Source organism: Streptomyces violaceorubidus (assembly GCF_000717995.1).
GTDB classification, from domain to species: Bacteria; Actinomycetota; Actinomycetes; order Streptomycetales; family Streptomycetaceae; genus Streptomyces; species Streptomyces violaceorubidus.
On record NZ_JODM01000041.1, the window covers coordinates 1 to 57671 of the forward strand.

The window sequence follows — 57671 nt, forward strand, 5'->3', positions numbered from 1 at the left end:
CGGTGGGGCGGGCTTCTACGCGTACGGCGAGGACGGCAAGCGCGCCGGGCTGTGGCCGGGGCTGCGCGAGCACTTCACCAAGCCGGGGTACGCGATCCCGTTCGCCGACATGCAGGAACGCATGCTCTTCTCGGAGGCGCTGGACACCGTCAGGCTCCTGGAGGAGGGCGTGCTGACCTCCGTGGCCGACGCCAACATCGGCTCGATCCTCGGCATCGGCTTCCCGGGCTGGACCGGCGGCGTCCTGCAGTACATCAACGGCTACGAGGGGGGTCTGCCGAGCTTCGTCGCCCGCGCCCGGGAACTGGCCGACCACTACGGCGAGCGCTTCACCCCGCCCGCGCTGCTGGTGGAGAAGGCGGAGAAGGGCGAGGTCTTCACGGACGGCCGCTGAGCCGGATCACGGGCCGGATCACGGGCCGGGTCGCTCACCGGTCTCCTTGTCGAGCCACTCCCGCAGCTCCTCGCGCAGCGACCGCTGGAACGTGGTCAGCAGTGCCTGCACCACCAGCGGGTGCATGTGCGCGGACAACGACCGCACGTCCCGCGCCTCGCGTTCGGCGACCGCGTCGCGCAGCAGCCGCGACAGGTCCCGCGCGGCGGCGCGGGAGTGCTCCAGGAGGGCGGTGCGGGCGGCGAGGACCGTCTCGGGGGAGAAGGGCACGTCGAGCAGCTCGACGCCGAGCCGGAGCAGCCCGGCGTCGACGCGGTAGCCCTCGCCCTCGGGCACCACGACGTCCATCGCCCCCAGCCGGTCCACCTCCTCGTCGGTGAGCGGCCGTCCCGCCCTTCTGCCCAGCTCCTCCCGGCTGACCCGCTCCACCGTCTCCGGCGCCCAGGAGGCCACCACCGCGCGGTGCAGCGCCAGGTCGTGGGCGCTCAGGTCGGACGGCAGCCGCCTCAGATACCGCTCGATCGCGGCCAGCGTCATGCCCTGGTGCTGCAACTCCTCGATCAGCGCCAGCCGGGCCAGGTGCTCCCCGTCGTAGCGCCCCACCCGGCGCGGGCCGATCACCGGCGGCGGCAGCAGTCCCCTGGTGCCGTAGAAGCGGACCGTGCGCACCGTGACGCCGGCCCGTGCGGCCAGCTCGTCGATCGTGAGGGTCGGCCCCCCGGCATCGGCTGCCTCGGTGTCGCTCGTCGTCATGCACAGCAGTATCGCTGTCCCACCAATGCTGTGACACCTCTTGTGCACCGGATGGAGACCGGCGGCGGATCATGTGAGGAGTCACGTTGTGTGACACGGGACACCGCATGCCTACGCAGCGTCGTGGGAAGGTGCTGCGTTGGTCTGTGCCGCGAGGGTGGTGCGGGCCTTGTCACCGTACGGACGATCCGGGCCCCTCCCGCCCGGGCGCACCAGAGAGTGGAACCACCCGTGAGCAAGGACGCCGTCGCCACGGCACAGGCCGCCCATCCCCGGGCGGCCGGACGACCCGCGGACGCGGGCGACGCCGGCTACAGCAAGGACCTCAAGGCCCGCCACGTCAACATGATCGCGATCGGCGGCGCGATCGGCACCGGTCTCTTCCTCGGCGCCGGCGGGCGCCTGCGCGACGCCGGACCGGCGCTCGCGATCGCCTACCTCGTCGCCGGCGTCTTCGCCTTCTTCGTCGTCAAGGCCCTCGGTGAGCTGGTGCTCTACCGACCCTCCTCCGGATCCTTCGTGTCGTACGCGCGCGAGTTCCTCGGCGAGAAGGGCGCCTACGTCGCCGGCTGGATGTACTTCCTGAACTGGTCCACCACCGGTATCGCCGACATCACCGCGATCGCGCTGTACACGCACTACTGGAGCATGTTCACGAGCATTCCCCAATGGGTGCTCGCCCTGGCCGCCCTCGCGGTGGTCCTGGCCGTGAACCTCATCTCGGTGAAGATCTTCGGCGAGATGGAGTTCTGGTTCGCGATCGTCAAGGTCGCCACCCTCGTCGGCTTCATGCTGATCGGCATCTTCCTCCTGGCCACCCGGCATGAGGTGAGCGGACAGACCCCGGGCGTGGGCATGATCACCGACCACGGCGGCGTCCTCCCGCACGGTGTGATGCCCGTGGTCCTCGTCATGCAGGGCGTGATCTTCTCCTACGCCGCCCTGGAACTGGTCGGCGTCGCCGCGGGCGAGACCGCCGAGCCGCACAAGATCGTCCCCCGCGCGGTGAACTCGATCATGTGGCGGGTCGCCCTGTTCTACGTCGGCTCGGTCGTGCTCCTGGCCCTGCTGCTGCCCAGCTCGCTCTACTCGGGCGACGAGAGCCCCTTCGTCACGGTGCTGTCGGGCATCGGGGTGCCGGCCGCCGGTGACGTGATGAACCTGGTCGTCCTCACCGCCGCGATGTCGTCGCTGAACTCCGGCCTGTACTCCACCGGCCGCATCCTGCGCTCCATGGCGATGGCGGGCTCCGCGCCCAGGTTCACCGGGGTGATGAGCCGCAGCCAGGTTCCCTACGGCGGCATCCTGCTGACCTGCGCGGTGTGCGTCCTCGGTGTCGGGCTGAACTACCTGGTGCCGGACAAGGCCTTCGAGATCGTGCTGAACGTTGCCTCCCTGGGCGTCATCAGCACATGGGTGATCATCATGGTCTGCCACCTGGTGTTCGTCCGCCGTGCGCGTGCGGGCCTGGTCGAACGGCCGCGCTTCCGGCTGCCCGGCAGCCCTGTCACGGAGATCGTCACGATCGCCTTCCTGCTGGCGGTCGTCGGCCTGATGTGGAACGACGCGGAGGTCGGCCGCAAGACCGTGCTCCTGGTGCCGCTGATCGCGGTGCTGCTGGTGGCCGGCTGGTTCGGCGTGCGGCGCCGGGTGGCGCGGCAGGCCGCGCAGGAGCCGTCGACGCCGAAGGAGTAGCGGCCCGGGGCCCCCTGTCAGTGGCAGCCCCTACGGTGGCGTCATGTCGGAGATCAGGTACGTCCGGGGTGACGCCACCGCGCCGTCGGTCAAGGGCGTCAAGGTGATCGCCCACGTGTGCAACGACGTCGGCGGCTGGGGCAAGGGCTTCGTCCCGGCCGTCTCCCGCCGCCGGCCCGAGCCCGAGGCGGCGTACCGCGCCCGGCACCGCGACCGCGCGTCCCACGACTTCGGCCTCGGCGCGGTCCAGTTCGTCCGGGTCGAGCCGTACGTGCGGGTGGCCAACATGATCGGCCAACGCGGCACGAGAACGGCGGCAAGGGCGTCCCCGTGCGCTACGAGGCCGTCGGCACGGCCCTCGGCGTCCTCGCCGACAGGGCGGCCGAGCTGGGCGCGTCCGTGCACATGCCCCGCATCGGCTGCGGCCCGGCCGGCGGGGAGTGGTCCCGCGTGGAGCCGCTCATAGCGGACCGCCTCGCCCGGCGCGGCATCCCCGTGACCGTCTACGACCACGGGGACACCGCCCAGGACGGTCCGCGACTCAGTGCTCGTGCACGTCGTTCGTCGCGGCGATCCGGCGCCACGAGCGGGGCTGCGCGGGCGCCTCGGAGGGCTTCCCGAGCGACCGGGCGCCCGCCGCCGGGGCGTCCGGCTTCGACGGCTGGAACAGCCAGGTGTCGAACAGCGCGGCCAGCGGCCTGCGCGAGACCTCCTCGGCGTACCGCTGGAAGTCCGCGACGGACGCGTTGCCGTGGGCGTACTTCGCGGGCCACCCCTTGAGGATCGCGAAGAAGTCCTCGTCCCCGACCTCGTTGCGCAGCGCCTGGACGGCGAGCGCGCCCCGGTCGTACACGGCGCCGTCGAACTGGTTCTCCGGACCCGGGTCGCCCGGCCGCACCGTCCAGAACGGGTCGTCGGCAGGGTGCGAGGCGTAGGTGTAGTCGGCCAGTTCCTGCGCCGTGCCCTCGCCCTCGTGCTCGGACCACAGCCACTGGGCGTACCGCGCGAAGCCCTCGTTGATCCAGATGTCCTTCCAGCCGCGCACCGAGACCAGGTCGCCGTACCACTGGTGGGCCAGCTCGTGCACGACGACGGACACGTTCGACCCGTTCGCGAACTGGCGCGGGCTGTAGAACGGCCGGGTCTGCGTCTCCAGGGCGTACCCGGTGGTGGTGTTCGGCACGTAGCCGCCGAGCGCGTCGAACGGATACGGCCCGAAGTACTCGCTCAGCCAGTCGGCGACCTCCCCGGTCCGCTCGATGCTGGCCCGCGCCGCGCCGTCGTTCGCGCCCAGGTCCCGGCTGTAGGCGTTGACGACCGGGATGCCGCCCTCGGTGGTGCCGGTGGTGAGGTCGAACTTCCCGACCGCCAGGGTGGCGAGGTAGGTGGCCTGCGGCTGGTCCGAGCGCCAGTTCCAGCGCGTCCAGCCCAGCCGGGAACTCGTCGACTGGAGAGTGCCGTTGGAGATCGCCTGGGTGCCGTCGGGCACCTGCACCGACACGTCGTAGGTGGCCTTGTCCAGCGGGTGGTCGTTGCTGGGGAACCACCAGGCCGCGGCCTCGGGCTCGTTCGCGGCGACGCCGCCGTCCAGGGTGCGGTGCCAGCTGGTGAAGCCGAACGCCTGCTTCGAGGAGGGCACGCCGCTGTAGCGGACGACGACGGTGAGGGGTGCGCCCTTGTCGAGCGGCTTCCTCGGGGTGACCTCCAGCTCCTGCTCGCCCGAGGTCGTGAACGAGGCCTCGGCGCCGTTCACCCGCACCTCGCCGACGTCCAGCAGGAAGTCGAGGTTGAACCGCGAGAGGTCCTCGGTGGTGCGGGCCAGGATCGTCGCCGTCCCCTCCAGCCGGTCCGTGGCCGGCTGGTACTTCAGGCGCAGGTCGTAGTGCGAGACGTCGTAACCGCCGTTGCCGTAGGCCGGGTAGTCGGGGTCGCCGATGCCCGGAGCGCCGGGGGAGTGGGCCGCCGCCGACGCCGGGATCGCCAGCATGAGGGAGGCGGCGCCCAATGCGCCCGGCACGATGATTCTGCGGTGCACGAAAGCTCCAAGTCGTAGGGCCACGAGAGGTGTTCGGAATCCTTGCCGGAGCCTATTCAGCCGCTGTGCGCGCCGTCATGTCCACGGCCACTCCTGTCACACGATCGCCATCCGGCCGTCATGCGCCACTCCCGGCCCCCTTATGCGCGGGAGGAGGCCGATGTACCGTCCGCGCATGCCGACACGCATGCGCCTCACCCTCCGGGGACCGCTCGCGACCGCGGCCCCGGCCCACCCCTCCGCCCCGCGCGTCGACCAGGGCCCCGAAGGCCCTCGCGCCGACACGCCGACGCCCACCTTGGACCGCTCCCGCACGACGGCCCGCGTACCGTTCGTCGGCGGCACCGCCGCGTCCACCAGGGCTACCGCGGGTGCGCGAACCGCCACTCCGGCGCCCGCGCCGCACCCCACGCACCGCGTCCCGAAGGGAGGCCGATGAACCGCCTGCGCGCCCTCACCGCGACCGCCGCGGCCCTCGCCGCGTCCCTCCTGGCCCCCTCCCTGCTCACCGCACCCGCCCACGCCGACGCCTCCGCACCCCGCCCGCCCCGCACCGGCTTCGAGCGGACACACGGCGCCCGCTGGACCACCCAGGCGGAGGAACAGGCCCTCCTGGCCGCCGCCGACCGGGCGAGCGACCGGGTCACGCTCGACCGCATCGGCACCACGAAGCAGAACCGTCCGCTCCGGCTCGTGACACTCGGCAGACCCTCCGCCGCGCACAAGGTGCTCCTGGTGTGCAGCCAGCACGGCGACGAACCCGCCGGCCGCGAGGCCTGCCTGACCACCGTGCGGGACCTCGCCCACGCCACCGACCGCGCGACCCGGCGCTTCCTGGACCGCACGGCCGTGCTGGTCGTGCCCACCGCCAACCCCGACGGCCGGGCCGCCGACACCCGCGGCAACAGCGACGGCGTCGACGTCAACCGCGACCACCTGGCCCTGGCGACCCGGGAGGCCCGCGCCCTGGCCGCCGTCGTCCGCGACGAACGCCCCGACGTCATCTACGACCTGCACGAGTACGGTGCCACGCCCCCGTACTACGACAAGGACCTCTTCGACCTCTGGCCCCGCAACCTCAACACCGCCGCGCCCGTCCACGACGAGGCCCGCACCCTGTCCGGCGCGTACGTCCGCCCCGCCGCCGGGCACGCCGGGTACTCGACGGGCACGTACGGCATCTGGACCGACCCCGGGACCGGCGACCCCGTCAAGCAGACCGCGGGCGACGGCCAGGAACGCATCCTGCGCAACATGTCCGGCGTGAAACACGCGGTCGGACTGCTCGTCGAGAGCCGAGTCGACGCCCTGACGGACGCCGAGCGCCAGGACCCCGCCCTCAACCACCGGCGCCGGGTGGACTCCCAGCTCGCCGCCCTGGACGGCATGTTCCGCTTCGCGGACGAACGGCGCGGACGCGTCGAGGCGGCCACGGGCGCCGCCCGCCGGGCGGGCCTGGCCGATTCCGGACCCGTCTACCTGGGCGGCGCCGACAACGACCCGGCCGAGGACTTCGAGGTGCTCCGCGACCCGCCCTGCGGCTACCGGCTGGCCCCCGACCAGTACCGGGACGTCGCGGACGAACTCGCGCTGCACGGTGTACAGGCGCGCCCGACCGGGGAGGAGGGCGCCTACGTACCGCTGCGCCAGCCGCAGCGGGCCCTGGTGCCGCTGCTGCTGGACGAGCGCGCGACCTACCACGTGACGGCGGGTGAACCGGACACGCGCTGCTGAGGAGGTGAGTTCCGCGGCCTACGTGGTAAGGGCGTAGCGGACGAGTATTTTCGGCCTGATCGACTGGAAAGGTGCCGCCTGTGACGCAGGACCGACCAAGTGGCGAGGAAGAGCACGAAAGAGGCACGCTTCCGGGGTCGGAAGCGGGCCTGCCGGGGCACGAGCACAGGCCCCGGACCGACCGCGTCGTCTTCGGCGTCACGGCCGTCCTGACCCTGGCGTTCGTCATCTGGGGGGCCGCCGCCACCGACTCGCTGGAGGACGTCTCCAGCAGCATGCTCGGCGGCCTGCTGCACAACGGCGGCTGGGCGTTCACGCTGGCCGCCTCCGGTTTCGTGGTCTTCGCCCTCTGGCTCGCGGCCAGCCGCTACGGCCGCATCCACCTGGGGGCCGAGGGCGAGGAGCCCGAGTTCCGGACCGTGTCCTGGGTCGCCATGATGTTCAGCGCGGGCATGGGCATCGGTCTGATGTTCTACGGCGTGAGCGAGCCGCTGGCGCACTACACCACGCCCCCGCCCGGCACCAGCCCGGCCGACTCCGGCGACCGCATGGCGACGGCCATGGCCACCACCCTCTTCCACTGGACGCTCCACCCGTGGGCGATCTACGCCGTGGTCGGTCTCGGCATCGCCTACAGCACCTTCCGCAGGCGCCGCAGGCAGACCATGAGCGCGGTGTTCACCCCGCTCATCGGCGAGAAGCACGCCAACGGCGCCGCCGGGAGGGTCATCGACATCCTGGCCATCATCGCGACGATCTTCGGCTCCGCGGCCTCCCTCGGCCTCGGCGCGCTGCAGATCGGCTCCGGCATGGAGAAGCTCGACTGGATGGACAAGGTCAGCACCGGACTGCTCGTCGGCATCATCGCGGTGCTCACGGTGGCGTTCGTGGCCTCCGCGATCTCCGGCGTCGAGAAGGGCATCCAGTGGCTGTCCAACACCAACATGGTGCTGGCCCTGGTGCTCGCCGTCTTCGTGTTCGTCGCGGGCCCGACCATCCTCATCCTCGACCTGCTGCCGACCTCGGTCTTCGCCTACCTCGGCGACCTGCCCCAGATGGCCGGCCGCACCGAGATCAGCGGCGGCAAGGGGGTCGCGGACTGGCTGGGCAGCTGGACCGTCTTCTACTGGGCGTGGTGGATCTCCTGGACGCCCTTCGTCGGTATGTTCATCGCCCGCATCAGCCGGGGCCGGACGATCCGTCAGTTCATCGGCGGCGTCATCCTGGTGCCCAGCACGGTCAGCCTGGTCTGGTTCGCGATCTTCGGCGGCTCGGCGATGCGGCTTCAGGAACAGCACCGGCTGGGCGAGGACTCGACCCCGGAGGGCCAGCTCTTCGGCGTGCTCCACGAGTACCCCATCGCCACCGCCACCAGCCTGCTGGTGATGATCCTCGTCGGCATCTTCTTCGTCTCGGGCGCCGACGCGGCCTCCATCGTGATGGGCACGCTCTCGCAGAAGGGCGCCCTCGAACCCAGCCGCTGGGTGGTCGTCGTCTGGGGCGTGGTGACCGGCGCCGTCGCGGCCATCATGCTGCTGATCGGCAGCGGCGAGGCCGACGCGCTCACCGGTCTGCAGAACCTCACGATCCTCGCGGCGGCGCCCTTCGTGATCGTGATGATCCTCATGTGCGTCGCCCTCATGCGCGACCTGCGCCGCGACTCCCTCATCGTGCGCGGCGAGATGGCCTCCGAAGCCGTCGAACTGGCCGTCATCGAGGGGCACAAGCAGTACGAGGGCGACTTCGAGATCCGGATCGGCCCCGGCCCCGGCACGGACGTGGAGGGCGACCCGATCGGCAAGCACCCCAAGGACTGAGCCCCGCGGGCCGGCCGACCGGACACGGCGTCAGGAGGCGAGCCGGGCCGCCTCCTGGGCGCAGCCCCAGGCCACGGTGACGCCCGCGCCGCCGTGACCGTAGTTGTGCACCAGCCGCCGCCCGTCCGGCAGTGCCTCGCGCTCCAGCCGGACCGCGTCCCGGGCCGGCCGCAGCCCCACCAGGTGCGCCAGCACCCGCGCCCCGGCGATCTCCGGACGCAGGGCCGCGCACCGCCGCACGATGGCCCGGGCGACCGCCGGGTCCGGCTCCGTCGACCAGGCGTCCTCCTCGGCCGTCCCGCCCAGCAGGAGCCGCCCCGGCTGCGGAAGGAAGTACGTCGTCTCCCCGGAGTCCGTGTCGGCCGAGACCAGCCAGGTGCGGATGCCGGGGTTCTCCACGACGACCAGCTGCCCGCGCACCGGACGCACCGCCGGGTCCGGCACCAGCTCGCGGGCGCCCAGGCCGGTGCAGTTGACCACGACCGGCGCGTCCGCCTCGGCCAGGTCGGACACCGCGCGGTCCTCCACGGTGCCGCCCGCGGCCACCAGCCGCTCCCGCAGCCAGGGCAGATGAGTCGACATGTCGATGAGCGGCAGCCGCGCCCACAACCCCGTCCCGGCGTACTCGGCGGCGCTCGCCGCACGCAGTCCCGGCAGCCGGGCCGCTGCCCACCCGTCCACCTCGTCCAGGCCGGTCTCGCCGAGCACCCCTTCGAGCATGCGTACGCCGGTCCGTTCGGGCCGGACCGCCAGCTCCTCGTACACGTCCAGGGAACGCAGCGCCCAGGCCTGCGCCAGCGCCACCGGCTCGATCCGGTACGGCCACCACAGCCCGCCCGCGACCACCGAGGTGGTCCGCTCCGCGGGCTCCCGGGTCCACAGCCGGACCCGCCTGCCCCGCTCGGCGAGGACCACGGCCGTCGTCAGCCCGATCACCCCGCCGCCGACCACGACGACCTCGCCATCCAGTTCGGTTTCCACCCCGCGACGTTAACCGAACGCCCGACGCCGTGCTCCAAGCGGTCCCGCCGCGGGAATACTCACCGCATGGCTGCCGAGTACGCGACCTTCGGTCTGGCCCCCGCGACACGCGCCGGCGGGGTCCAGGCCGACGGCGACTTCCAGGTCCACCGCGACTTCATGGACTTCGTCGTCGACGGACGACCCCTCCTGTTCCGCCTCTGCGACCTGGACGCGGTCTCCCCGCTCGCCTCCGACGTACCGCCCGCGATCCTCACCGCGCAGGTCCGCGGCCTGCTCCTGGAGACCGACGCGCCCCTGCCCGGCGGCCGCCACGTCATCTACGGCTGCCCCGAGTGCGCGGACCTGGCCTGCGGCGCGGTGACCGCCGTGATCCTGCGGGACGGCGACGACTTCGTCTGGCGGGACTTCGCCTGGCAGACCGCCGCACACGCCGACCTGGAGCTGAACGGCTACCACGGCATCGGCCCCTACCGCTTCGCCGGGGCCGAGTACCGCGCGGCCCTCGCCACCCTGCTCGACGGCGCCGTCCGGCCCCGCCGCCGGGTCCTGCTCATCGGCGCCCGCGTCGCCCTGCTCGCCCGGCTCGCCGCCGCGCTGCGCACCATCGGCATCGGTGCCGACATCACCGAGGACGCCCGTGACGTACCGGCCGACGAACTGCGGAGCTACGGCGCCGTCGCCTTCGGCCGCGCGGTCACCGAGGACCGGCGCGCGTCCGTACGCCGCGCCTTCGCGGACGCCGGCGTGGACGTGAGACCCGTGGACGGCCTGGCCCCGATCGTCCCGGTACTCGTCGCCCAGATCGAACACGCCCTGGACCGCGGCCCGGCCGAACGCCGCCGCCTGACCCGTCTCGGAGCGAGCGCCGCCGCCGACGTCGAGGTCACCTCACCCTGCCGGGTCCGCCTCACCGCGTACCGCCTCGACCGGCTCCACCGCACCCACGTCCACGAGGTCTTCGACGGTGTGCTCGCACCGGGCGACCATCGCCTCCCGCTGGACGCGGGCGCGGTGAAGGGGGAGGCCTTCGTGGTGGCCAGGGCCCCGGGAAGCGTGCTGGTGACGGCGGTCACGCGGGGCGCGCCGGGCGGGCGGGGACCCGGGAATCCCGGCTGAGCGGGCCCGGGAGCGCGGCAGACGGGAATGGTCGGACAGGCCCTAGGATCGACGGTCTGATGACTGCCACCCTCGTCGCCAAGAACCTCGCCGCCGGCCACGGCGACCGCTCCCTGTTCACCGGGCTCGACCTCGTCGTCGCACCCGGCGACGTCATCGGTCTCGTCGGGGCCAACGGCGCGGGGAAGTCCACCCTCCTGCGGATGCTCGCCGGGCTGAGCACCCCGGAGGAGGGGGAGCTGCGCCTGTCCCCGCCCACCGCCACCGTCGGGCACCTCCCGCAGGAGCCGGAGCGCCGCCCCGGCGAGAGCGTGCGGGAGTTCCTGGCCCGCCGCACCGGCGTCACCGAGGCCCAGCGCGCCATGGACGAGGCCACCCAGGCCCTGGTCGACGGCGCCCCGGGAGCCGACGACGCCTACGCCACCGCCCTGGAGCGCTGGCTGGGCCTCGGCGGCGCCGACCTCGACGACCGCGCGGAGGAGACCGCCGACGCGCTGGGCCTGACCGTCGACCTGGACCAGCCGATGACGTCCCTGTCCGGCGGCCAGGCGGCCCGCGCCGGTCTCGCCTCCCTCCTCCTCTCCCGCTACGACGTCTTCCTGCTCGACGAGCCGACCAACGACCTGGACCTCGACGGTCTGGAGCGCCTCGAACGCTTCGTGACCGGCCTGCGCGCCGGCACCGTCGTCGTCAGCCACGACCGCGAGTTCCTCACCCGCACCGTCACCAAGGTCCTCGAACTCGACCTCGCCCAGCGGCAGATCAACCTCTACGGCGGCGGCTACGAGGCGTACCTGGAGGAACGGGACGTGGCCCGCCGGCACGCCCGCGACGAGTACGAGGAGTACGCCGACAAGCGGGCCTCCCTCCAGGACCGGGCCCAGACGCAGCGTGCCTGGATGGACAAGGGCGTCAAGAACGCCCGGCGCAAGGCGGGCAACGACAACGACAAGATCGGCCGCAAGTTCCGCAGCGAGGCCAGCGAGAAGCAGGCCGCCAAGGCCCGCCAGACCCAGCGCATGATCGAACGCCTGGAGGTCGTCGAGGAACCGCGCAAGGAGTGGGACCTGCGCATGGAGATCGCCTCGGCGCCCCGCTCGGGCGCGGTCGTCGCCACCCTGCGCGACGCCGAGGTGCGGCGCGGCGACTTCGTGCTCGGCCCGGTCTCCCTCCAGATCGACTGGGCGGACCGGGTGGCGGTGACGGGAGCCAACGGGGCGGGCAAGTCCACGCTCCTCGGCGCCCTCCTCGGCCGCGTCCCCCTCGACGCCGGGCACGCGGCGCTCGGCTCCGGTGTCCTGCTCGGCGAGGTCGACCAGGCCCGCAAGCTGTTCCACGGTCCCGAGTCCCTGCTGGACGCCTTCCGGCCCGCCGTCCCCGACACGGAGCCGGCCGAGATCCGCACCCTGCTGGCCAAGTTCGGTCTCAAGGCGGACCACGTCACGCGCCCGGCGTCGAGCCTGTCACCGGGCGAGCGCACCAGGGCCGCCCTCGCCCTCCTCCAGGGCCGGGGCGTCAACCTCCTGGTCCTGGACGAGCCGACCAACCACCTCGACCTCCCGGCCATCGAACAGCTCGAATCGGCCCTGGACGCCTACGAAGGCACCCTCCTCCTGATCACCCACGACCGCCGCATGCTCAACGCGGTCCACGTGACCCGCCGCCTGGAGGTGACGGACGGCAAGGTCGTGGAGCGCTAGCAGGCACTGCGGGCAACGACGCCGCAGGGCGGCACGAGCGGGTGCGCACCCCGCGACACCGGGCCGCGCACCCACCCGCCCCCGCCACGACCGCCGGCGGCCTACGCCAGCCCGGCCCGCCGCAACGCGTCCGCCATCGCCCCGTTGGACGGAGCCGGCGCCGACGAGGGCCGCCCCTTCCCGCCACCGCCGGAGGCACCCCGCTGCTGCCGCTGCCGAGGCGGCCTGCCGCCCCGCTCCCGCTTCTGCTCCCCCTGCGGACCCTGCGCGGCCACCTCGTCGTCCAACCGCAGCGTCAGGGAGATCCGCTTGCGCGGAATGTCGACGTCCATCACCTTCACCTTGACGATGTCCCCGGGCTTCACCACCTCCCGCGGGTCCTTCACGAACGTCCTGGACATCGCGGACACGTGCACGAGCCCGTCCTGATGCACCCCGACGTCCACGAAGGCCCCGAACGCGGCCACGTTCGTGACGACGCCCTCCAGCACCATCCCGGACGACAGGTCGGAGATCTTCTCCACGCCCTCCTTGAAGGTGGCCGTCCTGAAGGCGGGCCGCGGGTCGCGCCCCGGCTTCTCCAGCTCCCGCAGGATGTCCGTGACCGTCGGCAGACCGAACGTCTCGTCCACGAACCGGTCCGGCTTCAGCGACCGCAGCACCGAGGTGTTGCCGATCAGCCCGGCCACCTCCTGCCCGGTGGTCTTCACCATCCGCCGCACCACGGGGTACGCCTCGGGGTGCACGCTGGAGGCGTCCAGCGGGTCGTCGCCGCCCCGGATCCGCAGGAAGCCCGCGCACTGCTCGTACGCCTTGGGGCCGAGCCGCGACACCTTCTTCAGCGCGGTCCGCGACCTGAATGGCCCGTTCGCGTCGCGGTGCGCCACGATGTTCTCGGCGAGTGTGGAGGTGATGCCGGAGACGCGGGCCAGCAGCGGCGCGGAGGCGGTGTTGACGTCCACGCCCACGCCGTTCACACAGTCCTCGACCACCGCGTCCAGCGAGCGGGACAGCTTCACCTCGGAGAGGTCGTGCTGGTACTGGCCGACGCCGATCGACTTCGGGTCGATCTTCACCAGCTCCGCCAGCGGGTCCTGCAGGCGCCGGGCGATCGACACCGCGCCGCGCAGCGAGACGTCCATGTCCGGCAGCTCCTGGGAGGCGAAGGCGGAGGCCGAGTACACGGAGGCGCCCGCCTCGGACACCATCACCTTGGTGAGCTTCAACTGCGGGTGCTTCGCGATGAGCTCCCCGGCGAGCTTGTCGGTCTCCCGGGAGGCCGTGCCGTTGCCGATCGCGATCAGGTCGACCGTGTGCTCCTTCGCGAGGCGCGCGAGCTTGGCGATCGCCTCGTCCCACCGGTTGGCGGGGACGTGGGGGTGGATCACGTCCGTGGCCACGACCTTGCCGGTCGCGTCGACGACGGCGACCTTCACGCCGGTACGGAAACCGGGGTCGAGGCCGAGCGTGGCGCGGGTGCCCGCCGGGGCGGCCAGCAGCAGGTCGCGCAGGTTGGCGGCGAACACGTCGACCGCCTCGTCCTCCGCGGCGGTGCGCAGCCGCAGCCTGAGATCGATGCCGAGGTGCACCAGGATGCGGGTGCGCCAGGCCCAGCGGACGGTGTCGCCCAGCCACTTGTCGGCCGGCCGGCCGCGGTCGGCGATCCCGAACCGGCTCGCGACGATCGCCTCGTACGACGACGGTCCCTCGGTGGGCTCCTCGGGCTCCAGGACGAGATCGAGCACGCCCTCCTTCTCGCCGCGCAGCATCGCGAGGACGCGGTGCGAGGGCAGCTGGGTGAACGGCTCGGCGAAGTCGAAGTAGTCGGCGAACTTGGCGCCGTCCTCCTCCTTGCCGTCCTTGACCTTCGCGGCGAGCCGCCCGCGCGACCACATCCGCTCGCGCAGCTCGCCGATCAGGTCGGCGTCCTCGGAGAACTTCTCCGTGAGGATCGAGCGCGCCCCGTCCAGGGCGGCCTGCGGATCGGCCACGCCCTTGTCGGCGTCGACGAACGCGGCCGCCGCGGCCACCGGATCCAGCGACGCGTCGGCGAGCAGACGCTCGGCCAGCGGCTCCAGACCCGCCTCGCGCGCGATCTGCGCCTTCGTCCGCCGCTTCGGTTTGAACGGCAGGTAGATGTCCTCCAGGCGCGCCTTGGTCTCCGCCGCGCGGATGCGCGCCTGAAGCTCCTCCGTGAGCTTGCCCTGCTCGCGCACCGAGTCGAGGATCGCCGTGCGCCGCTCCTCCAGCTCCCGCAGGTAGCGCAGCCGCTCCTCGAGCGTGCGCAGCTGCGCGTCGTCGAGCATCTCGGTCGCTTCCTTGCGGTAGCGGGCGATGAAGGGCACCGTCGAGCCGCCGTCGAGCAGCTCGACCGCGGCCTTCACCTGCCGCTCCCGCACGCCGAGCTCGTCGGCGATCCTGCTTTCGATGGACCCTACGTCGGGTGTCGTCACGATCCCGTACCGCCTTCTCACTGAGGTTGCGCGGCAATTGTGGCAGGCGGCACCGACAATCGGGGATCAGGGCACCGGCCCGGCCGGTCGGAAACCGGCGGGCAAGGAAGCCGGGTCAGACCCCGCGGCCCCGGGCGGTGGACGAGGCCCCGCCGAAGAGCCGGGCCACGGCCCGGAACGGAAGCGTCACCACGGTGGCGACTGCGCCACCGATCTGGCGCAGAACGTCTGCGATGGCACGGAACACGACTAGCCCCTTTCGTCTCCCGCGGCCGCTTTGGCCGGGAGACGTACGGGTACCTCCGTACCGGCCGCGCATGCCCGTCGGCGGGCTTCCGGGTACGCCCGGGCGTGTCGTCAGTGCCGGGCGAGCAGATCCGCCGGGTAGGCGCCCGCGCCGAGCGCAGTCCGGGCGAAGGAGCCGCCGAGTTCCGTCAGGCGCGCCACACCCTCCGCCCCTAGGCGCGCGTAGGGAGCCGCGTCCAGGCGGTCCGTCTCGCGTTCGATCCCCTCGCGCAGGGCCGCTCCCTCCTCCGTGAGTCGGCCGGTCGCGTCGGTCAGCCCGCGTGCGCGCAGCCGGGCGACGGCCGCGTCCCACTCCTCCTGGGTCCAGCCCCGGGTGCCGAAGACCCACTTCGGCGCCAGACCCTTGCCGGTCGCCGTGTGGGTGACCAGCGCCTCCAGGCCGTCCAGGTCCGCGGTCATGAGCGCGGCGAGATGGCCGTCGCCGCGGTGCTCGCGCAGCAGGGTCGCGGCGTGCCAGAACGCCAGGTGCGGCGCGTCGGGCACGGGCAGGTCCGCGTGCGCCGAGTAGAGCGGGCGGGCGCTGCGCGAGCAGCCCTCGGCGGCGCGCAGAGCCAGCTCGGCGGCCTCCGCCATCTCGGCCGACGCCACGGCCTCCTCGCCCAGCAGACGGCGCAGCGTCGTGTCGACGGCGCGCAGCCGCGCCGCCAGCGCCTGCTCCGGCGTGACCTGCTGCCACACGGCGGGCACGTACCGGACGACGAGGTCGTGCTTGTAGTTGTAGAACGCCGCCGTCACGGCACCGGCGCCGACCGGCCCCAGCGCGGCGGCGCGCACCGCGAAGTTGACGGCCGGGGCGTCGGTGACCCCGAGGGCGCCCAGTTCGCGGCCCAGGTCGGGCGAGAAGTAGTGCGTGGAGTGCAACGAGTTGAGCGCGTTGTGGCAGCGGCGGCCCGCGCGGGCGTCGATGGCGGCAGTTGTCATGCCCCGCACGTTACCAACCGCTCAGTATGCGTTTCGGGGTCTGCGGGACGCAGGGCAGGAAAGGAGGGGTTCTCGTCCTTGCGGTCGTACGGAGTCGGGGCGAAGAATCGACGGCATGGCGCAGCGAACCGGCCGAACCGTTCTGGTCCTCCTCTTCGACGGCGTGCAGAGCCTCGACGTCACCGGCCCTGTGGAGGTCTTCGCGGGCGCCGAGACGCACACGCCGGGCACGTACCGCATCCGCACGGCGTCGCTGGACGGGGCTCCCGTGCGCACGTCCAGCGGTCTGGGCGTCGTACCGGACCAGGCGCTCACCGGCGACCCGCCGGAGCCGGACACCCTGGTGGTCCCGGGCGGCCGGGGCTCGCGCGACCCCGACCCGCGCCTGATCGGCTGGCTGCGCGAGCACGGACCCGGCGCCCGACGCCTGGTCTCCGTCTGCACCGGGGCGATCCTGCTGGCCCGGGCCGGTCTGCTGGACGGCCGCCGCGTCACCACCCACTGGGCCTACAGCGGCCGGCTCGCCCGCGACCACCCGGCGGTGGACGTCGATCCCGACCCCATCTTCATCAGGGACGGGAACGTGGCCACGTCCGCCGGCGTCACCTCCGGCATCGACCTCGCCCTCGCACTGGTGGAGGAGGACCTGGGCCGGGAGGCCGCCCTGACCGTCGCCCGGCACCTGGTGGTGTTCCTGCGCAGGCCGGGGAACCAGGCCCAGTTCAGCGCCCAGCTCGCCGCCCAGACCGCGCGCCGGGAGCCGCTGCGGGAGCTCCAGCACTGGATCACCGAGCACCCGTGCGCCGACTTGAGCGTCGAGTCCCTCGCCGCCCGGGCCAGTCTCTCGCCGCGCCACTTCGCCCGCGCCTTCCAGGCCGAGACCGGCACCACGCCCGGCCGGTACGTCGACCGGGTCCGTCTGGAACACGCCCGCCGCCTCCTGGAGGACACCGGGGACGGCGTCGAGGAGGTATCCCGCGCCAGCGGCTACGGCACGCCGGAGGCCATGCGCCGGGCCTTCGTCAAGGCGCTCGGTACCTCACCGGCGGAGTACCGCCGCCGCTTCCGGCCGGCCCCGGCCCTCTGACCGTCCGACCGAACCGAAAGAGGAAGCACGTGCGGACAGCCATCGTTCTCTTCGACCGCTTCACCGCTCTCGACGCCGTCGGCCCGTACGAGCCGACGCCGTCGGCCCGTACGAGATCATGAGCCGCGTCCCCGATGCCGAGACCGTCTTCGTCGCCGAGCGGACCGGCCCGGTCCGCAACGACACGGGGAGCCTGGCGCTCACCGCCGACCGGACCCTGGCCGACCTGCCGGGCCCGGACGTCGTCGTCGTGCCGGGCGGCCCCGGCCAGGACGCGCAGATGGACAACGAGACCCTGCTGGACTGGCTCCGCGCCGCCGACGCCACCAGCACCTGGACCACCTCGGTCTGCTCGGGCTCGCTGCTGCTCGCCGCCGCGGGCCTGCTGAGCGGCCGCCGCGCCACCTCGCACTGGCTGGCCCTGGACCTGCTGAAGCAGTACGGCGCCGAGCCGACCGGGGAACGGGTGGTCACCGACGGCAAGTACGTCACCGCGGCCGGGGTCTTGGCCGGCATCGACATGGGCCTCACCCTGGTGGGACGGATCGCGGGCGAGGAGCACGCCCAGGCGGTGCAGCTGCTGACCGAGTACGACCCGCGGCCGCCCTACGACGCGGGTTCGCCCGAGAAGGCGCCCGCCCATCTCGTCGAGGAGTTCCGCACCAGGAACCGCTTCACTCTGAGGTAGGCTCGCTCCAGCCGAACCGCGGCCGCCTGCGCTCCAGGAAGGCGGCGACCCCCTCCGCGGTGTCGCCGCTGCGGCGGGCCTGCGCGGCCCAGTGGGCGTCCCGGTCCGTGCGCCCGTTCGCGAACTCCTTCGCCGCGGACTGCGTCAGCAGCGAGCGGGACGCCAGCACCCGGGTGAACTCCGCCACCCGCTCGCCCAGTGCGCCCACCGGCAGCACCTCGTCCACCAGGCCGGTGCGCAGCGCCCGGTCGGCGTCGATCAACTCCCCGCTGAACAGCAGGTACTTCGCGGTGGCGGGCCCGGTCAACGCCACCAGGCGCCGGGTGGCGGAGGCCGGGTACACCACCCCCAGCTTGGCCGGGGTCACGCCGAACAGCGCGGTCTGCTCGGCGAAGCGCAGGTCGCAGGCCGCCGCCAACTGCGCCCCGCCGCCCACGCAGTGGCCCCGGATCGCGGCGAGCGTCGGCTTGGGGAACGCCGCGAGGGCCTCCTCGGCGCGCACCGCCAGCCCCTGCGCCTCCTCGGCCGACTCGCGCAGGGTCGAGATGTCGGCCCCGGCGCAGAAGGTCGGGCCCTCGCCGGTCAGCACCAGCGCCCGCACCCCGGGATCGGCGGCCAGGCCGTCGAGGAGGCGGGGCAGCTCCCGCCACATCGCGGCCGTCATGGCGTTGCGCTTGGCCGGGTGGTGGACGACGACGGTGGCGACCGAGTCGGCGACCCGGTGCAGCAGCTGCGGCTCCATGAACCGGATGCTATCCACGGCCCCTTCGCGGCGAGTGGCCGGGCGGGCGGGACAGGAACGGTCCCGTGTCATGCGCCAACGATCAGAAATCGCTCGATACATGCTGACTTGCGTTCAGCTCCGCGGGGCGGCGCGCCGCGTTACCAACACTCAGGGGTGTGGTGACAATCGATCCCAGGGGTGGCGACCGGACGATGGACGAGACCGGGCCCACCGGGCCGCTGCCGTACGAAGGTGTCTGGCGGTTCACCGCCCCCGCAGAGGACGCCTCGGTGCCGCAGGCCCGGCACGCGGTGCGCGACCTGCTGACGCGCCAGGGAGTGCCGGTCTCCGACGACGTGACGCAGGCCCTGCTGCTCATCGTCTCGGAGCTGGTGACGAACGCGGTCCGGCACGCGGCGGTGCTCTCGCCGGTGCTCGCCGTGGAGGTCGCCGTCGGACCCGAGTGGGTACGGGTGGCCGTGGAGGACGACCACCCCTACCGCCCGACCGCCCTGGAGACCGACCACGGCCGCACCGGCGGGCGGGGCCTGCTCCTGGTCCGTGAGATCACCCGGGAGGCGGGCGGCGCCTGCGACGTCGCCCACACCGCGACCGGCGGCAAGGTGATCTGGGCCGCCCTGCCGCTCAAGCACACCCCCTAGGTCACCAGCCCGCGGACGGGCCCGTCAGCTCGCGGACGGCGGGACGGGCCGCGTCCAGCACCGTCATGAACCACGCCGAGAAGGTGTCCCGCGCGTGCCGCTCGGCCAGCTCCGCCGGGGACACGAAGGCCGTGCCCGCCACTTCCTCCGGATCGGGGCGCGGCTCGGCCTGCACCAGGCCGACGAAGAGGTGGTTGTACTCCTGCTCGACCAGCCCGGAGGCCGGGTCCGGGTGGTTGTAGCGCACCGTGCCCGCCTCGGCGAGCAGGGAGGGCGACACACCCAGCTCCTCGTGCGTCCGCCGGGCCGCCGCGGCGAAGGGCGCCTCGCCGGGGTAGGGGTGGCCGCAGCAGGTGTTCGACCACACACCGGGGGAGTGGTACTTGCCCAGGGCCCGCTGCTGGATCAGCAGCCGCCCCCGCTCGTCGAAGAGGAACACGGAGAAGGCGCGGTGCAGGCGCCCCGGCGGCTGGTGCGCGGAGAGCTTCTCCGCGGTGCCGATCGTCACGCCGTTCTCGTCGACCAGTTCCAGCAAAATCGCGTCTGCGGTGCCGTTCGACGAGCTGGGCGTCGCGGTGGCAGGAGTGATCGGCATACCCATCCTTCACATCGGTCCTCGCGCCCCAAGTGTGCCGTACGAATCCGGCACTCTCGGCACTTCCCGGCACACCCGCATGTCCCCCGCGGGTGCCGGGGCGGCCGGTCGGACACCGAGCAGGGGTCCGATGAGTGATCGTTCCCGACGGCGCGCCCGGGGAACCTTCCGTGTGCCGCCACCCGGGAGGGGTGCCGCGGCGACCCGGGGGCGGGCGGGGCACCCGGCGGCGTGGCCCGGTACACGCGCGCCCCCTTCGTCCGCCGTGTCCCGCCGCGCACGCACCCCCGGTCGTCCGCCGCGCCGCCGGGACTCAGCGGCACAGCCGGGCCTCGTGCTCCGCGTGACCGCCGGGCTCCAGCTGGAACGTGCAGTGCTCCACGTCGAAGTGGTCGCCCAGGCAGCCCTGGAGCTCGTGGAGCATCTTCTCGTGGCCGATCGCGTTCAGCACGTCGCCGTCCACGACCACGTGCGCCGAGAGCACGGGCATGCCGGAGGTGATGGTCCAGGCGTGCAGGTCGTGCACGTCCTGGACCCCGTCCAGGGCGAGTATGTGGGCGCGCACCTCGGCGATGTCCACGCCCTTGGGGGCCGCTTCCAGGAGCACGTCCAGGGTCTCGCGCAGCAGGCGCCAGGTGCGCGGCACGATCATCAGGCCGATGACCAGCGACGCGATCGGGTCGGCCGGCTGCCAGCCCGTGGCCAGGATCACCAGCGCCGAGACGATCACCGCCAGGGAGCCCAGCGCGTCCGCGGCCACCTCCAGGAAGGCGCCCCGCACGTTGAGGCTCTCCTTCTGGCCGCGCATCAGCAGCGACAGCGACACCATGTTCGCCACCAGGCCGATCGCGCCGAAGACGACGGTCGGGCCGCCCGCTGTGTCGGCCGGTGTGATGAACCGGTCGATCGCCTCGTACAGGACGTATCCGCCGACCCCGAGCAGCAGCAGACAGTTGGCCAGGGCGGCGAGGATCTCGGCGCGGGCGTAGCCGAAGGTGCGGCGGTCGCTCGGCGGGCGGCTCGCGAAGTGGATGGCCAGCAGGGCCATGCCGAGCCCCAGGGCGTCCGTCGCCATGTGCGCGGCGTCGGCGATCAGCGCGAGCGAGTCGGCGAGCAGACCGCCGACGATCTCCACGACCATGACGGTGAGGGTGATCGCCAGCGCCGCCCGCAGCCTGCCCCGGTAGGCGGCCGTCGCCGTCCCGCCGGGGTGCCCCCCGTGGGCGTGTCCGTGATCGTGCCCAGCCCCCATGAGAAAGCCGCCTCCCTGTGCGTACCGGCGTCCGGTGCCCCGGCGTTCCGGATGACAGTCAACTACGGGTAGGGGGTATCGGGCAACGCGGCACTGAACACCATTGTCATGTGCCCTGACCTGCACAAACGTTCCGCAGGTCAAGGTGTTGGAAGGCATCCGGAGGCGCGACTTCCGCCATCCGGCGCACCTCGTCGCCGAGGGCCGTCCTGACCCTGCGCGCACAACCGCCGACACAGTGCGATGTCCGCGATGCCCGGTCTGGGAGCGTGGTTTGTGGGGCGGGCCCCGCATCCACGATGATGATCGCGGCAAAGGCGGGAGCAAGTGGCGTCGACCGACCGTGAAACGGGCGGTGAACACGGCGTTCCCGGCATCCGATAACCTCTGCCGACATGCCGCCCGGGTGCCCCAGGCACGGGCGCTCCACCATGCACAGGCCCGGCGTCCCGACGCCGGCACCAGGGAGTGAGTTCGGTTGCCGACCGCCATCCTCACCGGTCAGCCGGTCCCCGGTTCGTCGATCGAGAGCGAGCTGCGGTCCCTGGGCTTCGACGTACACCTCGCCTCCGGCAGCGCCGACACCGAGACCCTCCTGGCCCGGGCCCCGGGCGAGGAGCGGGTCGCCGTGGTCGACGCCCGTTTCGTGGGCCACCCGCACGCCCTGCGGCTCGGCCTCACCGACCCCCGCTTCCCGCTCGCCGCGATCCCGGGCGCCGTGACCGCCCAGCCGGCCGCCCGCCAGGCGCTGACCCGCGCGATGGCCCGGGAGAACTCCGCCGGGCGCGCCACCGCGCACGGGGGTGCCCCCGCGCGAGTGAAGCCGAGCGTGGGGGAGGTGGACAGCCTCGCCGACCGGATCACCGCCGCCCTCGACGCCGACGGCGCCGACGTGCACCGCCCCGAGCTGGGCAGCCTCGTCGCCGTCGTCCCCACCGACCCGCAGGCCCGCAACGAGGCTCGTCAGGCCGTCGCCGCCGTCGACGACGAGGCCGTACGCCTGAAGTCGGCGGTCAAGGCCCGCGACGGCTTCGTCACCACCTTCCTCATCAGCCCGTACTCCCGCTACATCGCCCGCTGGTGCGCGCGGCGCGGGCTGACCCCCAACCAGGTCACCACCGCTTCGCTGATCACCGCGCTCATAGCGGCGGGCTGTGCCGCCACCGGCACCCGCGCCGGCTTCGTCGCCGCCGGCGTCCTGCTCATCGCCTCCTTCGTCCTCGACTGCACCGACGGGCAGCTCGCCCGCTACTCCCTGCAGTACTCCACGCTCGGCGCCTGGCTCGACGCCACCTTCGACCGCGCCAAGGAGTACGCCTACTACGCGGGCCTCGCCCTCGGAGCCGCCCGCGGCGGCCACGACGACGTATGGGCCCTCGCGCTCGGCGCCATGGTCCTGCAGACCTGCCGGCACGTCGTCGACTTCTCCTTCAACGAGGCCAACCACGACGCGTCCGCCAACACCAGCCCCACCGCCGCCCTCTCCGACAAGCTGGACAGCGTCGGCTGGACGGTCTGGGTGCGCCGCATGATCGTGCTGCCCATCGGCGAACGCTGGGCCATGATCGCCGTCCTGACCGCGCTCACCACGCCCCGAATCACCTTCTACGCGCTGCTGATCGGCTGCGCGTTCGCCGCGACGTACACCACGGCCGGCCGCGTGCTGCGCTCGCTGACCCGCAAGGCCACCCGCACCGACCGGGCGGCGAAGGCGCTGGCCGACCTCGCCGACTCGGGACCGCTCGCCGAGGCCGCCGCCAGGGGCCTGCGCGGCACCGCCCGCCGCCTTCCCGGGGTCACCGCGCCCGCCGTCGCCCTCCTCGGCGGTGCGGCCCTCGTCGCCACCGCCGCCCTCACCGACTTCGGCGGCCCCTGGCCGCTCGTCGCCGCGATCGTCTACGTACTGACCTCGGCGCTCGCCGTCGCCCGGCCCCTGAAGGGCGCCCTCGACTGGCTGGTCCCGCCGTTCTTCCGGGCCGCCGAGTACCTCACCGTCCTGGTACTGGCCGCGAAAGCCGACGTGAACGGGGCCCTTCCGGCGGCTTTCGGGCTGGTGGCCGCGGTCGCCTACCATCACTACGACACGGTCTACCGCATCCGCGGCGACGCGGGCGCGCCGCCGCGGTGGCTGGTGCGGACGATCGGGGGGCACGAGGGCCGCACGCTGGTGATCTGCGTGCTGGCCGTGCTGCTCACCGCCACACAGTTCAAGGTCGCGCTCACGGTCCTCGCCGTGGCCGTGGCACTCGTGGTGCTCGTCGAGAGCATCCGCTTCTGGGTCGCCGCCCACAAGGTCGGCGCACCCGCCGTACACGACGAAGGAGAACCCGCATGATCGGCCTCGTGCTGGCGGCCGGCGCCGGCCGGCGTCTGCGTCCCTACACCGACACCCTGCCCAAGGCACTGGTGCCGGTCGGCCCCGAGGGGGCGGAGGACAGCATCACGGTGCTGGACCTGACCCTGGCGAACTTCGCCGAGGTCGGCCTGACCGAGGTCGGGATCATCGTCGGCTACCGCAAGGAGGCCGTGTACGACCGCAAGGAGGAGCTGGAGCGGAAGTACGGCGTCAAGCTCACCCTGATCGACAACGACAAGGCCGAGGAGTGGAACAACGCCTACTCCCTGTGGTGCGGCCGTGACGCCCTCAAGGACGGCGTGATCCTCGCCAACGGCGACACCGTCCACCCCGTCTCCGTCGAGAAGACGCTGCTCGCCGCCCGCGGCGACGGCAAGAAGATCATCCTCGCCCTCGACACGGTGAAGAACCTCGCCGAGGAGGAGATGAAGGTCGTCGTCGACCCCGACAAGGGCGTCCAGCGCATCACCAAGCTGATGGACCCGGCCGAGGCGACCGGCGAGTACATCGGCGTCACCCTCATCGAGGGCGAGGCCGCCGCCGACCTGGCCGACGCGCTGAAGGCCACCTTCGAGCGTGACCCCCAGCTGTACTACGAGGACGGCTACCAGGAGCTGGTCAACCGCGGCTTCAAGGTCGACGTGGCGCCGATCGGCGACGTCAAGTGGGTCGAGATCGACAACCACGACGACCTCGCCAAGGGCAGGGAGATCGCGTGCCAGTACTGACGCGGCTCATCCCGTCGCCGGTCGTCGTCGACATCCGCGCGGGTGCCCTCGACGACCTGGGGGGTGTGCTCGCCGACGAGCGCATCTCCCACTCGGGCAAGCTCGCCGTCGCCGTCAGCGGCGGCTCCGGCGCCCGGCTCCGCGACCGCGTCGCCCCCTCCCTGCCCGGCGCCGACTGGTACGAGGTCGGCGGCGGCACCCTGGACGACGCGATCAAGCTGGCCGGTGCCATGAAGGGCGGCCACTACGACGCGGTCGTCGGCCTCGGCGGCGGCAAGATCATCGACTGCGCCAAGTTCGCGGCGGCGCGCATCGGCCTCCCGCTGGTCGCCGTGCCGACCAACCTCGCGCACGACGGCCTGTGCTCCCCGGTCGCCACCCTCGACAACGACGCGGGCCGCGGCTCCTACGGCGTGCCGAACCCGATCGCCGTCGTCATCGACCTGGACGTCGTCCGCGCGGCCCCGGCCCGCTTCGTGCGCGCCGGGATCGGCGACGCCGTCTCCAACGTCTCCGCGATCGCGGACTGGGAGCTGGCCAACCGGATCAAGGGCGAGAAGATCGACGGCCTCGCCGCCGCGATGGCCCGCCAGGCCGGTGAGGCCGTGCTCCGCCACCCCGGCGGCATCGGCGACAACGACTTCCTCCAGGTGCTGGCCGAGGCGCTGGTCCTCACCGGCATCGCCATGTCCGTCTCCGGCGACTCGCGGCCCGCCTCCGGCGCCTGCCACGAGATCAACCACGCCTTCGACCTGCTCTTCCCCGAGCGCGCGGCCGCCCACGGCGAACAGTGCGGCCTCGGCGCGGCCTTCGCGATGTACCTGCGCGGCGCCCACGAGGAATCCGCCCACATGGCCGAGGTCCTGCGGCGGCACGGGCTGCCGGTGCTGCCCGAGGAGATCGGGTTCACGCCCGAGGAGTTCTTCCGGGCCGTGGAGTTCGCCCCCCAGACCCGCCCCGGCCGTTACACGATCCTCGAGCACCTCGACCTGAAAACCGACCAGATCAAGGACCTGTACGCCGACTATGTCAAGGCCATCGGTAGCTGAACTACGCCCGGTCGTCCATCCCGCGGGGGTCAAGGACCGGCGCAGCGGTGAGCACTGGGCGGGACGCCTCTACATGCGTGAGGTCTCGCTGCGGATCGACCGCTACCTGGTGAACACCAGGATCACGCCCAACCAGCTCACGTACCTGATGACCGTCTGCGGCGTGCTCGCGGCCCCCGCGCTGCTCGTGCCGGGCGTCTGGGGCGCCGTGCTCGGCGTGGTCGCGGTCCAGCTGTACCTGCTGCTGGACTGCGTCGACGGCGAGATCGCCCGCTGGCGCAAGCAGTACTCCCTCGGCGGTGTCTACCTGGACCGCGTCGGCGCCTACCTGACCGACGCCGCCGTCCTGGTCGGCCTCGGCCTGCGTGCCGCCGACCTCTGGGGCACCGGACGCATCGACTGGCTGTGGGCCTTCCTGGGCACCCTGGCCGCGCTCGGCGCGATCCTGATCAAGGCCGAGACCGACCTCGTGGGCGTCGCCCGGCACCAGAACGGGATGCCCCCGGTCAAGGAGGCCGCCTCCGAGATCGGCTCCTCCGGCATGGCTCTCGCCCGCCGGGCCGCCGGAGCGCTCAAGTTCCACCGGCTGATCCTCGGCATCGAGGCGTCCCTGCTGATCCTGGTCCTCGCCATCGTCGACCAGGCGCGCGGCGACCTCTTCTTCACCCGCCTGGGCACCGCGGTACTCGCCGGCATCGCGCTGGTGCAGACCCTGCTGCACCTGGTGTCCGTCCTCGCCTCCAGCAGGCTGAAGTGAGCGCGCCCATGAAGGTCGGCGCCGTCGTCATCACGATGGGCAACCGCCCCGAGGAACTGCGCGCCCTGCTGGACTCGGTCGCCAAGCAGGACGGCGACCCGGTCCAGGTCGTCGTGGTCGGCAACGGCTCGCCCGTGCCGGAGGTGCCCGAGGGCGTGCGCACCGTCGAGCTGCCCGAGAACCTGGGCATCCCCGGCGGCCGCAACGTCGGCATCGAGGCCTTCGGCCCCGGCGGCAGCGACGTCGACGTCCTGCTCTTCCTCGACGACGACGGCCTGCTCGCCCGCACCGACACCGCCGAGCTGTGCCGCCGGGCCTTCGCCGACGACGAGGAGCTGGGCATCATCAGCTTCCGCATCGCCGACCCGGACACCGGCGAGACCCAGCGCCGGCACGTCCCGCGGCTGCGCGCCTCCGACCCGATGCGCTCCTCCCGGGTCACCACCTTCCTCGGCGGCGCCAACGCCGTGCGCACCCGCGTCCTCACCCAGGTCGGCGGGCTGCCGGAGGCGTTCTTCTACGCCCACGAGGAGACCGACCTGGCCTGGCGGGCCCTGGACGCGGGCTGGATGATCGACTACCGGTCCGACATGGTGCTGAACCACCCCACGACCGCGCCGTCCCGGCACGCGGTCTACCACCGCATGGTCGCCCGCAACCGCGTCTGGCTCGCCCGCCGCAACCTCCCCGCGCTCCTGGTCCCGGTCTACCTCGGCGTCTGGATGCTGCTCACCCTGCTGCGCCGGCCGTCGCGACCTGCGCTGAAGGCATGGTTCGGCGGCTTCCGCGAGGGCTGGGCCACCCCGTGCGGTCCCCGCCGGCCCATGCGGTGGCGTACGGTGTGGCGCCTGACCCGGCTGGGCCGCCCCCCGGTGATCTGACAAGCTCGTACCCGAGAGCGTTCCGGCCCCGACCGGAGCCACCAGGTCCATGCCAGGCCCGCGCGGCCGAGCATTCTCGAAGACGAAAGTTTCCACCAGTGAGTGAGACAACGCACGACGGCACGGTCGCCATGACCAAGCCCGTGTCGCCCGACGAGGGCCTCACACCGGCCCGGCTCGCCGCCAAGTACGGGCTGTCCGTGAGCGGTGCCCGGCCTTCCCTCATGGAGTACGTCCGCCAGCTCTGGGGACGGCGGCACTTCATCCTCGCCTTCTCCCAGGCGAAGCTGACCGCCCAGTACAGCCAGGCCAAGCTCGGCCAGCTCTGGCAGGTGGCCACCCCGCTGCTGAACGCGTTCGTCTACTTCGCGATCTTCGGCCTGATCCTCAACGCGGGCAAGGGCATGCCCAAGGACGTGTACATCCCGTTCCTGGTGACCGGTGTGTTCGTCTTCACCTTCACCCAGTCCTCCGCGATGGCGGGCGTGCGCGCCATCTCCGGCAACCTCGGGCTGGTGCGGGCGCTGCACTTCCCGCGCGCCTCCCTGCCCGTCTCGTTCGCGCTCCAGCAGCTCCAGCAGCTGCTGGCCTCGATGATCGTCCTGTTCGTGGTGGTCGTCGGCTTCGGCAGCTACCCCTCGCTGTCCTGGCTGCTGGTCGTGCCGGCGCTCGTCCTGCAGTTCCTGTTCAACGTGGGGCTGGCGCTCATCGTGGCCCGCATGGGGGCCAAGACGCCGGACCTGGCCCAGCTGATGCCGTTCATCATGCGGACCTGGATGTACGCGTCCGGCGTCATGTTCTCCATCCCGATCATGCTGGAGGACAAGCCGGCCTGGCTCGCGGACGTGCTCCAGTGGAACCCGGCCGCCGTCTACATGGACCTGATCCGCTTCGCCCTGATCGACGGGTACGGCTCCGAGAACCTGCCGCCGCACGTGTGGGCGGTCGGGCTCGGCTGGGCCGTGGTCCTCGCCGTGGGCGGCTTCGTGTACTTCTGGAAGGCGGAGGAGAGGTACGGCCGTGGCTGAGCAGCAGCAGGACCAGCGGGTGCCGACGGTCATCGCGGACGAACTGCACATCGTCTACCGCGTCAACGGCGCCAAGACCGGCAAGGGAAGTGCCACCGCCGCCCTCAGCCGCATACTCAAGCGCGGCGAGGAGCGGGGCGTGCGCAAGGTGCACGCCGTGCGCGGTGTCTCCTTCACCGCCTACCGGGGCGAGGCCATCGGTCTGATCGGCTCCAACGGCTCCGGCAAGTCGACGCTGCTGCGGGCCATCGCCGGCCTGCTGCCGGCCGAGCGCGGCAAGGTCTACACCGACGGCCAGCCCTCCCTGCTCGGCGTGAACGCGGCCCTGATGAACGACCTGACCGGCGAGCGGAACGTCATCCTCGGCGGCCTGGCCATGGGCATGACCCGCGAGGAGATCAAGGAGCGCTACCAGGACATCGTCGACTTCTCCGGCATCAACGAGAAGGGCGACTTCATCACCCTGCCCATGCGCACCTACTCCTCCGGCATGGCGGCGCGGCTGCGCTTCTCCATCGCCGCCGCCAAGGACCACGACGTCCTGATGATCGACGAGGCGCTGGCCACCGGTGACCGCAAGTTCCAGACCCGCTCCGAGGAGCGCATCCGGGAACTGAAGAAGGAGGCCGGCACCGTCTTCCTGGTCAGCCACAACAACAAGTCCATCCGGGACACCTGCAACCGGGTCCTGTGGCTGGAGCGCGGCGAACTGCGCATGGACGGCCCGACCGGCGAGGTGCTCAAGGAGTACGAGAAGTTCACCGGGAAGTAGCCCGACACGCCGGGGCCCCGCCGGAACTGTTCCGGCGGGGCCCCGCGTCTGCAAAGGAAGCGTCAACTCCTGACGTACTCAGGAATCTTGAAGTCAATCGGTGTGTTGTTGTGATGCGCCGCGGACCCCGACGGACGCCCGTGAGTTGTACAACGTAAGCTGTAGCGGTCCCGAAACGCGGCACATCGGGCGATAATGCCCGACGCCCTGGAGCGGCCTGCCGCGCGGGTGGCGGGGCGGCGTGTCCGAAATAGTGTGTATTGGGTCGGCAGTGTAGAACGGGAGATGTGACGGCAATGGCTACGGAAACTCCCCGGCTCCGCGGAGCGTGCGCCGTCGCCGCCCAGGGCAGCCCGCGATGACGGCCACCGACGCGGCGCACGTCGTCGACCCGGAGCGCGGCACCCTCGCCAAGGCCGCCCACGAGAACTTCCCCGTCGCCCCCTTCTTCCTGCCCCGCGCCTGGCGCACCGACCTGATGGCGGTGTACGGCTTCGCCCGCCTCGTCGACGACATCGGCGACGGCGACCTCGCCCCGGGCGGAGCGGACGCCCGTCTCCTCGGCGTCCCCGCGGACCGCGCCGACGACCGCCTGCTGATGCTGGACGCCTTCGAGGCGGACCTGCTCCGTGTCTTCGAGGGTTCCGACGGTTCCGGCGGCCCGCCCCGTCACCCCCTGCTGCGCCGTCTGGTGCCCACGGTGCGCCGCCGCGCGCTGACCCCCGAGCCCTTCCTCGGCCTGATCGCCGCCAACCGCCAGGACCAGCTGGTCGCCCGGTACGAGACCTACGACGACCTCCTCGCCTACTGCGAACTGTCCGCCAACCCGGTCGGTCGCCTCGTGCTGGCCGTCACCGGCACCTCGACACCGGAACGGATCCGCCGCTCCGACGAGATCTGCACCGCCCTGCAGATCGTCGAGCACCTCCAGGACGTCGCCGAGGACCTGGGCCGGGACCGGATCTACCTGCCCGCCGAGGACATGAAACGTTTCCACGTCGAGGAGACGGACCTCGCCGCACCCACCGCCAACGCCTCCGTGCGCGCCCTGATCGCCTACGAGGCCGCCCGCGCCCGCGACCTGCTGAATGAAGGAGCCCCCCTGGTGGGTAGCGTCCACGGCAGGCTGCGGCTGCTCCTCGCGGGCTTCGTGGCGGGTGGAAGGGCGGCGCTCCGCGCGATCGCCGCGGCGGATCACGACGTACTTCCCGGCCCGCCCAAGTCAGGCAAGGTCCACTTGCTGCGCGAGGCGGGCGTGGTCCTGCGAGGAGAGGGGTGATCGGGTCCGTGGAGTCGCCAGCGAACATGTCGGCACCGGTGCTCGCCGCCTACAGCTACTGCGAGACCGTCACCGGTCAGCAGGCACGTAACTTCGCCTACGGCATCCGGCTGCTGCCCACGCCCAAGCGGCGGGCGATGTCCGCGCTGTACGCGTTCTCGCGGCGGGTGGACGACATCGGCGACGGGGTGCTGGCGGACGACGTCAAGGTCGCCCGGCTGGACGAGACCCGGGCCGTGCTGGCCCGGATCCAGGACGGCGCGGTCGACGAGGACGACACCGACCCGGTCGCGGTGGCCCTCGCCGACGCGGCCCGGCGGTTCCCGATCCCGCTCGGCGGCCTCGACGAGCTGATCGACGGCGTCCAGATGGACCTGCGCGGCGAGACCTACGAGACCTGGGACGACCTGAAGGTCTACTGCCGCTGCGTGGCGGGTGCCATCGGACGCCTCTCGCTCGGCGTCTTCGGCACCGAACCGGGGGCGCGCGGCGCCGAGCGCGCGCCCGAGTACGCCGACACGCTCGGCCTCGCGCTCCAGCTCACCAACATCCTGCGCGACGTCCGGGAGGACGCCGAGGGCGGGCGCACCTATCTGCCCGCCGACGACCTCGCCAAGTTCGGCTGCTCGGCCGGCTTCAACGGTCCGACCCCACCCGAGGGCTCCGACTTCGCGGGCCTCGTGCACTTCGAAGTGCGTCGGGCCCGCGCCCTTTTCGCCGAGGGCTACCGGCTGCTGCCCATGCTCGACCGGCGCAGCGGCGCCTGTGTGGCCGCCATGGCCGGCATCTACCGGCGCCTTCTGGACCGCATCGAGCGCGACCCCGAGGCGGTGCTGCGCGGCCGGGTCTCCCTGCCGGGACGCGAGAAGGCGTACGTCGCCGTGCGGGGTCTGTCCGGCCTCGACACCCGGCACGTCACCCGGCGGACCGTCAGGAGGCGCGCCTGATGGACACACCGGGCACACTCGACACCCAGGACCCGCTCGGAACCACCGGTGGACAGCGGCGGGCAACCCTCCGGTGGCGGTCGGCGTCCCTGACTGAGACGGTCGGCCGTACGCCGTTCACCCACCTCGGCGACCGGACAGGGAAGGGCGCACCATGACGCAGGGCAACGGCACGCGCGAGGGCGCAGTGCTCGCGGACGTCTCGGCCCTCGGTCCAGGCGGACACGCCGTCGTGGTCGGCGGCGGGCTCGCGGGGGTCACCACCGCGCTCGCACTCGCCGACGCCGGCGTGCGCGTCACCCTGCTCGAAGGACGCCCCCGGCTGGGCGGGCTGGCCTTCTCCTTCCAGCGCGGCGACCTCACCGTCGACAACGGCCAGCACGTGTACCTGCGCTGCTGCACCGCCTACCGGTGGTTCCTCGACCGGATCGGCGGAGCGGCGCTCGCACCGGTGCAGGACCGTCTCGACGTGCCCGTGGTCGACCTGGCGCGGCCCGAGGGCAACCGGCTCGGCAGACTGCGGCGCGACGCCCTGCCCGTACCCCTGCACCTGGGGCGCAGCCTGGCTTCCTACCCGCACCTCTCCCTCGCCGAACGCGCCTCGGTGGGGCGTGCCGCGCTCGCGCTGAAGGGGCTCGACCTCGCCGATCCGACCCTGGACACCCAGGACTTCGGCAGCTGGCTGGCCGCGCACGGCCAGTCGACGCGTGCCGTCGAGGCCCTGTGGGACCTGGTCGGGGTCGCCACCCTCAACGCGGTCGCGGGCGACGCCTCGCTGGGGCTCGCCGCGATGGTGTTCAAGACCGGTCTGCTGTCCGACCCGGGAGCGGCCGACATCGGGTGGGCCCGCGTCCCGCTGGGCGAACTGCACGACCGGCTGGCCCGCAAGGCGCTCGACTCCGCGGGCGTCCGTACCGAGGTCCGTACACGCGTCACCTCCGTCTCCGTAAACGAGAACGGCGGCTGGAGCGTCCAGGTTCCCGACGAGACGCTCGAAGCGGACGCGGTCGTCCTCGCCGTACCCCAGCGCGAGGCGTACGACCTGCTGCCGGACGGCGCGCTGGACGCCCCGGAGAATCTTCTGCGGATCGGCACCGCGCCGATCCTCAACATCCACGTGGTCTACGACCGCAAGGTGCTCGCCACCCCCTTCCTCACGGCGCTGGGCACTCCGGTGCAGTGGGTCTTCGACCGTACCGAGGCCTCCGGGCTGAAGGAGGGTCAGTACCTGGCGCTGTCCCAGTCGACGGCGCAGCACGAGATCGACGAGCCCGTGGCCGCGCTGCGCGAGCGGTACCTGCCGGAACTGGAGCGGCTGCTGCCCCGCACCCGGGGTGCCGAGGTGAAGGACTTCTTCGTGACCAGGGAGCGCACCGCGACGTTCGCCCCCGCCCCCGGCGTCGGCCGCCTCAGGCCCGGCGCCCGCACCAAGGCACCCGGCCTCTACCTGGCCGGAGCGTGGACCGCCACCGGGTGGCCCGCGACCATGGAGAGTGCGGTTCGCAGCGGTGTCGGAGCGGCGGCCGCCGCGCTCGGCACCCCGGGCCGGTCCCGCGGCCTCCTTCCCGACTTCTTCGAGGAGGCGGCGTGAAAGCCGATCCACGCGGGAGCGACTCCCGCACTCCCGGCACCGCAACTGGAGGAAAGACTGTGCCCACTGTGCCCCCGGCCCCGACGGCCGATCGACGGACCACGGTGGACGTGACCGCGCTTCTGGAGCGCGGCCGGACCCTGGCCACGCCGGTCCTGCGGGCGGCGGTCGACCGACTGGCCCCTCCCATGGACACCGTCGCCGCCTACCACTTCGGCTGGATCGACGCCCAGGGCAACCCCGCGCACGCCGACGGCGGCAAGGCGGTCCGCCCCGCGCTCGCCGTGCTCTCCGCCGAGGTGACCGGCGCCGCGCCCGAGGTCGGGGTGCCCGGCGCGGTGGCGGTGGAACTGGTGCACAACTTCTCCCTCCTGCACGACGACCTGATGGACGGCGACGAGCAGCGCCGCCACCGCGACACCGTCTGGAAGGTGCACGGCCCCGCCCAGGCCATCCTGGTCGGCGACGCCCTGTTCGCCCTGGCCAACGAGGTGCTGCTCGAACTGGGCACCGCCGAGGCCGGGCGGGCCACCCGCCGCCTGACCAGGGCCAGCCGCTCGCTGATCGACGGCCAGGCCCAGGACATCTCCTACGAGCACCGCGACCGCGTCAGCGTCGAGGAGTGCCTGGAGATGGAGGGCAACAAGACCGGCGCCCTGCTCGCCTCCGCCAGCTCCATCGGCGCCGTGCTCGGCGGCGCCGACGAGCGCACCGCCGACACCCTGGAGAAGTACGGCTACCACCTCGGCCTCGCCTTCCAGGCCGTCGACGACCTGCTCGGCATCTGGGGCGACCCGGACGCCACCGGCAAGCAGACCTGGAGCGACCTGCGCCAGCGCAAGAAGTCGCTGCCGGTCGTCGCCGCCCTCGCGGCCGGCGGGTCCGCCTCCGAGCGGCTCGGCGAGATCCTCGCCGCCGACGCCAAGGCCAGTGACTTCGCGAACTTCTCGGAGGAGGAGTTCGCGGCCCGCGCCGCCCTCATCGAGGAAGCGGGCGGGCGGGAGTGGACCGCCGACGAGGCGCGTCGCCAGCACACCATCGCCATCGAAGCCCTCGACGCCGTGGACATGCCCGACCGGGTGCGGGACCGGTTCACGGCACTCGCGGACTTCGTCGTCGTACGAAAGAGATGATCATTATCGGTCGAATAGCCCTCGCGTAGTCGCCGGCCGGTGCCGTGGAGACACGAGCACCGGCCGACGGCGGACCCAGCAGACGCACCACGCACACTGCACGAAGGGGATGCCATGACAGCGACGACCGACGGAAGCACCGGGGCCTCCCTGAGGCCCCTGGCAGCCTCGGCCAGCGACACCGACATCACGATCCCCGCCGCGGCGGCCGGGGTACCCGAAGCCGCCGCACGCGCCACCCGGCGCGCCACCGACTTCCTGCTCTCCCAGCAGGACGCCCAGGGCTGGTGGAAGGGCGACCTCGAGACGAACGTCACGATGGACGCCGAGGACCTGCTCCTGCGTCAGTTCCTGGGCATCCAGGAGGAGGAGACCACCCGCGCCGCCGCCCTGTTCATCCGCGGCGAGCAGCGCGAGGACGGCACCTGGGCCTCCTTCTACGGCGGGCCCGGCGAACTGTCCACCACCGTCGAGGCCTACGTCGCCCTCCGCCTGGCCGGCGACTCGCCCGACGCGCCCCACATGGCGCGGGCCGCCGAGTGGATCAGATCCCGCGGCGGCATCGCCTCCGCCCGGGTCTTCACCCGGATCTGGCTCGCCCTGTTCGGCTGGTGGAAGTGGGACGACCTGCCCGAACTCCCGCCGGAGCTCATCTACTCCCCCACCTGGTTCCCGCTCAACATCTACGACTTCGGCTGCTGGGCCCGGCAGACCATCGTGCCGCTCACCATCGTCTCCGCGAAGCGGCCGGTGCGTCCCGCGCCCTTCCCGCTGGACGAGCTGCACACCGACCCGGCACGGCCCAACCCGAGCCGCCCCCTGGCACCGGCGGCCAGCTGGGACGGCGCCTTCCAGCGCATCGACAAGGCCCTGCACGCCTACCGCAAGGTCGCCCCGCGCCGGTTGCGCAGGGCCGCGATGAACAGCGCCGCCCGCTGGATCATCGAGCGGCAGGAGAACGACGGCTGCTGGGGCGGCATCCAGCCCCCGGCCGTCTACTCGGTGATCGCCCTCTACCTGCTCGGCTACGACCTCGAACACCCCGTGATGCGCGCGGGCCTCAAGTCGCTGGACCGTTTCGCCGTCTGGCGCGAGGACGGCGCCCGGATGATCGAGGCCTGCCAGTCCCCGGTGTGGGACACCTGCCTGGCCACCATCGCGCTGGCCGACGCGGGCGTCCCCGAGGACCACCCGCAGCTCGTGAAGGCGGCCGACTGGATGCTCGGCGAGCAGATCGTGCGCCCCGGCGACTGGTCGGTGAAGCGGCCCGGACTCCCGCCCGGCGGCTGGGCGTTCGAGTTCCACAACGACAACTACCCCGACATCGACGACACCGCGGAGGTGGTCCTCGCCCTGCGCCGGGTCAAACACCACGACCCGGAGCGGGTGGAGAAGGCCATCGGCCGCGGGGTCCGCTGGAACCTCGGCATGCAGTCCAAGAACGGCGCCTGGGGCGCCTTCGACGTCGACAACACCAGCGCCTTCCCCAACCGGCTGCCGTTCTGCGACTTCGGCGAGGTCATCGACCCGCCGTCCGCCGACGTCACCGCGCACGTCGTCGAGATGCTCGCCGTCGAGGGCCTCGCCCACGACCCGCGCACCCGCCGCGGCATCCAGTGGCTCCTGGACGCGCAGGAGGCGGACGGCTCCTGGTTCGGCCGCTGGGGCGTCAACTACGTCTACGGCACCGGGGCCGTGATCCCCGCCCTGACCGCCGCGGGGCTGCCCACCTCGCACCAGGCCATCCGGCGCGCGGTGCGCTGGCTGGAGTCCGTGCAGAACGAGGACGGCGGCTGGGGCGAGGACCTGCGCTCCTACCGCTACGTCCGGGAGTGGAGCGGCCGGGGCGCCTCGACCGCCTCGCAGACCGGCTGGGCGCTGATGGCCCTGCTGGCGGCGGGGGAGCGGGAGTCCAAGGCCGTGGAGCGCGGCATCGCGTGGCTGGCGGCCACCCAGCGGGAGGACGGCTCCTGGGACGAGCCGTACTTCACGGGCACCGGCTTCCCGTGGGACTTCTCCATCAACTACCACCTCTACCGCCAGGTCTTCCCGCTCACCGCACTGGGCCGGTACCTCAACGGGGAGCCCTTCGCCGACAAGCCCCGCGCGGCCGAGGCACCCGCCGCGTCCGCCGCGGCCGAGGTGAAGGGAAGCTGATGACCCCGCAGACCGGCCCCTCCCCGCTGCTGATCGCCTGCGCGCTCGGCATCGAGCACCTCGCCCTGCGCACCGGCGACCGCGCGGGCGCGGGCGGGCCGGTCACCGTCCTGCGCACCGGCATGGGCCCCAAGGCGGCCGAACGCTCGGTCTCCCGGGTCCTGGCCGACCCGGCGTTCGAGTTGGCCGCGGTGCTCGCCACCGGCTTCTGCGCGGGACTGGCCCCCGGCATGCACCCCGGCGACCTGGTCGTCGCCGAGGAGACCCGGGACCCGCGTTCCACCGTCGCCTGCGTCGCGACCGACCGGCTCGTCAAGGAACTCGCGCGAGCCGTCCCCGGGCGCACCGTCCACACCGGGCCGCTGACCGGCTCGGACCACGTCGTCCGCGGCCCCGAACGGGCCGACCTGCTCGCGACCGGCGCGATCGCCGTGGACATGGAGTCCGCGGCCACGCTCCTGAGCGCCGTCCGCACGGGCCCGCGCCCGGTTGCGGCCGTCCGAGTGGTCGTGGACGCCCCGGAACACGAACTCGTCCGGATCGGCACCGTACGCGGTGGAATATCGGCTTTCCGTGTTCTTCGATCCGTTCTTCCCGCATTTTTCCAATGGCACCGTTCTTTGTTGCTCCCCCGGAGGTGAGCCCAGATGGCCATGCCCCTGCGCCAGTCCATCAAGGTCGCTACATACCTGGCCGAACAGAAGATTCGCCGACGGGACAAGTTCCCGCTCATCGTGGAACTGGAGCCGCTCTTCGCCTGCAACCTGAAGTGTGAGGGGTGCGGGAAGATCCAGCACCCGGCCGGCGTGCTCAAGCAGCGCATGCCCGTCGCGCAGGCCGTGGGAGCGGTCCTGGAGTCGGGGGCGCCGATGGTCTCCATCGCCGGCGGCGAACCCCTGATGCACCCCCAGATCGACGAGATCGTGCGGCAGTTGGTGGCCAAGCGGAAGTACGTCTTCCTCTGCACCAACGCGCTGCTCATGCGCAAGAAGATGGACAAGTTCACGCCCTCGCCGTACTTCGCCTTCGCCGTGCACATCGACGGGCTGCGCGAGCGGCACGACGAGTCCGTGGCCAAGGAGGGCGTGTTCGACGAGGCCGTGGAGGCCATCAAGGAGGCCAAGCGGCGCGGCTTCCGGGTGACCACCAACTCGACCTTCTTCAACACCGACACCCCGCAGACCATCGTCGAGGTGCTCAACTTCCTCAACGACGACCTCAAGGTCGACGAGATGATGATCTCGCCCGCCTACGCCTACGAGAAGGCGCCCGACCAGGATCACTTCCTGGGCGTGGAGCAGACCCGCGAGCTGTTCAGGAAGGCCTTCTCGGGCGGCAACCGCGCCCGCTGGCGGCTCAACCACTCCCCGTTGTTCCTCGACTTCCTCGAGGGCAAGGTCGACTTCCCGTGCACCGCCTGGGCGATCCCGAACTACTCGCTCTTCGGCTGGCAGCGCCCCTGCTACCTGATGAGCGACGGATACGTCCCGACGTACCGGGAGCTGATCGAGAAGACCGACTGGGACAAGTACGGCCGGGGCAAGGACCCGCGCTGCGACAACTGCATGGCGCACTGCGGCTACGAGCCCACCGCCGTACTGGCCACCATGGGCTCGCTCAAGGAGTCCCTGCGCGCCATGCGCGAGACCGTCTCCTCGAACCGGGAGTGAGGTCATGACCGCCATCCCCTTGGGGCTCCCCGAGGTACCGGTCCGGCCGATCGCCGAGCGGCGCGTGTCGCGGCGGATCCAGGTCGGGCCGGTGGCGGTCGGGGGCGGCGCCCCGGTGTCGGTGCAGTCGATGACGACCACCCGCACGTCCGACATCGGGGCCACGCTCCAGCAGATCGCCGAGCTGACGGCGTCCGGCTGCCAGATCGTCCGCGTGGCCTGCCCGACCCAGGACGACGCCGACGCGCTGCCCGTCATCGCCAGGGCGCTGGCGGAGTCCGCGCTGTGGGAGGCGTCGCTCTTCGAGGAGCACGACTTCCGCGACATCAAGATCTCGGTCAAGCACAACGACCCGGTCGTCATGGTCGAGGCCTACCGCCAGAGCGCCCCGCCGGTCGAGGAGATCAAGGTCGGCATCCAGATCCTCCAGTCGCTGGGGCTCAGGGAGCGCCGGCTGGAGATCGTCTCCTGCCCGTCCTGCGGCCGTGCCCAGGTGGACGTGTACAAGCTGGCCGAGGAGGTCACCGCCGGTCTGGAGGGCATGGAGGTCCCGCTCCGCGTCGCCGTCATGGGCTGCGTCGTCAACTGGAGAACATCCGGGGACCACGCGACCTGAAGACGCTGTCCGAGGCGGAACTCGGTGAACTGTCCGACGAGATACGTGACTTCCTGGTGCACGCGGTCGCCCGCACCGGCGGTCACCTCGGACCCAATCTCGGCGTGGTGGAACTCACCGTCGCCCTGCACCGGGTCTTCGAGTCGCCGGACGACCGCATCCTGTGGGACACCGGCCACCAGAGCTACGTACACAAACTACTGACCGGGCGTCAGGACTTCTCCAAGCTGCGGAGCAAGGGAGGCCTGTCCGGCTACCCCTCGCGCGAGGAGTCCGAGCACGACGTCATCGAGAACAGCCACGCCTCCACCGTCCTCGGCTGGGCCGACGGTCTCGCCAAGGCCCGGCAGGTGCGGGGGGAGCGGAACCACGTCGTGGCCGTGATCGGCGACGGCGCGCTCACCGGCGGCATGGCCTGGGAGGCGCTGAACAACATCGCGGCGGCCCGGGACCGCCCGCTGATCATCGTCGTCAACGACAACGAACGCTCCTACGCCCCGACCATCGGCGGCCTCGCCCACCACCTGGCGACCCTGCGCACCACCGACGGCTACGAGCGGGCCCTGGCCTGGGGCAAGGACGTGCTCCAGCGCACGCCCGTGGTCGGCAACACCGTCTACGAGGCCCTGCACGGGGCGAAGAAGGGCTTCAAGGACGCCTTCGCTCCGCAGGGCCTCTTCGAGGACCTCGGGCTGAAGTACCTCGGGCCGATCGACGGGCACGACATCGGTGCCGTCGAGTCGGCGCTGCGCCGCGCCAAAGGCTTCCACGGCCCGGTCCTGGTGCACTGCCTCACCGAGAAGGGCCGCGGCTACGAACCCGCCCTGCGCGACGAGGAGGACCACTTCCACACCGTGGGCGTGATGGACCCGCTCACCTGCGAGCCGCTCAGTCCGGCGGGCGGCCCGTCCTGGACCTCGGTGTTCGGTGAGGAGATCGTCCGGATCGGCGAGGAGCGCGAGGACGTCGTCGCGATCACCGCGGCCATGCTGCACCCGGTCGGCCTGGCGCCGTTCGCCGCCCGCTTCCCCGACCGGGTCTGGGACGTCGGCATCGCCGAGCAGCACGCCGCCGTGTCCGCGGCCGGTCTCGCCACCGGCGGACTGCACCCCGTCGTCGCCGTCTACGCCACCTTCCTCAACCGCGCCTTCGACCAGCTCCTGATGGACGTGGCACTGCACCGCTGCGGCGTCACCTTCGTCCTGGACCGGGCCGGCGTCACCGGTGTCGACGGTGCCTCGCACAACGGCATGTGGGACATGTCCGTCCTCCAGGTCGTCCCCGGGCTGCGGATCGCCGCCCCGCGCGACGCCGACCAGCTGCGCGCCCAGCTGCGCGAGGCGGTCGCCGTGGACGACGCCCCGACGCTGCTGCGCTTCCCGAAGGAGTCCGTCGGCCCCGCCGTACCCGCCGTGGACCGGATCGGCGGCCTGGACGTCCTGCACGCCGGGGACCGGCCCGAGGTGCTGCTCGTGGCCGTGGGCGTGATGGCGCCCGTCTGCCTCGGGGCCGCAGAACTCCTGGAGGCCCGCGGCATCGGCTGCACCGTCGTCGACCCCCGCTGGGTCAAGCCCGTCGACCCGGCGCTCGCGCCCCTCGCCGCCCGGCACCGGCTGGTGGCCGTGGTCGAGGACAACAGCCGGGCCGCCGGGGTCGGTTCGGCGGTGGCCCTGGCACTGGGCGACGCCGAGGTCGACGTGCCCGTGCGCCGCTTCGGCATCCCCGAGCAGTTCCTCGCGCACGCCAAGCGCGCCGAGGTGCTCGCGGACATCGGGCTGACCCCGGTCGACGTCGCCGGCCGGATCGGCGCGAGTCTGGCCCTCGCCGAACCGGCCGTTCAGGGGCCCGGGAAACCGGCAGTGGAACAGTCCGGCGACGGACGGATCGTCATGCCAGCGCAAGGAGAGAACTGAATGACCAAGGAGTTCGACCTCGCCGCGCTCTTGGCCGAGCGCGGGGCCGAGCGGTACGAGCTGCACGCCAAGCACCTCAACCACCAGCTGCCGCGCATGCTGCACACCATCGGCTTCGACAAGGTCTACGAGCGGGCCGAGGGCGCGCACTTCTGGGACGCGGACGGCAACGACTACCTGGACATGCTCGCCGGGTTCGCCGTGATGGGCCTGGGCCGCCACCACCCCGTCGTCCGCAAGGCGCTGCACGACGTCCTCGACGCCTCGCTCGCCGACCTGACCCGCTTCGACTGCCCGCCGCTGCCGGGGCTGCTGGCCGAGAAGCTGCTCTCCTACAGCCCGCACCTGGACCGGGTCTTCTTCGGCAACAGCGGCACCGAGGCCGTCGAGACCGCGCTGAAGTTCGCCCGGTACGCGACCGGCAGACGGCGGATCCTGTACTGCTCGCACGCCTTCCACGGGCTGACCACCGGCTCGCTGTCCGTCAACGGCGAGGACGGTTTCCGCAAGGGCTTCGCCCCCCTGCTCCCCGACACCGCCGTCCCGCTCGGCGACCTGGAGGCCCTGGCGCGCGAGCTGGGGAAGGGCGACGTGGCCGCCCTGATCGTGGAGCCGGTCCAGGGCAAGGGCGTGCACGAGGCCCCGCCCGGCTACCTGCTCGCCGCGCAGGAACTGCTGCACCGGCACAAGGCGCTGCTGATCGCCGACGAGGTGCAGACGGGCCTCGGCCGCACGGGCAAGTTCTACGCCTACCAGCACGAGGACGGGGTGGAGCCCGACCTGGTCTGCGTGGCCAAGGCGCTGTCCGGCGGGTACGTGCCGGTGGGCGCCACCCTGGGCAAGGACTGGATCTTCCAGAAGGTGTACTCCTCGATGGACCGGGTGCAGGTCCACTCGGCGAGCTTCGGGTCCAACGCGCAGGCCATGGCCGCCGGGCTCGCGGTGCTGTCGGTGATGGAGAACGAGGAGATCGTGGCGAACGCCGCCGCGGTGGGGGAGCGGCTGAAGTCCCGGCTGACGGAGCTGGTGGGCCGCTACGAGCTGCTCGCCGACGTACGGGGCCGCGGGCTGATGATCGGCATCGAGTTCGGCAGGCCCCGCTCCCTGAAGCTGCGCAGCCGCTGGACGATGTTGCAGGCCGCGCGGAAGGGACTGTTCGCGCAGATGGTGGTCGTACCGCTGTTGCAGCGCCACCGAATCCTGACCCAGGTCTCCGGCGACCACCTGGAGGTGATCAAGCTGATCCCGCCGCTGATCATCGACACCGCCGACGCCGACCGGTTCGTCGACGCCTTCACGGAGGTGATGGAGGACGCGCACAACGGTGGCGGCCTGATGTGGGACTTCGGCAAGACCCTGGTCAAGCAGGCGGTGGCCAACCGCTGAACCCGCCCTGTGCGTCCTTTGCCTCTGAGGCAAGAAATTTGCCTCCCGGGCAAGAAGCGGGCTGAATGGAGGCATGAGCTCCTCCGACACCGGCCCCGCCGAGGGGGCCGTCGCCGCCGTCGCGCCCCAGCTGCGTGAGCTGCGGCGGCGGGCCGCCCTCACCCTGGAGGCCGCGGCCCGCGCCGCCGGGCTCTCGCCGGCCCACCTGTCCCGCCTGGAGACCGGGCAGCGCCAGCCCTCGCTGCCGATGCTGCTCTCCCTCGCCCGTGTCTACGGTACGACCGTCGCCGAGCTGCTGGGGGAGACGGCCGCCGACCGGGACGCCGTGGTGCGCGCCGCCGACATGGAACCCACGAGCGCGGGCGGCTGGACGTACTACCGCGCCGGAGCGCCGGGCCGCGGCATGCACGCCCTGCGCGTCCAGGTACCGTACGGCTCCCAGGGCGACATCGTGCGCGTGCACCCCGGGGAGGAGTGGCTTCACGTGCTGAGGGGCCGGTTGCGCCTGCGCCTCGCGGACGCCGAGCACCGGCTCGCCGCGGGGGACAGCGCCCACTTCGACTCGACGACCCCGCACCGGATCGCCGCGCAGGACCCCGACGGGGTCGAGCTCCTCTTCGTCCACACCCTGCTGCAGAGCCCGACGGCCGCGCTGTGCCTCGGCCCCGCCCCCGTCCCGAACCCTGGAGAGATGCCATGAGCAGCATGCAGGAGAAGTTCCCCCGCGCCCTGTGGGTACGACTGCTCGTCTACATCGCCCTGGGGCACGTCTTCGGCGGCTTCCTCTACCTGCTGTTCGAGATCGGCGCCAAGTAGTAGCGGCCGCGAGCGGGGCCCGGCTCAGTCCAGCATCCGCTCGCACAGCCGCTGCCTGGTCGCGGCCGTGAGCCGCAGCCCCTTCTCCAGGTACGCGTCGACGCCGCCCCACGTCTCCTCGATGGTCTCGAAGGCCGCCGCCAGGTACTCGGCGCGCGCGTCGAACAGCGGGCTGAGCAGCTCCATGACCTCGGGGGAGTAGGCCGAGGCCGCGGAGCCGCTGCGGCGCACCCGGTAGCGGCGGTGCGCGGCGTTCGACTTCAGGTAGTCCTCGACGACGGCCTCGTGCTCGACGCCCAGGGCGAGCAGGGTGACGGCGACGGACAGGCCCGCACGGTCCTTTCCGGCGGCGCAGTGCATCAGCGCGGGGACGCTGTCCTCGGCGAGCGCGTGCAGGATCCGGGAGTGCTCCGCCGTGCGCTGCGTGACGAGCGAGCGGTAGGAGCCGATCATGCGGTGGACGGCCTTGCCGTCGGCGAGGATGGCGCGCAGCTGGTCGAGGTCTCCGTCCCGGACCATCTTCCAGAACTCGGCGCCGTCGGCCGGATCGCTCAGCGGCAGGTTCACGTTGCGTACGCCCGGCAGCTCGACGTCCGGGCCTTCGAGCTTCTGGTCGGCCGCGTTGCGGAAGTCGAAGATCGTGTGCAGGCCCAGCGAGGCCAGGAACGCGGTGTCCTCGGCGGTGGCGTGTGCCAGGTGACCGCTGCGGAACAGCACCCCCGGTCGCACCCGCCGCCCGTCCACGGTCGGCAGTCCGCCCACGTCCCGGAAGTTGCGCACACCGGTCAGCTCGGGTTCGGTCGAGGGAACCTGCTGCGTCACGGGGACTCCTCCCACTCCACCGCCGCCGCTGCTCGCCGGCGGGTGCGGTTCGACGATACGGCATGACCTGGGAGTGAAATCCCACCTCTAGGGATGTTGCGAGCGAATAGAGGTCTTCTGTCCGAATTGGCCTCTTGATAACAACTGGCCCCGAAATGGCGGAGAGAGAATGAGGGCGCGTGAGCAGGGTCATATCCGTGACCGTGCGTTGCCCGTCATGTTCACGTAATTCGGCTGGTTTTCCGGGTGGTTCAGGGAAAGCGGCGTGATGGAAATCGACGCAGGGTTACCGGTTACTCCCGTAAAGGATCTATCGGAACACCGGTCGGCGGAACCCCTCGCTTGTCCCTGCGCGTCCTGGTCCCTTACGTTCACCACCGATCCGGACGGACGCCTAATCCTGCCGCCGACCGGAGCCCGCACTCATCCACCACCCGTACACGGCAGGAGCGGGGGACCCACAGGTAGAACTGCCTGTTCCGGTTCCCGGAACGGCTTGGGGTAAAGCCGCGTTTCGGCGCGGCCGGGCATCTCCAGCCCGCACCCGACAGCTCACCTCGCAGGCGCCGGAGAGGAATTCGCCATGCCCGCGAAGGGTAAGCACCGCCGTACCAGGGCCATGCGCCTGACCCGCACCATCGCCGTCGCCGGAACCGGTGGCGCCGCGCTCGCGCTCCCGCTGATGGGTGCCGCCGTCGCCAACGCCGCTCCCGCGCACTCCGTTTCCGAGCAGGCCGTGCAGTCCGTTCCGACTGCGGCCAAGAAGGCCGCCGCGAACGGTTCCGAGAAGAATTCGGATTCCCGCACGTACACCGTGAAGAGCGGTGACTACCTTTCGAAGATCGCCGACGAGCAGCACGTCGACGGCGGCTGGAAGAAGCTCTACGCGGACAACCGCGAGGCCGTCGGTTCCGACCCGTCGCTGATCCACCCCGGTCTGAAGCTCGTGATCGGCGGCAAGGCGGCCCAGTCCGCCGCGCCGTCCTCCGCGCAGACGCAGAAGCCCGCGCAGAAGTCCGCCGAGAAGCCCGCCGCCGAGAAGCCCGCCGCCGAGAAGTCGACGGACGCCGAGAAGACCTCCACCTCCGCCTCCTCGAACACCGGCGCCCAGTCCGCGGCCGCCACCAGCGGCTACACCTCCCCCGTCGAGGGCGGCACCGTCGGCACCCCGTACCACCAGTCCGGCAGCATGTGGTCCAGCGGCTACCACACCGGCACCGACTTCGTCGTCCCGACCGGCACCTCGCTGAAGGCCGTCGGCGCGGGCACCGTCGTCTCCGCCGGCTGGGGCGGCGCCTACGGCAACCAGGTCGTCATCCAGCTCGCCGACGGCCACTACGCCCAGTACGCCCACCTCTCCGCGCTGTCCGTCTCCGCCGGCCAGTCGGTGACGGCCGGTCAGCAGGTCGGCCTCTCGGGCGCCACCGGCAACGTGACCGGACCGCACCTGCACTTCGAGATCCGCACCACGCCGGACTACGGCTCGGACATCGACCCGATCGCCTTCCTGCGCTCGCACGGCGTCTCCGTCTGACGACCGGTTCCGCGCAGCCTCCGCGCCCCGAAGGCCGGACCCCGATCCCCGGGTCCGGCCTTCGGCGTTTCGGTGTTTCCGGCCGTCCGATGTATTCCGGAATTGACGAACACTTTAGGAGTGGCCTTTCTCACCGACCGTCAAGCCCTTCCTACGGTCGCGTAAGTCACATTCCAGGGTGAATCATGGGCCGATGTGGCAGACGATTCGAAGAGTGACAGCAGAGCAGTGATCGGGTCGTACGTGGCGGTGGGGGACAGCTTCACCGAGGGCGTCGGCGACCCCGGCCCCGACGGGGCGTTCGTCGGTTGGGCCGACCGGCTCGCCGTACTGCTCGCGGACCGGCGCCCCGAGGGCGACTTCACGTACACGAACCTCGCCGTGCGCGGCAGGCTCCTCGACCAGATCGTGGCGGAACAGGTCCCGCGGGTCGTCGGACTCGCGCCGGACCTGGTCTCGTTCGCGGCCGGCGGCAACGACATCATCCGGCCCGGCACCGATCCCGACGAGCTCGCCGAGCGGTTCGAACTGGCGGTGGCGGCGCTGACCGCCGCGGCCGGCACCGTCCTGGTGACCACCGGGTTCGACACCCGCGGGGTGCCCGTCCTCAAGCACCTGCGGGGCAAGATCGCCACGTACAACGGACACGTCCGCGCCATCGCCGACCGCTACGGCTGCCCGGTGCTCGACCTGTGGTCGCTGCGGAGCGTCCAGGACCGCAGGGCATGGGACGCCGACCGGCTGCACCTGTCGCCGGAGGGCCACACCCGCGTGGCGCTGCGCGCGGGGCAGGCCCTCGGCCTGCGCGTCCCGGCCGACCCGGACCAGCCCTGGCCGCCCCTGCCGCCCCGCGGCACGCTCGACGTCCGGCGCGACGACGTGCACTGGGCGCGCGAGTACCTGGTGCCGTGGATCGGGCGCCGGCTGCGCGGCGAGTCGTCGGGCGACCACGTGACGGCCAAGGGGACCCTGTCGCCGGACGACATCAAGACGCGGATCGCCGCGGTGGCCTGAGCGGGGTCGGGCGGCCGGGGCCCGGGCGAGACGCCCGGCGTGCCTCGTCCACCCACTCGCGCGCCTCGTCCACCGCTCCCGCGCCCGGGACCGCGACACGGTGCCGGGTACGACGTGAGCCGCACCGCCGGCCCGTCCAGCAGTACCGCCGGCAGCCGCGGGGCCGCGGGGCCGGGGGGCCGGAACGTCCGGCTCGGGGCGGGAGGACTCACCGGCGGCCACACCTCGGCGAACCCGCCCTCCGCCGACGGTCCGGCCCTCGTACGGCCTTCCGCGGACGGCGTCGCGCCGGCCAGCGGCTTCTTCGGCGTCCTTCCAGCTCGTGGTGGACCGGGGGAACACGGATGTGACATCCGTCGTTCGAGGTGACGTAGGACGAGACGACCATCATGAGAGCCAGAACCACTCCACCTGGAGGTACCGTGGCCGCCTTCCGTTCCCCGAGTCCCGGGTTCAGCGTGCCGCGGCCCGCGGCCTTCGGCGTGGACCCGAGCGGTGAGCGCATGGCGCGCATCCGCAGATCGCCGCACTTCCGCGACGGTGTCTTCCAGAACCCCGGAGGCACCGCCCGGACCCGGCCCTCCGGATCCGCCGCCGAATTCGCCAAGAGCTACTTCGACAAGGAGGCGCGGCTGCGCCGGTCCCCGCGAGGGACGGTCCCGGTGCACGCCACCACCCTGGCCGACCTCGCCCGGCCACCCGCCACGGGACTCCGGCTGACCTGGATGGGCCACTCCAGCGTGCTCGCCGAGATCGACGGGCAGCGTGTGCTCTTCGACCCGGTGTGGGGCGAACGCTGCTCGCCGGTCCCCTTCGCCGGCCCCAAGCGCCTGCACCCGGTGCCGCTGCCGCTCGCCGCCCTCGGCCCGGTCGACGTCGTCGTCATCTCCCACGACCACTACGACCACCTGGACATGCCGACGATCAAGGCGCTGGCCGGGACTGACACCCTGTTCGCCGTGCCGCTCGGCGTCGGCGGCCACCTGGAGCACTGGGGAGTCTCCCCCGACCGGCTGCGCGAGCTGGACTGGCACGAGTCGACGCGCGTCGGCGGCCTCACCCTCACCGCCACCCCGGCCCGGCACTTCTGCGGCCGAGGGCTGCGCAACACCCAGCACACCCTGTGGGCCTCCTGGGTCGTCGCCGGTCCCGAGCACCGCGTGTACCACAGCGGGGACACCGGCTACTTCGACGGCTTCCGCGACATCGGCGCCGCGCACGGCCCGTTCGACGCCACGATGATCCAGCTGGGCGCGTACGCGGAGTTCTGGCCGGACATCCACATGACCCCCGAGGAGGGTGTCCGCGCCCACCTCGACCTCCAGGGCGGCCGGCCGCACGGTGCCCTGCTGCCGATCCACTGGGGCACGTTCAACCTGGCGCCGCATCCGTGGGCGGAGCCGGGGGAGTGGACGAAGGACGCGGCCGAGGAGGTGGGGCAGGCGGTGGCTTTCCCGTGTCCCGGTGAGCCGTTCGAGCCGGCGGGGGAGCTGCCGGGCCAGGCGTGGTGGCGGGCGGTGTCGGGTCCGATCGCGCGTCCGTGGCGGCGTCCGCGGGTGGTTGAGGGTGTGACCCGGACGAGCAGGGAGGATCTCGACCTCGCGGGGGAGCGGTGAGGCTCAGCGCCAGTCCAGGACCACGCGAGTAGGGCGGGTCGTCGTACCGGGCCGCACGACCGGCGTCCGAGGGCGAGCGGTCGTGGCGTCGTGGGGCCGGCCCGGCACGCACGGGGTCAGGTGCGCGGCAGCCGTGCGGTGAGTGAGTACAGGCGGGTGGTCTGGGTGGCACGCTGGTTGTCGTCACTGACCAGCAGGAGCCGCAACCGGCCGTCCGGGGTACGGCCGGTGACCGTGACACCGTCGATGCCGTTCGTGTCGTGGGTCAGCCCCGACAGCTCGGCGACCGGAATCCCCGCGGACGTCGTCTTGTCCAGCGCGTCGGAGAAGCCGTCGATCTCGACCCGGGGCGAGCACACATGCCGCGCCGACGCGGACGCGGCGTCCGTCGAAGCGGTGGCGCGGGCCGGGGCAACGGTGACGGCCGTACAGGCGAGGGCCGTCAGAACCGGGGCTGCGACCGAGAGAAGTACGCGCATACGTATACGCAACCCTTCTGCTGTCGAGGAAGGCTGATCCCGCTTCGAACTGCCGGAATCGCGGGAGGAGGGGGCAGCGGCCCGGCTGCGCGGGGTGTCGACCGAAGTAAAGCAGATACACATGTATCTCACCCACTCACTCGCCCTGCGCGGCCACCTTGATCGATACCCTCCCGCCATGCGACTGTTCTGGCTCGTGATGGCGCTCTTCGCCGCGATACTTGTCCCCTTTCTCCTCTTCGGGGACTACTTCGAAGCCCTGGCCTCCCTGGCGGCGGAGCACCGGCTCTCCACGCCCGGCGCCGTGGCCGTGATCGCCGGTCTCCTGGCGCTGGACGTGTTCCTCCCCGTGCCGTCCAGCGTCGTCTCGGCCGCGGCGGGAGTGCTGCTCGGGTTCTTCTGGGGTACGGCCGTCGTCTGGGCGGGTATGACGGTCTCCTGCGTGCTGGGCTATCTCGTCGGGGCGCGCTCGACGTCGCTGACCCGGCGGCTGGTGGGTGAGGCGGGACTGGCCCGGGCCGCTGCCACCGCGCGGCGCCACGGCCTGATCGCCCTCGCCCTGTGCCGCCCGGTGCCGGTCCTGGCGGAGGCTAGCGTCGTGCTGGCGGGCACGACGCGGGTACGTACGGGCAGGTTTCTGCTCGTGTGCGGGTCGTCCAATCTCGGTGTGGCCGCCGTGTACGCGGGTGTCGGAGCGTGGTCCGTCTCGGTCAACACCTTCCTGCTGGCGTTCCTCGCCGCGTTGGCGCTTCCGGGGCTCGCCCTGGTGGTGGCCGGCCGGTGGACGGGCCGTGCCAGGACGGCGCGTCGGCGGCCCGGGAGGGCGGACGCGGACCGCGGGGCCGCCGTCTGATGAGGGGCCGGGCGAAACGGGTGCGCCGCGTGCACTGGCATGCGCCACACACATGTTTCGTCATCCGAGTGCGATCGCGTGTGCGCTCCCGTACGATCCCCCGCATGTTGGATGAGTCGACAAACGTTTGGCTGCGCGATCTGCTCCACCGCCACGATGCCGTCGCCGGCACGATCCACGTGGTGCGTGAGGATCTGCTGCACATCGAGACCGCACACAACATCCCGGCCAAGGTCCAGGAGGTCACCGCGCGGATTCCCCTCGGCAAGGGAATGGCGGGCCTGGCCTGGCAGCGGGACCGGCCGGTCCAGACCTGCAATCTCAAGGACGACGACAGCGGCACGGTGAAACCCGGCGCCAAGGCGGTGGACGGCAAGGCCGCCGTGGCCCTGCCCGTGCACGGCACGGACGGTGCCGTCCGTGCCGTCGTCGGCCTCGCCTGGTCCGACGAACGCGAGCTGACCGAGGGTGAGTTGACGAAGATCGTCGACGACGCGGAGTCCTTGCCGCACCTGTGGTGATCCGCGTGGCGCCGCAGGGCACCGCGCGGATCACCTCACCCCCGTGACCTCGGTCAGGGCAGTGTCCAGCTCTGGTTGGCGGAGCCCGCGCACGACCAGATCTGCAGGCGGGTGCCGTTGGCTGAGCTGGGGCCCGTGGCGTCGAGGCACCTGCCGGACTGCGGGTTGACCAGGGAGCCGTTCGCGCCGGGGCGCCAGACCTGTGATCCGGTGCCGTTGCAGTCGTAGAGCTGGACCCGGGTGCCGTCGGCGCTTCCGGCCCCGGTGACGTCCATGCACTTGCCGAGGGCGGTGAGCGTCCCGGTGCTGGTGACCGTCCACTTCTGGGCCTCGGTGCCGTTGCAGTCGTAGAGCTGGACGGCCGTGCCGTTGGCCGTGGACGCGCCGGCCACGTCCACGCACTTGCCGCCGTAACCGCGGATCGGGCCGGTGGTGCTCGTGGGCGGGGTGACCGGGCCGGACTGGCCGGCGGCCCACTTGATCTCCTGGAGGAGCAGCTGGTTCTGCTGGGGGCTGGCGAACGTCGACGACAGTGCGGTGTCGGTCGCGTAGTTCATCGCGTTGTGGCCGAAGTTGTTGTACACCATCCGGTAGTCGCGGTTGGACCACACGATCGGGTAATAGCCGCTGTACCAGGTCTGCGCGGGGTCGGTGCCGATCGGGAAGGTGGACGGGGCCATGGACGCGAGGATGTTGATCGCCGGGTTCTGCCGCAGGTCGTTCTGCCAGGCGTACCACTCGCTGACCGAGGAGGTGATGGTGCCCGGCAGGTTCGCCGTCGCCGGGTGGGTGCGGTCGTCGATCTGGAGCGTCTCCGCGGTCGGCCCCCAGGTGTTGCTGCGGAAGGCCCCGGTGCCGAGGAAGGTGTTGTGGAACCAGGGCCAGGACATCGTCGCGTCGTTGTACGCCGCGACGTGGAATCCGATGAACCCGCCCCCGTCGGCCATGTAGGTCTGGAAGGCGGAGCGCTGTGAGGCGTTGTCGGGATAGTCGTCGAGGAACATGACGACCTGGTAGTCCGCCAGGGCGGCGGAGTTCAGGCGGCTCCAGTCCGTGGTCGCGGTGTAGGTGAACCCGTTCTGGGGGCCGGCCTGCGCGAACCAGGCGTTGGCCTCGCGGACGAAGCTGATGTGCGCCTGGTCGTACGTGCCGTTGTAGAAGGCGAGCACGTTGACGGCTGCGGCCGGGGCCGCGGGAGCGCTGTGCGCGGGGCCCACCTGGAGACCGAGGATCAACGCGAGCAGAAGGAGCAGTCTCGGTAGGGCGGGGAACCGGGGAGCGTTCGTGCGGGAGGCGACCATGCGGGCCCTTCCTCGTGGATGACCGGTTGTGGGGGACGATCTGTGACACGGGACCTCGGCGCCGGTGCCTGCATTGAAAGTGACCGGGCGTGCACATGTCAACATTGGTTCGTACCTTTTCCTGAATCGTCCCCGGCACGTGGCACGCGCTTTTTCGGACAGTCGCGGCAGTGGTGAGCGGGCATCCGTGCGGGCGGTCGGGCGGGGCGGGTCGCCAAGGAACATGCCCTCGCCTGGCTCATGCGTGGTCGGTGGACAGCCGGACGGTGATGCTGAGCCGCCCTGCGCGTGGGGACCGGGCTGGCGAGAAACGGACCCCCTGGAGAGTTGGTGACACAGAGCGGTGAACCCCCCGGGGTGAACCGTCCCGTTCACCCGATGAGGCATGCGGGGCAGTGTCTGCTCCGCATCCTCGACCCATCGAACAACCCGCTGAAACAAGGAAGTTCATGAGCGGCATCGCATCGATGCGGCACGACTTCGACGAGATCGACACCGACAAGGACGGCTTCGTCACGGCCGCCGAGCTCGCCGCCTCCCTGCAGACCAACCCCAAGGTGAGGACGACAACGTCGCGGCGGTCGTCAAGATCGCCGACGAGGACGGCGACCGTCGCATCGACTTCGAGGAGTACGCCGCGCTCGTCCGGTAATCCGACCGGCATCCGCTTCCTGTGGCCGCGCGCGGTTCCCGCGCGGACGACCGGTGTGACCGGTTGCCGAGGCGGCCCGCCGAGCGAGGGGAAGGTGTGTGCCCTCCCCTCGTGCTCGGAGCTCGGAGCTCGGAGCTCGGAGCTCGGAGCCCGGAGCCCGGAGCCCGGGGCTCGCGAGCCCCGTCGGGCCGTCCCGGCGTCACGACCTCAGAAGTCGTAGTCGTCGATGTTCTTCGCGTTGAACTCCGTGGGGTCGCCGAGGGTGATGACCCCGTTCTTGCCCACCTGGAACCAGCCCATGTCGCCGGCCTCGAACATCTGGCCCTCCCTGCCGGTGATCTGACCGGAGGCGAGGGCCACCGCGGCGCGTCCCGCCAGTTCGCCGAGCTTGGCCGGGTCCCACAGGAGGAAGGCCTCGACGGTGCCGTCCTTGACGAAGGGACGCATGTCGTTGGGCGCGCCGAGGCCGGTCAGCCGCACCGTGCCCTTGTACTTCGACTGGGACAGGTACTCGGCGGCTGCCTTGATGCCGTTGGTGGTCGGGGAGATGATCCCCGCCAGCTTGGGGTGGGACTTGAGCAGCGCCGCGGCCGCCTCGTAGGACTTCTGCGCGTCGTCGTCGCCGTACGCGATGTCGACGAGGTTCATCTCCCCGTACCGGGGGTCCCTCTTGGCCGTCTCCTTGATGCTGCGGATCCACGCGTTCTGGTTGGTCGCCGTCCGCGCGGCGGAGAGGATGGCGAAGTCGCCCTTGTAGCCGGTCTGCTTGCCGAGCAGTTCGAGCTGCGAGATGGCGATGTCCTCGGCGGAGGCGGGCGAGACGAAGACGTTGCGGCACTCCGGCCTGGTGTCCGAGTCGTACGTCACGACCTTGACGCCCTTGTCCAGCGCGGCCTTGAGGGAGGTGCACAAGGCGCTGGGATCGAGCGCGGAGACGGCCATGGCGTCGACCCTGTCCTGGACGAGGGCATTGACGTACGACACCTGTCCGGCCGTGTCGGCGCCTCGCTGCGGTCCCACCTCCTTGGCGCGCGAACCGAGCTTCTTGACCGCCGCGTCGCCGCCCTTGTCGGCCACGTCGAAGTAGGGGGTGCCGACCTGCTTGGGGAGGAAGCCGACCGTGAGCCCTTCGCGGGTGGGCGCGTTGGGCGAGGCTTCGCCCTGGACGGCGTTCGCGGACCCGGGGGAGTCGTGGGCCGACGAGTCGCCGCACGCGGTGGCGAAGAGGCTGAGGGAACAGAGGGTGGCCAGGAGCAGTGGGGTGTGCCGTGGCGTGGGCCTGTGCATGTGCTTCTTCCGGATGGATTGAAATGAAACGTGCCAAAGGACGCCGACCGATCACATGTGGGCTGCACCACGGGTCACGTGTGAGCAAGTGAAAGGTTTCAGCGCATCATGGTGACGCTAAGCAGAGTTGCCGTCACCGTCAATGGGGTAGCCGTCAAATGTCCTTGGTCGGGCGATACTCGGAGCAGGTGTCTCACCCGTATCGTCTCGCCCGAGGCCTCCACACCCGGTCGCGAAGAGGTGTGCCTCGGGAGAAACATGAGTGAACCGGGCAGTCGCCGTGACCGTCTTCCAGGTGTCCGACCGCTGAGAAACATCACACCTGTCCGGTGTCCGTGCGGCGGTGTCCGACGGAGGAGGAAGACATGATGACGGAAGACGCTTCGAGCCTCCGGGGAGGAGGACCGCGGGCCGACGGGCTCGCGGCATCGCCCGGGTCCGAGCCCGGCCTCGCGCTCAGCGAACGCGCTACGGCCAAGGTCCTCGGCGCACCCCCGTGGCACTACGCGGGCACCGTGGTGGGCGTGGAGTTCTGGACCACCCCCGAGGCGGCGGCGCAGGCACTGCCACCGGCCCTGGCCCCGCAGGACACCCGCGGCGCCGGGCACGGCTACGCCCTGTTCGCCGACTGGCAGGTCTCCGGCGGACACCGGGAGTACCTGGACCCGGTGCGCAGTCAGTACTCCGAGTTCCTGGTGCTGTTGGACGCGCGGTGGCAGGACACGTCCGTCGCCTGGTGCCCCTACCTCTACGTGGACAACGACGCGGCGCTGGCCCGCGGCTGCTTCCAGGGCTTTCCCAGGAGGCTGGGCGGCATGCACCAGAGACTGGGCCGCGTGTACCAGACACGGGCCTTCCCGGTCGCCGGACAGGCGGCGCCCTCCGTGGCGGCGGGCGGCATGTTCGCGGCCAGTGCCCGTGTCGCGGGCCGCCGACTGGCCGAGGCGGCCGTCACCCTGGAACGGCCTGTCGGCGAACTCCCCGGGCTGGAACGCCCCGCCGTCAACCTCACGCACTTCCCCGGCCGGGGAGCCCACCGCGCCGCCGAAGCCTTCGGCCAGGCGCCCGGCGGGGCCGTCGTCGAGGACCTCCGGGTCGCCGAGTGCTGGACGGGCGGCGGCACGCTCAGCTTCCTGCCGGTGGCGGGCGAGGAGCTGGCCGATCTGGCCGTCGTGCGGACGGGGGAAGGGTTCCGCGGCTCCTTGTCCTACACCGTGACGGACTTGGCCGCCCCCACCGGCCCGGACGCCGACGCGGGCTGAGCGCCTCAGAGGGCGCCCCGGCACGAGCGGACCGGAGCGGTCCGGGACCCCTCGCCCTACGGCGACGGGCCCCGGCGGGGGACCGCGGGACGCGGACGTCGAGGCCGGGTCAGCGCGACCGGCCGTCGCGGTCGTACGCGCTGACGGCCGCCCAGATCCTCTCCAGGTGCTCCGGGAAGACGATGTCGTGGTGTCCGCAGTCCACCCTGAGTTCCTCGATGTGCCCGGAGATGGCCGGCGCCCAGTCCCCCACCGGGTCCACGGAGGGCGGTTTGTCGGCGGTCGCCACCACCAGGAACGCGTCTCCCTCGTACCGCCGGGGTGTGTGGGTGAGGTACAGGTGGCCGTTGTTGAGGATGATGCGTCGCGCTATGGCGAACTCCTCGTCGGTCAACTGCACCGGGTTGGCCCGGATGTAGTCGTCCAGGTTCTCCAGCCGGAAGCCGTCTCCCGCCGGGTTGCGCGCGGACTCGTCGGATGCGGGACCCGGACCGGGACCGATGGGGTCCGCGGCGGTGTCCGGCCCGGCGGCCCCCTGGTTGCGGCGCTCCGTCTCCAGGGACGGGAAGGAGTCGAGCAGGACCAGGGACGCGGTGCGTTCACCGGCCTCCTGGAGCTGCACCGCGATCTCCTGGGCGATGACACCGCCGAGGGACCAACCGAGGAGGTGGTAGGGGCCGTCCGGCTGGATTCTTCGCATCTCCTGGAGGTACTGGGCGGCCATCTCCCGCAGGGAACCGGGCAGCGGGGCCTGGTCGTAGAACCCGCGGGCCTGGAGACCGTAGAGGGGCACCGATGCGGGCACATGGCGGGCGAGCGGCGCGTAGGCCCAGCTCAGTCCGGCCAGCGGGTGGACGCAGAACAAGGGACTGTCCGTTCCCGTGGCGCGCAGGGGAAGGACGGTGCGGAAGGCTTCCCACTGGGTCGACGGCCCCAGCCGCGGGGCGAGTTCCGCGACGGTCGGTGCCGTGAACAGGGCGCGGAAGGGCACGTCGACGTGCAGCCTCTCGCGGATCACCGTGACGAGCCGGGCCACGAGCAGTGAGTGTCCGCCCAGTTCGAAGAAGGAGTCGTGGATGCCCGCCCGGGGAATGCCGAGCACTTCGGCGAACAACGCGCACAGGAGCTCCTCCCGCGCGGTGCGCGGCTCGCCCGACGGTTCCCTGGCCGCGGGGTCGAGGGAGGGCAACGCGTCGCGGTCCACCTTCCCGTTGGCCGTCAGGGGCAGCGCGTCCAGGACGGTGAGGGTCGCGGGGATCATGTGGGCGGGCAGCAGGGCGGACAGCTCCGCACGGACCCGTTCCTCCGTGAGGTCCCCGCCCGGCGCGGGGACCACATGGGCGGCGAGCAGCCGTCCGGCGGGGCCGTCCTGCCGCACGGTGACCGCGGCCTGCCGCACGCGGGCGAGGGACAGCAGCGCGGACTCGACCTCTCCCGGTTCGACGCGGTAGCCGCGGATCTTGACCTGCCGGTCCGCGCGTCCCAGGAACTCCAACTGCCCGTCGCGCCCCCAGCGCGCCAGGTCACCCGTTCGGTACATCCGCTCGCCGGGCCTGCCGTAGGGGTCCGCGACGAACCTGTGTGCCGTCAGTCCGGGACGGTTCAGATAGGCACGGGCCAGTCCCGTCCCCGCCACGTACAGTTCGCCCGCCACACCCGGCGGACACAGCTCCAGACGCGCGTCGAGCACATACGCCCGCGAGCCGGGCAGGGGACGGCCGATGGGCACGCCGGTGGCGCCGTCGAGGTCCTCCGGACGCACCGTGTGGGTGGTGGAGAACGTGGTGTTCTCCGTGGGGCCGTAGCCGTTGGTCAGACGCAGGTGGGGGAGGCGGTCCAGCAGGGCCCGGCAGTGGGAGACCGACAGGACGTCGCCGCCGGCGAGCAGGTGGCGTACCGGACGGAAGATCTCCGGATCGGCGTCCACCATCTCGTGGAAGAGGCCCGCCGTCAGCCAGCAGACGGTGACGCGGTGGTCGGCGAGGAACTCCTTCAGCTCCGCCGGTCCCATACGGCGGTCGGCGGGCAGGGCCAGTCGGGCTCCGTTGAGCAGCGCGCCCCAGATCTCGAACGTCGCGGCGTCGAAGGAGACCGAGGCGAGCTGGGCGACCGTGTCACCCGGCGCGAGCGTGACGTGGTCGCCGGGCGCCACCAGATCGAGCACCGCACCGTGGGGCACGGTGGTGCCCTTGGGACGTCCCGTGGAGCCGGAGGTGTAGACGACGTACGCGGGGTGGCCCGCGACGAGCGGGGACGTGCGGTCACGGTCGCTCAGGTCGTCGCCGGGGACGGTCGCCGGCGCACCGGACCCGGCGAGGCCGTCGCGGGGCGTGGTCGCCGGCGCACCGGAGTCGTCCAGGTCCAACGTGGGGACGTCCAGGTCCGGCAGACCCGCGCGGGTAGCGGGGGTGGTCAGCAGGAGGACGGGCCGGGCGTCGTCGGCCATGTACGCGATGCGCTCCGCGGGATAGGCCGGGTCGACCGGCAGGTAGGCGCCCCCCGCCTTCAGGACGGCCAGCAGCGCCACCACGAGCAGCGGTGAACTGTCCAGGGCGACCGCGACCAGGCGCTCCGGCCCCACCCCGTGCCGGACGAGCACCCGGGCGAGCCGGTTGGCGCGCGTGTTCAGGTCCCCGTAGGTCCACTGGACGCCACGGTGGACCAGGGCGGGCCGGTCGGGTGCGGCCGCCGCGTACCGCTCGAAGAGGGCGGGGACCGAGACCGATGCTCGCGCCTCCCCCGCGGTGTCCGCGCCCGGGCCCGGGACCGCGGTGAGGACGTGCCCGCGCTCGGCGGCACCGAGTACCGGCAGTTCGCGCAACGGCAGGCCGGGATCGTCCCGCAGCGCGGCGACGAGAGCGCCGACGGTGTTCTCCAGCAGGGCGCCGACCAGGTCGGCATCGACGGCGTCCACGGCCTGGACGGCCACGGAGAACCCGGTGGTGAAGTCGTCGACGGAAACGGTCAGCGGGTAGTTGTTCCGCTCCCGCGAGAACAGCACCCGCGCGCCCTCCAGCACCGGGCCGGAGCCGGGCGGGCTGCTGTAGCGGTAGTTGAACAGGGAGGTGAAAAGGGGACTCTGCGGCGGCAGTCCGCTGGCTCGCTGGGCCACCGCGAGCGGCGCGTGCTCGTGCGCGAGCAGCTCAGCGAGGCTTCGCCGCATGCCCGCCACGGCCTCGTGGACACCGTGCGCGGCGGTGTCCACGCGGACCGGCAGCGTGTTGATGAACAGCCCGGGGACCCGGTCGGCCCCCTCGCCGCCCCGCAGTCGCCCGAACAGCAGGGTGCCGAAGACCACGTCCTGCCGTGCCGACGTCGCCGCGACCAGCCGTGCGAAGGCCACGTGGAAGAGGACGGCCGGACTCACGCCCAGCTCGCGCGCCGTCTGCCTCACCTGCCCGGCCAGCACCGGGTCCACGGCCCGTGAGGCGTCGCGGACCGTCGACCCGTCACCGCGGACGTCGACCAGGCCGAACGGAGCCGTCGGCTCGCTGACGTCGGCCAGCAGACCGCGGAAGAACGCCTCGTGCTCCTCGCGGAGCGTGTGCCGACGCGCCCGCACGACGAACTCCCGGAAGGGAACGGGGACCGGAAGCAGGTCTTCCCGGCCCTTCATGACCGCCGCGATCTCGCCGATCAGGACGTCGAGACCGGTGTGGTCCTGGATGAGATGGTGCACCTGCACCAGGACCGGCCACCGGCCGTCCACCGGCTCGCGGCTCATGGTCACCCGCAGCAGCGGGGCCTGCCCGAGCGGCATGCGGGAACCCGCGGCGGTCAGCAGTTCCCCGACGACGTCCGCGCCGCCGTCCGGCAGCGGCACCTCCCGTACGGGCACCACGGCCCGGCGCACCACCACCTGTACGGGCTCCGCGAGCCCCTCCCACACCACGGCCGTGCGCAGGATGTCGTGACGGTCCACCACCCGCTGCAACGCCGCCAGGAAGTCCGAGCGCCGGTCGCGGGTGTCGAAGGCGAGCACGGTCGGCAGCACGTACACGTCGCTGCCGCCGTCCGTACTCAGCAGGGAGTGGAAGAAGATGCCCTCCTGCAGCGGGGCCAGCGGATAGACGTCCGCCATGTTCGCCGGGCCCCCGGGTGTCCGCCGCGCGACGGCCGCCTTCAGGTCGGCGGGCGGCGGCGGGCCGGGGTCGGACTCCCGCACGTCCGCCGACGGGGTGCTCGCGGCAGCCAGCCCCGCCACGGTCGGCGAGACGAACAGGCTGCGGATGTCCACCGCCAGGCCTTGCTCCCGGAGCCGCTCGGTCAGCGTGACGGCGGCCAGGGAGTGCCCGCCCAGCTCGAAGAAGGAGTCGTGGATGCCGACGCTCGCCA

46 protein-coding genes, 4 pseudogenes and 1 riboswitch (1 of these 51 running past the window's edge) are annotated in these 57671 nt (G+C 72.1%); of the genes and pseudogenes, 36 read left to right on the forward strand and 14 right to left on the reverse strand.

Annotated elements, in window-relative coordinates; all coding sequences use genetic code 11:
• Positions 1 to 394 (forward strand): annotated as a pseudogene (locus IE94_RS0131315) (3-hydroxyacyl-CoA dehydrogenase); the annotation flags it as partial.
• Positions 395 to 412: 18 nt separating this feature from the next.
• Here the strand turns inward: IE94_RS0131315 and IE94_RS0131320 are convergent.
• Positions 413 to 1147, reverse strand: coding sequence for a MerR family transcriptional regulator (locus IE94_RS0131320; RefSeq protein WP_037924094.1), 735 nt, complete (start codon positions 1145 to 1147; stop codon positions 413 to 415).
• 231 nt (positions 1148 to 1378) lie between these two features.
• Here IE94_RS0131320 and IE94_RS0131325 point away from each other — a divergent pair, with 231 nt between their 5' ends.
• Entirely contained in the window at positions 1379 to 2842 is a 1464-nt protein-coding gene (locus tag IE94_RS0131325) for an amino acid permease (protein WP_030191055.1), read from the forward strand.
• 43 nt (positions 2843 to 2885) lie between these two features.
• A pseudogene (locus tag IE94_RS38555) lies at positions 2886 to 3361 on the forward strand (macro domain-containing protein); the annotation flags it as partial.
• A gap of 22 nt (positions 3362 to 3383) precedes the next feature.
• Here IE94_RS38555 and IE94_RS0131335 read toward each other — a convergent pair.
• Positions 3384 to 4877 carry a M1 family metallopeptidase gene (locus IE94_RS0131335; RefSeq protein WP_030191059.1) on the reverse strand — a complete coding sequence of 498 codons (1494 nt, stop codon included), beginning with the start codon at positions 4875 to 4877 and terminating at the stop codon, positions 3384 to 3386.
• A 435-nt stretch (positions 4878 to 5312) separates the two neighbouring features.
• Here IE94_RS0131335 and IE94_RS0131345 point away from each other — a divergent pair, with 435 nt between their 5' ends.
• Positions 5313 to 6611: a M14 family metallopeptidase gene (locus tag IE94_RS0131345; protein WP_030191063.1), complete on the forward strand. Its 1299-nt coding sequence runs from the start codon at positions 5313 to 5315 to the stop codon at positions 6609 to 6611.
• Between the two features lie 80 nt (positions 6612 to 6691).
• Positions 6692 to 8428 (forward strand): BCCT family transporter, encoded by a 1737-nt coding sequence (locus tag IE94_RS0131350; protein ID WP_030191065.1) that lies wholly within the window; start codon positions 6692 to 6694, stop codon positions 8426 to 8428.
• A gap of 30 nt (positions 8429 to 8458) precedes the next feature.
• Here the strand turns inward: IE94_RS0131350 and IE94_RS0131355 are convergent, their stop codons facing one another.
• Positions 8459 to 9409: an FAD-dependent oxidoreductase gene (locus tag IE94_RS0131355; RefSeq protein WP_030191067.1), complete on the reverse strand. Its 951-nt coding sequence runs from the start codon at positions 9407 to 9409 to the stop codon at positions 8459 to 8461.
• Between the two features lie 66 nt (positions 9410 to 9475).
• Here IE94_RS0131355 and IE94_RS0131360 point away from each other — a divergent pair, with 66 nt between their 5' ends.
• Positions 9476 to 10528 carry a hypothetical protein gene (locus IE94_RS0131360; protein WP_030191068.1) on the forward strand — a complete coding sequence of 351 codons (1053 nt, stop codon included), beginning with the start codon at positions 9476 to 9478 and terminating at the stop codon, positions 10526 to 10528.
• 59 nt (positions 10529 to 10587) lie between these two features.
• Positions 10588 to 12228 (forward strand): ABC-F family ATP-binding cassette domain-containing protein, encoded by a 1641-nt coding sequence (locus tag IE94_RS0131365; RefSeq protein WP_030191071.1) that lies wholly within the window; start codon positions 10588 to 10590, stop codon positions 12226 to 12228.
• A 101-nt stretch (positions 12229 to 12329) separates the two neighbouring features.
• Here the strand turns inward: IE94_RS0131365 and IE94_RS0131370 are convergent, their stop codons facing one another.
• The 3 genes from IE94_RS0131370 to IE94_RS0131380 form a co-directional block, all read right to left on the reverse strand.
• The gene (locus IE94_RS0131370; protein WP_030191074.1) at positions 12330 to 14681 is read right to left on the reverse strand and encodes a Tex family protein; all 2352 of its coding nucleotides are present in this window, start codon (positions 14679 to 14681) and stop codon (positions 12330 to 12332) included.
• 115 nt (positions 14682 to 14796) lie between these two features.
• Entirely contained in the window at positions 14797 to 14928 is a 132-nt protein-coding gene (locus IE94_RS41615) for an LPFR motif small protein (RefSeq protein ID WP_280922738.1), read from the reverse strand.
• 110 nt (positions 14929 to 15038) lie between these two features.
• Positions 15039 to 15908: an SCO6745 family protein gene (locus tag IE94_RS0131380; RefSeq protein ID WP_030191077.1), complete on the reverse strand. Its 870-nt coding sequence runs from the start codon at positions 15906 to 15908 to the stop codon at positions 15039 to 15041.
• 115 nt (positions 15909 to 16023) lie between these two features.
• On the opposite strand from IE94_RS0131380, the gene IE94_RS0131385 reads away from it, so the two are divergent.
• Together IE94_RS0131385 and IE94_RS36295 are read left to right on the forward strand one after the other, a co-directional pair.
• Positions 16024 to 16995, forward strand: a complete 972-nt coding sequence (locus IE94_RS0131385) for a GlxA family transcriptional regulator (RefSeq protein ID WP_030191080.1) — start codon at positions 16024 to 16026, stop codon at positions 16993 to 16995.
• 29 nt (positions 16996 to 17024) lie between these two features.
• Positions 17025 to 17683: pseudogene (locus IE94_RS36295) on the forward strand (DJ-1/PfpI family protein).
• On the opposite strand, the gene IE94_RS0131395 reads toward IE94_RS36295, so the two are convergent.
• Entirely contained in the window at positions 17670 to 18425 is a 756-nt protein-coding gene (locus IE94_RS0131395; RefSeq protein ID WP_030191084.1) for an enoyl-CoA hydratase/isomerase family protein, read from the reverse strand. The pseudogene IE94_RS36295 and the gene IE94_RS0131395 sit on opposite strands and share 14 nt — an antisense overlap.
• A gap of 194 nt (positions 18426 to 18619) precedes the next feature.
• Here IE94_RS0131395 and IE94_RS0131400 point away from each other — a divergent pair, with 194 nt between their 5' ends.
• Positions 18620 to 19069 (forward strand): ATP-binding protein, encoded by a 450-nt coding sequence (locus IE94_RS0131400; RefSeq protein WP_030191086.1) that lies wholly within the window; start codon positions 18620 to 18622, stop codon positions 19067 to 19069.
• Position 19070: 1 nt separating this feature from the next.
• On the opposite strand, the gene idi is transcribed toward IE94_RS0131400, so the two are convergent.
• Entirely contained in the window at positions 19071 to 19664 is a 594-nt protein-coding gene (gene idi, locus IE94_RS0131405; protein ID WP_030191088.1) for an isopentenyl-diphosphate Delta-isomerase, read from the reverse strand.
• Between the two features lie 313 nt (positions 19665 to 19977).
• Complete coding sequence (locus tag IE94_RS0131410; RefSeq protein WP_030191090.1) at positions 19978 to 20916, reverse strand: cation diffusion facilitator family transporter; 939 nt, start codon at positions 20914 to 20916, stop codon at positions 19978 to 19980.
• 478 nt (positions 20917 to 21394) lie between these two features.
• On the opposite strand from IE94_RS0131410, the gene IE94_RS0131415 reads away from it, so the two are divergent.
• The 20 genes and pseudogenes from IE94_RS0131415 (at position 21395) to IE94_RS36310 (ending at position 41995) form a co-directional block, all read left to right on the forward strand.
• On the forward strand, positions 21395 to 23251 hold the full coding sequence (locus IE94_RS0131415) for a DUF5941 domain-containing protein (RefSeq protein WP_030191092.1): 1857 nt from the start codon (positions 21395 to 21397) through the stop codon (positions 23249 to 23251).
• Positions 23248 to 24000 carry a phosphocholine cytidylyltransferase family protein gene (locus tag IE94_RS0131420; RefSeq protein WP_030191093.1) on the forward strand — a complete coding sequence of 251 codons (753 nt, stop codon included), beginning with the start codon at positions 23248 to 23250 and terminating at the stop codon, positions 23998 to 24000. Before IE94_RS0131415 ends, IE94_RS0131420 begins: the two co-directional genes overlap by 4 nt.
• Positions 23988 to 25049 (forward strand): iron-containing alcohol dehydrogenase family protein, encoded by a 1062-nt coding sequence (locus IE94_RS0131425; RefSeq protein WP_030191094.1) that lies wholly within the window; start codon positions 23988 to 23990, stop codon positions 25047 to 25049. The genes IE94_RS0131420 and IE94_RS0131425 overlap by 13 nt, the downstream gene beginning before the upstream one ends.
• Entirely contained in the window at positions 25027 to 25806 is a 780-nt protein-coding gene (locus IE94_RS0131430; protein ID WP_078606635.1) for a CDP-alcohol phosphatidyltransferase family protein, read from the forward strand. Before IE94_RS0131425 ends, IE94_RS0131430 begins: the two co-directional genes overlap by 23 nt.
• Positions 25807 to 25814: 8 nt before the next feature.
• Complete coding sequence (locus IE94_RS0131435; protein ID WP_030191096.1) at positions 25815 to 26687, forward strand: glycosyltransferase family 2 protein; 873 nt, start codon at positions 25815 to 25817, stop codon at positions 26685 to 26687.
• A gap of 98 nt (positions 26688 to 26785) precedes the next feature.
• On the forward strand, positions 26786 to 27715 hold the full coding sequence (locus IE94_RS0131440; protein ID WP_037924106.1) for an ABC transporter permease: 930 nt from the start codon (positions 26786 to 26788) through the stop codon (positions 27713 to 27715).
• Positions 27708 to 28487, forward strand: coding sequence for an ABC transporter ATP-binding protein (locus IE94_RS0131445; RefSeq protein ID WP_030191099.1), 780 nt, complete (start codon positions 27708 to 27710; stop codon positions 28485 to 28487). The genes IE94_RS0131440 and IE94_RS0131445 overlap by 8 nt, the downstream gene beginning before the upstream one ends.
• Positions 28488 to 28845: 358 nt before the next feature.
• Complete coding sequence (gene hpnC, locus IE94_RS0131450; RefSeq protein WP_030191100.1) at positions 28846 to 29766, forward strand: squalene synthase HpnC; 921 nt, start codon at positions 28846 to 28848, stop codon at positions 29764 to 29766.
• Complete coding sequence (gene hpnD, locus IE94_RS0131455; RefSeq protein ID WP_030191101.1) at positions 29763 to 30713, forward strand: presqualene diphosphate synthase HpnD; 951 nt, start codon at positions 29763 to 29765, stop codon at positions 30711 to 30713. The genes hpnC and hpnD overlap by 4 nt, the downstream gene beginning before the upstream one ends.
• Positions 30713 to 30871 (forward strand): DUF6380 family protein, encoded by a 159-nt coding sequence (locus IE94_RS41310; RefSeq protein WP_037924109.1) that lies wholly within the window; start codon positions 30713 to 30715, stop codon positions 30869 to 30871. The genes hpnD and IE94_RS41310 overlap by 1 nt, the downstream gene beginning before the upstream one ends.
• Positions 30868 to 32304, forward strand: coding sequence for a hydroxysqualene dehydroxylase HpnE (hpnE, locus tag IE94_RS0131460; RefSeq protein ID WP_030191102.1), 1437 nt, complete (start codon positions 30868 to 30870; stop codon positions 32302 to 32304). The genes IE94_RS41310 and hpnE overlap by 4 nt, the downstream gene beginning before the upstream one ends.
• 68 nt (positions 32305 to 32372) lie before the next feature.
• Complete coding sequence (locus tag IE94_RS0131465; protein ID WP_030191103.1) at positions 32373 to 33437, forward strand: polyprenyl synthetase family protein; 1065 nt, start codon at positions 32373 to 32375, stop codon at positions 33435 to 33437.
• A 114-nt stretch (positions 33438 to 33551) separates the two neighbouring features.
• Positions 33552 to 35594 (forward strand): squalene--hopene cyclase, encoded by a 2043-nt coding sequence (shc, locus tag IE94_RS0131470; RefSeq protein ID WP_030191104.1) that lies wholly within the window; start codon positions 33552 to 33554, stop codon positions 35592 to 35594.
• A complete protein-coding gene (locus IE94_RS0131475; protein WP_030191105.1) occupies positions 35594 to 36235 on the forward strand; it encodes a phosphorylase family protein in 642 nt (213 codons plus the stop codon). Before shc ends, IE94_RS0131475 begins: the two co-directional genes overlap by 1 nt.
• 6 nt (positions 36236 to 36241) lie before the next feature.
• On the forward strand, positions 36242 to 37264 hold the full coding sequence (hpnH, locus tag IE94_RS0131480; RefSeq protein WP_030191106.1) for an adenosyl-hopene transferase HpnH: 1023 nt from the start codon (positions 36242 to 36244) through the stop codon (positions 37262 to 37264).
• Between the two features lie 4 nt (positions 37265 to 37268).
• Positions 37269 to 37850: pseudogene (locus IE94_RS38565) on the forward strand (flavodoxin-dependent (E)-4-hydroxy-3-methylbut-2-enyl-diphosphate synthase); the annotation flags it as partial.
• Positions 37850 to 39793 carry a 1-deoxy-D-xylulose-5-phosphate synthase gene (gene dxs, locus IE94_RS37340; RefSeq protein WP_051777785.1) on the forward strand — a complete coding sequence of 648 codons (1944 nt, stop codon included), beginning with the start codon at positions 37850 to 37852 and terminating at the stop codon, positions 39791 to 39793. The pseudogene IE94_RS38565 and the gene dxs, both read left to right, overlap by 1 nt.
• Positions 39794 to 41179 carry an aspartate aminotransferase family protein gene (locus tag IE94_RS0131490; protein WP_030191107.1) on the forward strand — a complete coding sequence of 462 codons (1386 nt, stop codon included), beginning with the start codon at positions 39794 to 39796 and terminating at the stop codon, positions 41177 to 41179.
• Positions 41180 to 41252: 73 nt separating this feature from the next.
• Positions 41253 to 41879, forward strand: a complete 627-nt coding sequence (locus IE94_RS0131495) for a helix-turn-helix domain-containing protein (protein ID WP_030191108.1) — start codon at positions 41253 to 41255, stop codon at positions 41877 to 41879.
• Positions 41876 to 41995: a DUF6126 family protein gene (locus IE94_RS36310; protein WP_037924112.1), complete on the forward strand. Its 120-nt coding sequence runs from the start codon at positions 41876 to 41878 to the stop codon at positions 41993 to 41995. The genes IE94_RS0131495 and IE94_RS36310 overlap by 4 nt, the downstream gene beginning before the upstream one ends.
• 24 nt (positions 41996 to 42019) lie before the next feature.
• On the opposite strand, the gene IE94_RS0131505 is transcribed toward IE94_RS36310, so the two are convergent.
• Positions 42020 to 42817 (reverse strand): tyrosine-protein phosphatase, encoded by a 798-nt coding sequence (locus tag IE94_RS0131505; protein ID WP_030191109.1) that lies wholly within the window; start codon positions 42815 to 42817, stop codon positions 42020 to 42022.
• A 421-nt stretch (positions 42818 to 43238) separates the two neighbouring features.
• Positions 43239 to 43398: riboswitch (cyclic di-AMP (ydaO/yuaA leader) on the forward strand.
• Between the two features lie 2 nt (positions 43399 to 43400).
• Here IE94_RS0131505 and IE94_RS0131510 point away from each other — a divergent pair.
• The 3 genes from IE94_RS0131510 (at position 43401) to IE94_RS0131520 (ending at position 46981) form a co-directional block, all read left to right on the forward strand.
• The gene (locus IE94_RS0131510) at positions 43401 to 44351 is read left to right on the forward strand and encodes a M23 family metallopeptidase (RefSeq protein WP_030191115.1); all 951 of its coding nucleotides are present in this window, start codon (positions 43401 to 43403) and stop codon (positions 44349 to 44351) included.
• 228 nt (positions 44352 to 44579) lie between these two features.
• Positions 44580 to 45365 carry an SGNH/GDSL hydrolase family protein gene (locus IE94_RS0131515; protein ID WP_030191116.1) on the forward strand — a complete coding sequence of 262 codons (786 nt, stop codon included), beginning with the start codon at positions 44580 to 44582 and terminating at the stop codon, positions 45363 to 45365.
• A 422-nt stretch (positions 45366 to 45787) separates the two neighbouring features.
• Complete coding sequence (locus IE94_RS0131520) at positions 45788 to 46981, forward strand: MBL fold metallo-hydrolase (RefSeq protein ID WP_030191119.1); 1194 nt, start codon at positions 45788 to 45790, stop codon at positions 46979 to 46981.
• Between the two features lie 116 nt (positions 46982 to 47097).
• Here the strand turns inward: IE94_RS0131520 and IE94_RS0131525 are convergent, their stop codons facing one another.
• A complete protein-coding gene (locus IE94_RS0131525) occupies positions 47098 to 47460 on the reverse strand; it encodes a hypothetical protein (RefSeq protein WP_030191122.1) in 363 nt (120 codons plus the stop codon).
• A 178-nt stretch (positions 47461 to 47638) separates the two neighbouring features.
• Here IE94_RS0131525 and IE94_RS0131530 point away from each other — a divergent pair, with 178 nt between their 5' ends.
• Together IE94_RS0131530 and IE94_RS0131535 are read left to right on the forward strand one after the other, a co-directional pair.
• Positions 47639 to 48313: a VTT domain-containing protein gene (locus IE94_RS0131530; RefSeq protein ID WP_157849410.1), complete on the forward strand. Its 675-nt coding sequence runs from the start codon at positions 47639 to 47641 to the stop codon at positions 48311 to 48313.
• Positions 48314 to 48417: 104 nt separating this feature from the next.
• Positions 48418 to 48834, forward strand: a complete 417-nt coding sequence (locus tag IE94_RS0131535; protein WP_030191127.1) for a GAF domain-containing protein — start codon at positions 48418 to 48420, stop codon at positions 48832 to 48834.
• Positions 48835 to 48887: 53 nt separating this feature from the next.
• Here IE94_RS0131535 and IE94_RS0131540 read toward each other — a convergent pair whose 3' ends face one another.
• Both IE94_RS0131540 and rhaS read right to left on the reverse strand, forming a co-directional pair.
• Positions 48888 to 50135 carry a ThuA domain-containing protein gene (locus IE94_RS0131540; protein ID WP_030191129.1) on the reverse strand — a complete coding sequence of 416 codons (1248 nt, stop codon included), beginning with the start codon at positions 50133 to 50135 and terminating at the stop codon, positions 48888 to 48890.
• 859 nt (positions 50136 to 50994) lie between these two features.
• Positions 50995 to 52074, reverse strand: a complete 1080-nt coding sequence (rhaS, locus tag IE94_RS0131545; RefSeq protein ID WP_030191132.1) for a rhamnose ABC transporter substrate-binding protein — start codon at positions 52072 to 52074, stop codon at positions 50995 to 50997.
• A 365-nt stretch (positions 52075 to 52439) separates the two neighbouring features.
• On the opposite strand from rhaS, the gene IE94_RS0131550 reads away from it, so the two are divergent.
• Complete coding sequence (locus IE94_RS0131550) at positions 52440 to 53336, forward strand: acetoacetate decarboxylase family protein (RefSeq protein WP_245235353.1); 897 nt, start codon at positions 52440 to 52442, stop codon at positions 53334 to 53336.
• A 109-nt stretch (positions 53337 to 53445) separates the two neighbouring features.
• Here the strand turns inward: IE94_RS0131550 and IE94_RS0131555 are convergent.
• Positions 53446 to 57671: part of a non-ribosomal peptide synthetase coding region (locus IE94_RS0131555; RefSeq protein ID WP_157849411.1), annotated on the reverse strand (this coding region is incomplete at its 5' end). Its footprint extends 4421 nt past the window's final position; the window shows 4226 of its 8647 annotated nt.

Coding starts and splice junctions, on each gene's coding strand:
- IE94_RS0131320 (WP_037924094.1), bottom strand. CDS start 1,147: ATGACGACGAGCGACACCGAGGCAGCCGATGCCGGGGGGCCGACCCTC.
- IE94_RS0131345 (WP_030191063.1), top strand. CDS start 5,313: ATGAACCGCCTGCGCGCCCTCACCGCGACCGCCGCGGCCCTCGCCGCG.
- IE94_RS0131360 (WP_030191068.1), top strand. CDS start 9,476: ATGGCTGCCGAGTACGCGACCTTCGGTCTGGCCCCCGCGACACGCGCC.
- IE94_RS0131365 (WP_030191071.1), top strand. CDS start 10,588: ATGACTGCCACCCTCGTCGCCAAGAACCTCGCCGCCGGCCACGGCGAC.
- IE94_RS0131380 (WP_030191077.1), bottom strand. CDS start 15,908: ATGACAACTGCCGCCATCGACGCCCGCGCGGGCCGCCGCTGCCACAAC.
- IE94_RS0131385 (WP_030191080.1), top strand. CDS start 16,024: ATGGCGCAGCGAACCGGCCGAACCGTTCTGGTCCTCCTCTTCGACGGC.
- IE94_RS0131395 (WP_030191084.1), bottom strand. CDS start 18,425: ATGGAGCCGCAGCTGCTGCACCGGGTCGCCGACTCGGTCGCCACCGTC.
- IE94_RS0131400 (WP_030191086.1), top strand. CDS start 18,620: ATGGACGAGACCGGGCCCACCGGGCCGCTGCCGTACGAAGGTGTCTGG.
- idi (WP_030191088.1), bottom strand. CDS start 19,664: ATGCCGATCACTCCTGCCACCGCGACGCCCAGCTCGTCGAACGGCACC.
- IE94_RS0131410 (WP_030191090.1), bottom strand. CDS start 20,916: ATGGGGGCTGGGCACGATCACGGACACGCCCACGGGGGGCACCCCGGC.
- IE94_RS0131420 (WP_030191093.1), top strand. CDS start 23,248: ATGATCGGCCTCGTGCTGGCGGCCGGCGCCGGCCGGCGTCTGCGTCCC.
- IE94_RS0131430 (WP_078606635.1), top strand. CDS start 25,027: ATGTCAAGGCCATCGGTAGCTGAACTACGCCCGGTCGTCCATCCCGCG.
- IE94_RS0131435 (WP_030191096.1), top strand. CDS start 25,815: ATGAAGGTCGGCGCCGTCGTCATCACGATGGGCAACCGCCCCGAGGAA.
- hpnC (WP_030191100.1), top strand. CDS start 28,846: ATGACGGCCACCGACGCGGCGCACGTCGTCGACCCGGAGCGCGGCACC.
- IE94_RS41310 (WP_037924109.1), top strand. CDS start 30,713: ATGGACACACCGGGCACACTCGACACCCAGGACCCGCTCGGAACCACC.
- hpnE (WP_030191102.1), top strand. CDS start 30,868: ATGACGCAGGGCAACGGCACGCGCGAGGGCGCAGTGCTCGCGGACGTC.
- shc (WP_030191104.1), top strand. CDS start 33,552: ATGACAGCGACGACCGACGGAAGCACCGGGGCCTCCCTGAGGCCCCTG.
- IE94_RS0131475 (WP_030191105.1), top strand. CDS start 35,594: ATGACCCCGCAGACCGGCCCCTCCCCGCTGCTGATCGCCTGCGCGCTC.
- hpnH (WP_030191106.1), top strand. CDS start 36,242: ATGGCCATGCCCCTGCGCCAGTCCATCAAGGTCGCTACATACCTGGCC.
- IE94_RS0131490 (WP_030191107.1), top strand. CDS start 39,794: ATGACCAAGGAGTTCGACCTCGCCGCGCTCTTGGCCGAGCGCGGGGCC.
- IE94_RS0131495 (WP_030191108.1), top strand. CDS start 41,253: ATGAGCTCCTCCGACACCGGCCCCGCCGAGGGGGCCGTCGCCGCCGTC.
- IE94_RS36310 (WP_037924112.1), top strand. CDS start 41,876: ATGAGCAGCATGCAGGAGAAGTTCCCCCGCGCCCTGTGGGTACGACTG.
- IE94_RS0131510 (WP_030191115.1), top strand. CDS start 43,401: ATGCCCGCGAAGGGTAAGCACCGCCGTACCAGGGCCATGCGCCTGACC.
- IE94_RS0131525 (WP_030191122.1), bottom strand. CDS start 47,460: ATGCGCGTACTTCTCTCGGTCGCAGCCCCGGTTCTGACGGCCCTCGCC.
- IE94_RS0131530 (WP_157849410.1), top strand. CDS start 47,639: ATGCGACTGTTCTGGCTCGTGATGGCGCTCTTCGCCGCGATACTTGTC.
- IE94_RS0131535 (WP_030191127.1), top strand. CDS start 48,418: ATGTTGGATGAGTCGACAAACGTTTGGCTGCGCGATCTGCTCCACCGC.
- IE94_RS0131540 (WP_030191129.1), bottom strand. CDS start 50,135: ATGGTCGCCTCCCGCACGAACGCTCCCCGGTTCCCCGCCCTACCGAGA.
- rhaS (WP_030191132.1), bottom strand. CDS start 52,074: ATGCACAGGCCCACGCCACGGCACACCCCACTGCTCCTGGCCACCCTC.
- IE94_RS0131550 (WP_245235353.1), top strand. CDS start 52,440: ATGATGACGGAAGACGCTTCGAGCCTCCGGGGAGGAGGACCGCGGGCC.